The sequence below is a fragment of the Streptomyces sp. NBC_00390 genome (assembly GCF_036057275.1).
GTDB lineage: Bacteria > Actinomycetota > Actinomycetes > Streptomycetales > Streptomycetaceae > Streptomyces.
The window spans coordinates 6,642,267-6,698,827 of record NZ_CP107945.1 but is presented as its reverse complement, the minus strand read 5'-3'; the positions used below and the strand labels follow the sequence as shown (position 1 = coordinate 6,698,827).

49 protein-coding genes and 3 pseudogenes (2 of these 52 cut by a window edge) are annotated in these 56,561 nt (G+C 70.3%); 17 read left to right on the top strand and 35 right to left on the bottom strand.

Annotated elements, in window-relative coordinates; genetic code table 11:
* The 3 genes in view from OHS70_RS29635 to OHS70_RS29625 are tightly spaced (at most 2 nt apart) and all read right to left on the bottom strand, a layout consistent with a single transcriptional unit that may run on beyond the window.
* Positions 1 to 211, bottom strand: the 5' end (the start) of a protein-coding gene (locus tag OHS70_RS29635; RefSeq protein ID WP_328402359.1) for a tripartite tricarboxylate transporter permease. Its footprint begins 1,286 nt before the window's first position; 211 of the gene's 1,497 nt are visible here — the first part of the coding sequence; it begins with the start codon at positions 209 to 211; the stop codon falls past the left edge of the window.
* 2 nt (positions 212 to 213) lie between these two features.
* Positions 214 to 765, bottom strand: a complete 552-nt coding sequence (locus OHS70_RS29630) for a tripartite tricarboxylate transporter TctB family protein (protein WP_443062677.1) — start codon at positions 763 to 765, stop codon at positions 214 to 216.
* Positions 762 to 1,745, bottom strand: coding sequence for a Bug family tripartite tricarboxylate transporter substrate binding protein (locus tag OHS70_RS29625; RefSeq protein WP_328402357.1), 984 nt, complete (start codon positions 1,743 to 1,745; stop codon positions 762 to 764). Before OHS70_RS29625 ends, OHS70_RS29630 begins: the two co-directional genes overlap by 4 nt.
* A gap of 176 nt (positions 1,746 to 1,921) precedes the next feature.
* Between OHS70_RS29625 and OHS70_RS29620 the strand changes: the two genes are divergently transcribed.
* Positions 1,922 to 2,608 carry a response regulator gene (locus tag OHS70_RS29620; protein WP_328402355.1) on the top strand — a complete coding sequence of 229 codons (687 nt, stop codon included), beginning with the start codon at positions 1,922 to 1,924 and terminating at the stop codon, positions 2,606 to 2,608.
* A gap of 128 nt (positions 2,609 to 2,736) precedes the next feature.
* Here the strand turns inward: OHS70_RS29620 and OHS70_RS29615 are convergent, their stop codons facing one another.
* Together OHS70_RS29615 and OHS70_RS29610 are read right to left on the bottom strand one after the other, a co-directional pair.
* Entirely contained in the window at positions 2,737 to 3,102 is a 366-nt protein-coding gene (locus OHS70_RS29615) for a VOC family protein (protein WP_328402353.1), read from the bottom strand.
* 249 nt (positions 3,103 to 3,351) lie between these two features.
* Entirely contained in the window at positions 3,352 to 3,690 is a 339-nt protein-coding gene (locus tag OHS70_RS29610; protein WP_328406006.1) for a DUF6281 family protein, read from the bottom strand.
* A 468-nt stretch (positions 3,691 to 4,158) separates the two neighbouring features.
* On the opposite strand from OHS70_RS29610, the gene OHS70_RS29605 reads away from it, so the two are divergent.
* Positions 4,159 to 4,776: a TOPRIM nucleotidyl transferase/hydrolase domain-containing protein gene (locus OHS70_RS29605; protein WP_328402351.1), complete on the top strand. Its 618-nt coding sequence runs from the start codon at positions 4,159 to 4,161 to the stop codon at positions 4,774 to 4,776.
* Positions 4,777 to 5,042: 266 nt separating this feature from the next.
* Here the strand turns inward: OHS70_RS29605 and fxsT (OHS70_RS29600) are convergent, their stop codons facing one another.
* Positions 5,043 to 7,061 (bottom strand): FxSxx-COOH system tetratricopeptide repeat protein, encoded by a 2,019-nt coding sequence (gene fxsT / locus OHS70_RS29600; protein ID WP_328402349.1) that lies wholly within the window; start codon positions 7,059 to 7,061, stop codon positions 5,043 to 5,045.
* A gap of 329 nt (positions 7,062 to 7,390) precedes the next feature.
* On the opposite strand from fxsT (OHS70_RS29600), the pseudogene OHS70_RS29595 reads away from it, so the two are divergent.
* From OHS70_RS29595 to OHS70_RS29580, 4 genes and pseudogenes are all read left to right on the top strand, one after another.
* Positions 7,391 to 7,870 (top strand): annotated as a pseudogene (locus OHS70_RS29595) (transposase); the annotation flags it as partial.
* 44 nt (positions 7,871 to 7,914) lie between these two features.
* Positions 7,915 to 8,190 (top strand): hypothetical protein, encoded by a 276-nt coding sequence (locus OHS70_RS29590; protein WP_328402347.1) that lies wholly within the window; start codon positions 7,915 to 7,917, stop codon positions 8,188 to 8,190.
* 244 nt (positions 8,191 to 8,434) lie between these two features.
* Positions 8,435 to 9,604, top strand: coding sequence for a PP2C family protein-serine/threonine phosphatase (locus tag OHS70_RS29585; RefSeq protein ID WP_328402345.1), 1,170 nt, complete (start codon positions 8,435 to 8,437; stop codon positions 9,602 to 9,604).
* Positions 9,605 to 10,231: 627 nt separating this feature from the next.
* On the top strand, positions 10,232 to 11,269 hold the full coding sequence (locus OHS70_RS29580) for a lytic polysaccharide monooxygenase auxiliary activity family 9 protein (protein WP_328402343.1): 1,038 nt from the start codon (positions 10,232 to 10,234) through the stop codon (positions 11,267 to 11,269).
* Between the two features lie 69 nt (positions 11,270 to 11,338).
* Here OHS70_RS29580 and OHS70_RS29575 read toward each other — a convergent pair whose 3' ends face one another.
* From OHS70_RS29575 to OHS70_RS29565, 3 genes are all read right to left on the bottom strand, one after another.
* Positions 11,339 to 12,220 (bottom strand): esterase/lipase family protein, encoded by an 882-nt coding sequence (locus OHS70_RS29575; RefSeq protein ID WP_328402341.1) that lies wholly within the window; start codon positions 12,218 to 12,220, stop codon positions 11,339 to 11,341.
* A 194-nt stretch (positions 12,221 to 12,414) separates the two neighbouring features.
* Positions 12,415 to 13,398, bottom strand: coding sequence for a DNA polymerase Y family protein (locus OHS70_RS29570; RefSeq protein WP_328402339.1), 984 nt, complete (start codon positions 13,396 to 13,398; stop codon positions 12,415 to 12,417).
* The gene (locus OHS70_RS29565; protein WP_328402337.1) at positions 13,395 to 16,844 is read right to left on the bottom strand and encodes a DNA polymerase III subunit alpha; all 3,450 of its coding nucleotides are present in this window, start codon (positions 16,842 to 16,844) and stop codon (positions 13,395 to 13,397) included. The genes OHS70_RS29570 and OHS70_RS29565 overlap by 4 nt, the downstream gene beginning before the upstream one ends.
* A 315-nt stretch (positions 16,845 to 17,159) precedes the next feature.
* On the opposite strand from OHS70_RS29565, the gene OHS70_RS29560 reads away from it, so the two are divergent.
* On the top strand, positions 17,160 to 18,299 hold the full coding sequence (locus OHS70_RS29560; RefSeq protein WP_328406004.1) for an AI-2E family transporter: 1,140 nt from the start codon (positions 17,160 to 17,162) through the stop codon (positions 18,297 to 18,299).
* 58 nt (positions 18,300 to 18,357) lie between these two features.
* Here the strand turns inward: OHS70_RS29560 and OHS70_RS29555 are convergent, their stop codons facing one another.
* Complete coding sequence (locus tag OHS70_RS29555; protein ID WP_443062676.1) at positions 18,358 to 19,443, bottom strand: S1 family peptidase; 1,086 nt, start codon at positions 19,441 to 19,443, stop codon at positions 18,358 to 18,360.
* 269 nt (positions 19,444 to 19,712) lie between these two features.
* On the opposite strand from OHS70_RS29555, the gene OHS70_RS29550 reads away from it, so the two are divergent.
* Positions 19,713 to 20,579 carry an alpha/beta fold hydrolase gene (locus OHS70_RS29550; protein WP_328402335.1) on the top strand — a complete coding sequence of 289 codons (867 nt, stop codon included), beginning with the start codon at positions 19,713 to 19,715 and terminating at the stop codon, positions 20,577 to 20,579.
* A 189-nt stretch (positions 20,580 to 20,768) separates the two neighbouring features.
* On the opposite strand, the gene fxsT (OHS70_RS29545) is transcribed toward OHS70_RS29550, so the two are convergent.
* From fxsT (OHS70_RS29545) to fxsA, 5 genes are all read right to left on the bottom strand, one after another.
* On the bottom strand, positions 20,769 to 24,707 hold the full coding sequence (fxsT, locus tag OHS70_RS29545; RefSeq protein WP_328402333.1) for an FxSxx-COOH system tetratricopeptide repeat protein: 3,939 nt from the start codon (positions 24,705 to 24,707) through the stop codon (positions 20,769 to 20,771).
* On the bottom strand, positions 24,691 to 26,028 hold the full coding sequence (locus tag OHS70_RS29540; RefSeq protein ID WP_328402331.1) for a TIR-like protein FxsC: 1,338 nt from the start codon (positions 26,026 to 26,028) through the stop codon (positions 24,691 to 24,693). The genes fxsT (OHS70_RS29545) and OHS70_RS29540 overlap by 17 nt, the downstream gene beginning before the upstream one ends.
* A 114-nt stretch (positions 26,029 to 26,142) precedes the next feature.
* Positions 26,143 to 26,919, bottom strand: coding sequence for an aminoglycoside N(3)-acetyltransferase (locus OHS70_RS29535; protein WP_443062768.1), 777 nt, complete (start codon positions 26,917 to 26,919; stop codon positions 26,143 to 26,145).
* A complete protein-coding gene (gene fxsBH, locus OHS70_RS29530) occupies positions 26,912 to 29,095 on the bottom strand; it encodes a radical SAM/SPASM protein FxsBH, inactivated beta-hydroxylase extension form (protein WP_328402330.1) in 2,184 nt (727 codons plus the stop codon). The genes OHS70_RS29535 and fxsBH overlap by 8 nt, the downstream gene beginning before the upstream one ends.
* Positions 29,096 to 29,104: 9 nt before the next feature.
* A complete protein-coding gene (gene fxsA / locus OHS70_RS29525; protein ID WP_328402328.1) occupies positions 29,105 to 29,269 on the bottom strand; it encodes an FxSxx-COOH cyclophane-containing RiPP peptide in 165 nt (54 codons plus the stop codon).
* A 250-nt stretch (positions 29,270 to 29,519) separates the two neighbouring features.
* On the opposite strand from fxsA, the gene OHS70_RS29520 reads away from it, so the two are divergent.
* On the top strand, positions 29,520 to 30,428 hold the full coding sequence (locus OHS70_RS29520; RefSeq protein ID WP_328405998.1) for a DUF4231 domain-containing protein: 909 nt from the start codon (positions 29,520 to 29,522) through the stop codon (positions 30,426 to 30,428).
* 19 nt (positions 30,429 to 30,447) lie between these two features.
* Here the strand turns inward: OHS70_RS29520 and OHS70_RS29515 are convergent, their stop codons facing one another.
* The 4 genes from OHS70_RS29515 to OHS70_RS29500 form a co-directional block, all read right to left on the bottom strand.
* Positions 30,448 to 30,927 (bottom strand): hypothetical protein, encoded by a 480-nt coding sequence (locus OHS70_RS29515; RefSeq protein ID WP_328402326.1) that lies wholly within the window; start codon positions 30,925 to 30,927, stop codon positions 30,448 to 30,450.
* Between the two features lie 138 nt (positions 30,928 to 31,065).
* Positions 31,066 to 31,971, bottom strand: coding sequence for a S1 family peptidase (locus tag OHS70_RS29510; RefSeq protein ID WP_328402324.1), 906 nt, complete (start codon positions 31,969 to 31,971; stop codon positions 31,066 to 31,068).
* A 260-nt stretch (positions 31,972 to 32,231) separates the two neighbouring features.
* Positions 32,232 to 32,771, bottom strand: coding sequence for a DUF1684 domain-containing protein (locus OHS70_RS29505; RefSeq protein ID WP_328402322.1), 540 nt, complete (start codon positions 32,769 to 32,771; stop codon positions 32,232 to 32,234).
* Positions 32,772 to 33,173: 402 nt separating this feature from the next.
* Positions 33,174 to 34,418 carry a DUF5685 family protein gene (locus tag OHS70_RS29500; protein ID WP_328402320.1) on the bottom strand — a complete coding sequence of 415 codons (1,245 nt, stop codon included), beginning with the start codon at positions 34,416 to 34,418 and terminating at the stop codon, positions 33,174 to 33,176.
* A gap of 290 nt (positions 34,419 to 34,708) precedes the next feature.
* On the opposite strand from OHS70_RS29500, the gene OHS70_RS29495 reads away from it, so the two are divergent.
* Complete coding sequence (locus OHS70_RS29495; RefSeq protein ID WP_328402318.1) at positions 34,709 to 35,143, top strand: cell division protein SepF; 435 nt, start codon at positions 34,709 to 34,711, stop codon at positions 35,141 to 35,143.
* An 85-nt stretch (positions 35,144 to 35,228) separates the two neighbouring features.
* Here OHS70_RS29495 and OHS70_RS29490 read toward each other — a convergent pair whose 3' ends face one another.
* The gene (locus tag OHS70_RS29490; RefSeq protein WP_328402316.1) at positions 35,229 to 36,419 is read right to left on the bottom strand and encodes an acyl-CoA dehydrogenase family protein; all 1,191 of its coding nucleotides are present in this window, start codon (positions 36,417 to 36,419) and stop codon (positions 35,229 to 35,231) included.
* Positions 36,420 to 36,507: 88 nt separating this feature from the next.
* The gene (locus OHS70_RS29485) at positions 36,508 to 38,139 is read right to left on the bottom strand and encodes an MFS transporter (protein ID WP_328402314.1); all 1,632 of its coding nucleotides are present in this window, start codon (positions 38,137 to 38,139) and stop codon (positions 36,508 to 36,510) included.
* A 437-nt stretch (positions 38,140 to 38,576) separates the two neighbouring features.
* Here OHS70_RS29485 and OHS70_RS29480 point away from each other — a divergent pair, with 437 nt between their 5' ends.
* The gene (locus OHS70_RS29480) at positions 38,577 to 39,560 is read left to right on the top strand and encodes a phosphatase PAP2 family protein (RefSeq protein ID WP_328402312.1); all 984 of its coding nucleotides are present in this window, start codon (positions 38,577 to 38,579) and stop codon (positions 39,558 to 39,560) included.
* 78 nt (positions 39,561 to 39,638) lie between these two features.
* Here the strand turns inward: OHS70_RS29480 and OHS70_RS29475 are convergent, their stop codons facing one another.
* The gene (locus tag OHS70_RS29475; protein WP_328402310.1) at positions 39,639 to 39,854 is read right to left on the bottom strand and encodes a proteinase inhibitor I78; all 216 of its coding nucleotides are present in this window, start codon (positions 39,852 to 39,854) and stop codon (positions 39,639 to 39,641) included.
* Between the two features lie 319 nt (positions 39,855 to 40,173).
* Between OHS70_RS29475 and ctaD the strand changes: the two genes are divergently transcribed.
* Positions 40,174 to 41,886, top strand: a complete 1,713-nt coding sequence (gene ctaD / locus OHS70_RS29470) for an aa3-type cytochrome oxidase subunit I (RefSeq protein WP_328402308.1) — start codon at positions 40,174 to 40,176, stop codon at positions 41,884 to 41,886.
* Here ctaD and OHS70_RS29465 read toward each other — a convergent pair.
* The 3 genes and pseudogenes from OHS70_RS29465 to OHS70_RS29455 all read right to left on the bottom strand — a co-directional run.
* Positions 41,861 to 42,812 (bottom strand): annotated as a pseudogene (locus OHS70_RS29465) (helix-turn-helix transcriptional regulator); the annotation flags it as partial. The gene ctaD and the pseudogene OHS70_RS29465 sit on opposite strands and share 26 nt — an antisense overlap.
* A gap of 75 nt (positions 42,813 to 42,887) precedes the next feature.
* Positions 42,888 to 43,688 carry a hypothetical protein gene (locus OHS70_RS29460; protein ID WP_328402306.1) on the bottom strand — a complete coding sequence of 267 codons (801 nt, stop codon included), beginning with the start codon at positions 43,686 to 43,688 and terminating at the stop codon, positions 42,888 to 42,890.
* Positions 43,685 to 44,971 carry a glycosyltransferase family 4 protein gene (locus OHS70_RS29455; RefSeq protein WP_328402304.1) on the bottom strand — a complete coding sequence of 429 codons (1,287 nt, stop codon included), beginning with the start codon at positions 44,969 to 44,971 and terminating at the stop codon, positions 43,685 to 43,687. Before OHS70_RS29455 ends, OHS70_RS29460 begins: the two co-directional genes overlap by 4 nt.
* Positions 44,972 to 45,249: 278 nt before the next feature.
* On the opposite strand from OHS70_RS29455, the gene OHS70_RS29450 reads away from it, so the two are divergent.
* Both OHS70_RS29450 and OHS70_RS29445 read left to right on the top strand, forming a co-directional pair.
* Complete coding sequence (locus OHS70_RS29450; protein WP_328402302.1) at positions 45,250 to 46,029, top strand: hypothetical protein; 780 nt, start codon at positions 45,250 to 45,252, stop codon at positions 46,027 to 46,029.
* Positions 46,030 to 46,276: 247 nt separating this feature from the next.
* Complete coding sequence (locus OHS70_RS29445) at positions 46,277 to 46,561, top strand: hypothetical protein (protein WP_443062675.1); 285 nt, start codon at positions 46,277 to 46,279, stop codon at positions 46,559 to 46,561.
* Positions 46,562 to 46,636: 75 nt separating this feature from the next.
* On the opposite strand, the gene der is transcribed toward OHS70_RS29445, so the two are convergent.
* From der to OHS70_RS29415, 6 genes are all read right to left on the bottom strand, one after another.
* Positions 46,637 to 48,085 carry a ribosome biogenesis GTPase Der gene (gene der, locus OHS70_RS29440; RefSeq protein WP_328402298.1) on the bottom strand — a complete coding sequence of 483 codons (1,449 nt, stop codon included), beginning with the start codon at positions 48,083 to 48,085 and terminating at the stop codon, positions 46,637 to 46,639.
* Positions 48,086 to 48,162: 77 nt separating this feature from the next.
* Positions 48,163 to 48,765: a lysophospholipid acyltransferase family protein gene (locus tag OHS70_RS29435; protein ID WP_328405996.1), complete on the bottom strand. Its 603-nt coding sequence runs from the start codon at positions 48,763 to 48,765 to the stop codon at positions 48,163 to 48,165.
* A 53-nt stretch (positions 48,766 to 48,818) separates the two neighbouring features.
* Positions 48,819 to 49,502, bottom strand: a complete 684-nt coding sequence (cmk, locus tag OHS70_RS29430; protein WP_328402296.1) for a (d)CMP kinase — start codon at positions 49,500 to 49,502, stop codon at positions 48,819 to 48,821.
* Between the two features lie 171 nt (positions 49,503 to 49,673).
* On the bottom strand, positions 49,674 to 50,759 hold the full coding sequence (locus OHS70_RS29425) for a prephenate dehydrogenase (protein WP_328402294.1): 1,086 nt from the start codon (positions 50,757 to 50,759) through the stop codon (positions 49,674 to 49,676).
* Positions 50,756 to 51,118 (bottom strand): chorismate mutase, encoded by a 363-nt coding sequence (gene aroH / locus OHS70_RS29420; RefSeq protein ID WP_328402292.1) that lies wholly within the window; start codon positions 51,116 to 51,118, stop codon positions 50,756 to 50,758. The genes OHS70_RS29425 and aroH overlap by 4 nt, the downstream gene beginning before the upstream one ends.
* An 89-nt stretch (positions 51,119 to 51,207) precedes the next feature.
* A complete protein-coding gene (locus OHS70_RS29415; RefSeq protein WP_328402291.1) occupies positions 51,208 to 51,780 on the bottom strand; it encodes a YidB family protein in 573 nt (190 codons plus the stop codon).
* On the opposite strand from OHS70_RS29415, the gene OHS70_RS29410 reads away from it, so the two are divergent.
* The 3 genes and pseudogenes from OHS70_RS29410 to OHS70_RS39160 all read left to right on the top strand — a co-directional run.
* Positions 51,779 to 52,111: a DUF952 domain-containing protein gene (locus tag OHS70_RS29410; protein ID WP_328402289.1), complete on the top strand. Its 333-nt coding sequence runs from the start codon at positions 51,779 to 51,781 to the stop codon at positions 52,109 to 52,111. The genes OHS70_RS29415 and OHS70_RS29410 overlap by 2 nt on opposite strands.
* A 145-nt stretch (positions 52,112 to 52,256) precedes the next feature.
* Positions 52,257 to 52,727, top strand: a complete 471-nt coding sequence (locus tag OHS70_RS29405) for a Rieske (2Fe-2S) protein (RefSeq protein WP_328402287.1) — start codon at positions 52,257 to 52,259, stop codon at positions 52,725 to 52,727.
* A gap of 42 nt (positions 52,728 to 52,769) precedes the next feature.
* Positions 52,770 to 52,880: pseudogene (locus OHS70_RS39160) on the top strand (nucleotidyltransferase); the annotation flags it as partial.
* Positions 52,881 to 53,301: 421 nt separating this feature from the next.
* On the opposite strand, the gene OHS70_RS29400 reads toward OHS70_RS39160, so the two are convergent.
* The 4 genes in view from OHS70_RS29400 to pnuC are tightly spaced (each overlapping or abutting the next) and all read right to left on the bottom strand, a layout consistent with a single transcriptional unit that may run on beyond the window.
* Complete coding sequence (locus OHS70_RS29400; protein WP_328402285.1) at positions 53,302 to 54,336, bottom strand: ADP-ribosylglycohydrolase family protein; 1,035 nt, start codon at positions 54,334 to 54,336, stop codon at positions 53,302 to 53,304.
* Positions 54,333 to 55,052 carry an NUDIX hydrolase gene (locus OHS70_RS29395; protein ID WP_328402283.1) on the bottom strand — a complete coding sequence of 240 codons (720 nt, stop codon included), beginning with the start codon at positions 55,050 to 55,052 and terminating at the stop codon, positions 54,333 to 54,335. The genes OHS70_RS29400 and OHS70_RS29395 overlap by 4 nt, the downstream gene beginning before the upstream one ends.
* Positions 55,052 to 56,131 carry an AAA family ATPase gene (locus OHS70_RS29390; RefSeq protein WP_328402281.1) on the bottom strand — a complete coding sequence of 360 codons (1,080 nt, stop codon included), beginning with the start codon at positions 56,129 to 56,131 and terminating at the stop codon, positions 55,052 to 55,054. Before OHS70_RS29390 ends, OHS70_RS29395 begins: the two co-directional genes overlap by 1 nt.
* Positions 56,128 to 56,561, bottom strand: partial view of a nicotinamide riboside transporter PnuC gene (pnuC, locus tag OHS70_RS29385; protein ID WP_328402279.1) — the 3' portion only. Its footprint extends 220 nt past the window's final position; 434 of the gene's 654 nt are visible here — the last part of the coding sequence; its start codon lies beyond the right edge, outside the window; the stop codon is at positions 56,128 to 56,130. The genes OHS70_RS29390 and pnuC overlap by 4 nt, the downstream gene beginning before the upstream one ends.

Genomic DNA, 56,561 nt, shown 5'->3' with positions numbered 1-56,561 from the left:
CGCCGTAGTAGATGCCGGCGAACATGATGAACGCGCCCGTCGGCTCCAGCCCGTACGTGACCGGCAGCAGCAGCGCCACGGCCATGGCCGGGCCGATGCCGGGCAGTACGCCGATCGCCGTACCCAGCAGCACACCGATCGCGGCCCACAGAAGATTGACGGGGGTGAGGGCCGTGCCGAACCCGTCGAGCAGGGAGTTGAGAGAGTCCATCACTACAGCACTCCCATCAGCGGCCCGCCTGGCAGGGGGACGCCGAGCAGGTTGTTGAAGACGAAGTAGGTGACCAGCGCGAGGACCGCGGCGATCAGCGGGTCGCGGTGCGGATGGCGGCTGCCGAGCGCGAAGGCCGCGCCCCAGAAGAGCAGCGCTCCGGCGACGGGGAAGCCGACCGGGCCGACCAGGACGGCGAAGGCGAGGAAGACGCCCGCGAGCAGGAGCACGGTGCGCCGGTCGCTCGGCCCGCCGAGGTCGATGTCCTCGCCGGTCTCGGCCTCGCCCCGGCCGCCGCGCAGCACGTCGACCGCAAGCAGGACGGCCACGAGCAGCAGGCCGGTGCCGACGACGACGGGGACGGTCTTCGGTCCGACGGGTCCGCGCTGGGTGATGTCCACGTCCATGGTCAGGGCGTCGGTGAGGACGAGCGCACCGATGGCGAACAGCAGGACGCTCACGCCGAGTTCGGAGTGCTCTCGCAGCCAGACCTGCCAGGGACGGCCGGTCTTGCCCGTCGGTGTGGCGGCGGGGGTGGGGGTGGAAGTGGTCACAGCCCGAGCTCCTTCAGCACCTGGTCGACGTTTCTGTTCTGTGCGTCGAGGAAGTCACCGAACTTCTCGCCGGTGAGGAAGGCGTCGTCCCAGCCGTTCTTCTTCAGGGACTCCTTCCACTGCGGGGAGTCGTGGAGCTCTCGGACGAGGCCGACGAGCTTGTCGCGCTCGGCGTCGGACAGGCCGGGCGGGGCGACGACGCCGCGCCAGTTGGTGAAGTCGGTGTCGAGTCCGGCCTCCCGCAGGGTCGGGGCGTCGAGGCCCGGCACCCGCTCCGGTCCGGTCACGGCCAGCAGCCGCAGCTCTCCGGACTTGATCTGGTCGAGGTACTCGCCCACACCGGAGACACCGAAGGCGACCTTGTTGCCGAGGATGGAGGCGAGCAGTTCGCCGCCGCCGTCGAAGGGGATGTAGTTGACGGACTTCGGCGCGATTCCGGCGGCCTGCGCCATCAGCATCGGCGCGAGGTGGTCGGGCCCGCCGGGCGAGGAGCCGCCGCCGACCGGGAGCTTGCCGGGATTCTGCTTCCACGCGGCGAGCAGGTCCTGAATGGTCCTGTACGGGGAGTCCTTGGCGACGACCACGATGTCCTGCTCCTCGGTGAGCCGGGCGATCGGTGTGGTGTCGGCCAGGGTCTTGGGCGATTTGTTGGTGTGTACGGCGCCGACGACGCCGAGGCCCATGGACATGGCGAGCTTGCCGTTGCCGCGCTCGCCGACGAGGCGGGTCAGGCCCACGGTGCCGCCGGCGCCCGGCAGGTTGAAGACTTCGATGCTGTGGGTGAGTCCGGCGTCCTCGGCGTTCTTGGCCGCCGTACGCGCGGTGATGTCGTATCCGCCGCCGGGTGTGTTGGGGACCATGAACCGCAGGCCGGGTATCTGCGTGCCGGCCTCGGCGCCGCTGCCCGCGGTGAGCAACGGCGGCCCGACGAGCACGAGCAATGCCGCCCCGAGCAGGGCGAGGGGAGTGCGCAAACGCACGAGAACGCCTCTCGTTGTGGGAGCTGTGAGGTGGCCCACATGTTGCCTGCGCGTTAAGAAGCTGTCTCTCTTCCGGAATCAACGGACGTTGTGGTCCTTGTGGTCGCGGCCTAGCGTGTCGGCGTGACACTGAGCTCTGCCGGGGGACGGCCCCCGGACCCCCGAGGTGACTCCCGGTGAACGTCCTGGTGGTGGACGACGACTTCATGGTCGCCAAACTGCACAGCCGCTATGTGTCCGCGACGGAGGGATTCAGGGTCGTCGGGGTGGCCCACAGCGGCGCGGACGCGCTGCGCGCCGCGGAGCGGCTGCGACCGGATCTCATCCTGCTCGACGTCTATCTGCCCGATATGGACGGGATCAGCGTGCTTCGCGAGCTGCGCGCCGCTGAGGAGCGCGACGAGGACGGCCGGCCGTCGGCCGACGTCCTGTTCATCACGGCCGCGCGGGACGCGGGTACGGTCCGCTCGGCGCTGCGTGCGGGCGCGCTGCACTATCTGATCAAGCCGTTCAACCAGGCGGCGCTGCAGGAGCAGCTTCGCCATGTGGCGTCGCTGCGCGCCCGTCTCGACCAGCTGGAGGAGGCGCGCCAGGAGGACGTCGACCGGATCTTCGGCACCCGGCCGCCGGGCTCACGTGAGCTGCCGAAGGGCCTGGCAGCGCACACGGCGGAGCTGGTGGACCGGATCCTGCGGGAGCACGCCGGTGATCTGTCGGCGTCGGAGTGTGCCGAGGCGGGCTCACTGTCACGGGTGAGCGCACGCCGCTATCTGGAGTACTTCGTGGAAACGGGCCGGGTGAAGGTCACGCTGCGCTACGGAGGCACGGGCCGGCCGGAGCGCCGCTACCGTCTCGTCGGCTGACGCGCGCGCTGCCGGCCCCGGCCGCCGGCGCATGCGACGCAGCGGCGGCGGCGCCACGCTCGTGCACCCGACCCCACGGGCTGCCCATCACGGCCCACGGCGCTCAGCTCCCATGCCGGGCCCGCTGCCTATCCCCCGGCGGGCGGCTCGTGCAGACCGAAAGGCGAGCCCTGGTCGTCGTGGCAGAGCTGGAAGCGGCCGAACCGCGCGACGGTCTCCTCGTCACCGCCCACATCGATGTCGTCGACGGTGCCACCGAGCTCGCGCACGCGTGCGATCGCCGCCGTCATGTCGTCGACCCTGAAGAACAGATACGCCCCGGCGCCCGGGTCCCCGCCGTGCACCCCGCCGGGAACATTGGGCGTCCGGATCACATACCCGCCTCCGTCGGTCGCCCCGGCGTCGAAGGTCCAGCCGAAGAGTCCGGAATAGAAGGTGCGGGCCCGCTCGAAGTCGCCCACGCCCAGTTCGAAGAAGGAGATCTCTCCGGCCATCGCGGGCTCCTGCCATCCGTACGGTCACTGCCGGTCCCACGGTACGACCGCGGTCGCGGCCCTGCATGCGGACGGTGGCTCCGACGGTGGGCACCGCCGCTGATGACGTCTCGGACTGGGTGGTCATGTTCCGCTCACGGCTCCGCACCATCGCCGACGGCTGCCCCGTGACGCTTCCCTCGAGGATCACGAAGCGAGTTGGGTGCGCTGGATGCCTCTCGTTCCCTCAGTCACGTCCCGGGCACCACATCATGATCCGCCGGTCAGCTTCTGCACCTCGGGCGGGAGCTCATTGCCGGAGTACGAAACCACGAACTTTGCTTCTTCGGGTGTGGCCCCGACTGCGATGGCCACCTTCGGCGACACGCCTTCGACGCTGTAGGCAATCTCCTTGGTCGGCGACTCCTCACCCTCGTCCTGGCCGCCGGTGTCATCACAGGGTGGCTGGGTCGCGGTGCCAACCTTCTGGCCGACCGTGAAGTCCACGTTTGCAACATCCTTATAGGTGCGGCCCTGGTAATTGAACTGAACAGCGCAGGACCTCACCCCCTCGGCACTGCTGCTGTCCGTGCATGCGACTGCTGACATCATCACGGCTGCCGCCAGTAGCACGCCTGAACATCGTCCGGCCCAGCTCATAAGGGTGCCCTCTCCAGTAGATGCTCCGGAGACCAAGGACATCTCCATTGCCGAGCGTTCTCATCCTCGTCCAGCACAGGAACGAGTGGTAGATGCAGCGAACCTGGTCGTTGAGCTGACGACCGGCCCGACCGGACCAGGTCTGTCAAACCCCTCGTCAAATCGTCGGTCACCGGCTGGAATCCCCGTCCTCTTCGACGATCTCACCCGTGGCTTCTGCGCCGTCTTCGATGCCTTGACGCAACCCCTCCCGGTGGCCCCTCTCCATGGTGCCGCTCCGCCATCGTTCCGGGCCTGGCTCCGCCAGCCACGCGGCGAAGCCTTCGTTCGGACCGTCGGGCCCGACTGCTCACCGCCGATCGGTGCGCCGACGGAAATTCCCTACCGTGGTGGCCGGGAAGGGCGGAGACTCGTCTCGTGACTGACATGGGATCGTTCCAGGAGGCGGTTACCGCGTGGGCGGCCGGTGGCCCCGGTGACCCCGCGCGCGAGCTGGCCGCACGGCTGCCCGTCCGGGCAGCCGTCCTGCTCGAAGGGCCGAGCGACGTCGCAGCGGTCAGCGCGCTGGCCGCGAGCCGCGGCCGGAACCTGGCGGCCGAAGGAATCTGCCTCCTGTCGATGGGCGGTGCGATGAACGTCGGGCGCTTTGCCCGCCTCCTCGGGCCAGCCGGCCTGGGCCTCCGCCTCACGGGACTGTGCGACGAGGCGGAGCGTCGCTACTACGCCCGCGGCCTGGAGCGGGCCGGTGCGGCACAGCAAGGGTTCTTCGCCTGCGCGGCGGATCTGGAGGACGAGCTCATCCGCGCGCTGGGCGTGACACGGGTGGAGGAGCTCGTCCGGGCGGAGGGCGACCTGCGCGCCCTTCAGACCTTCCTGCGCCAGCCCGCACAGCGGGGCCGCACCTCACAGCAGCAGTTGCGGCGCTTCCTCGGCACGACGAGAGGGCGCAAGATCCGCTACGGCCGCGTCCTCGTCGAGGCCCTCGACCCCGATGGCGTACCAGCCCCACTCGACGGCCTGCTCACCAGCCTCTGACCGCTCGGCGCGTCTCGGCGACGGCCTGAAGTCGGCCCGCTGCGTGCAGTACGTACGGGAGTTCCAGGGCCGCATCACTGACGGCATGAAGAGTTCCGGGACTTCACGGAACAGGCCCGCGGCTTCCGCCTCTGGCAGCAGGTCGGGGGACGGCCCTGGCTCACGGGTGCAGTTCCGCTTTCCGCCGGACCGCCCTTCCGCGATGCACCAGAATTGTGGATGCCGCCGACGCCGCGGCGGCCGGGGCCATCAGCAAGACGGCGTCGTCAACGCAGACGGTTGACCAGCGCGAACGCATCCTCGGTCTTGGGGTGGGTCTGGCCCAGCCGGGTGTGCAGGATCTGGGCACCCCGGCGCGCGAAGTCCGCTGCGGTCGGGTCGTCCAAGTGGTGCAGGACTCGGGCCTGGAACAGCAGGACGTACCCGATGTACAGATGGTCCGACGCGTAACTGGCCTCGCGGATCTGCAGCGCCCGCGAGATCAGCGGCAGGGCCGTGGCGTGGTCGCCGAGGTCGACGTGGACGTTCGCCAGCGCTACCAGGTCGAAGCTCACGTAGGGATCATGCGGCCCGTACGCCGCCTCGTCGATCCGCAGCGCTCGCTCGGCCAGTGGCCGCGCCGCCTCGTGATCGCCGAGAATGCAGAGTATCCGCGCCAGCGTGGCAAGGTCCGTGGCGATGGCGGGACTGTCCGCCGGCAGGCAGGAATCGTGCAGGCGCAGCGCGCGTTCCGCCGGCGGGCGTGCCCTCTCCGGCGCGCCGAGGTCCCGGTGGACCTGCGCCAGGGTGATCAGGTCGAAGCCGACCTCCGCGTCCCGGCCGTCGAGCGACTCGTCGATCGCGAGGGCACGTTCGCACAGGGGCAGCGCGACCGAGCAATCCCCGATCTGGATGAGGAACTCCGACGCCAGCCTCAGTAGCACCGCAGTCTCCGCGGCGCACTCGGCCGGCGGATCGTCCTTGGTCACCGCGATGACGTGCGGGAGCAGCTCCTGCCATCGCGGCCGCGCATCCGGGTCGGCGTGGATGTCCTGCGGCACGGCCGCAAGCAGCGCACGACACAGCCGGACCCGAGCGTCCGTGTGCACCGCGTCCGGCATCGCGGCCCGGACTGCGGCCTGAACCAGACGGTGCAGCACCAGGGACGCGTTCCCGCGCCTCGCGAGTCCCAGACCGGCCAGGGCGCCGACCGTCGTGTCCCATGCCAGCGGGTCGGCTGCGGGTACGTTCAGCAGGTCGGGGCTGCCGGTGAACAAGTCCAGCGGGATCGGCTCCGGCGCCAGCAGGGCACACAGCTCCAGCAGCCGCACCGCCTGGGGCTGCTCCGCCTCCAGCCTCCGCACACTGAGCTGCCACAGGGTCGCGACCACCACCGCAGGCCGGTCGGTCAGCTCGCCCTGCCCGATCATGTCCTCCAGCCGCGACGTCAGCAGAGACAGGTACTCCTCGGGCGCCGTGTGGTTGTAGTCCATGTACCCGACCGCCTGCTCCAACGCCAGCGGCAGATCCCCCAGTTGTCCGGCGATCCGGTCCGCCACCTCCTCGCTCATGCCGGGCACCCGCCGGATCAGCAGCTCCACCGACTCCCGCCTGGTGAACACGTCCAGGTCGATGACGTCGGCTCTGCTCGACCAGCCGCTCACCCTGGTCGTGACGATGACATGGCCGTTGCCCGCCGGACCGCCCGACGGCAGCGCGTGCGTGAGCGTGCCGGGTTTCTCCCCGTTGTCGAAGATGATCAGCCAGGGCCTGCGGTCCTGCAGCTTGCCATACACCCGTGGAATGGCCTGGCCGGAGTTCACCTCCGTCAGTCCCAGCTCGTCGGCCAGCGATACGAACTGCCGCGCCACCAGATCGGGGTGCTCGGCATCCACGAACGCGACGAACCGGTACTTCGACAGGTGGCGGTACGCGTACTCGACCGCGAGCTGGGTCTTGCCGACGCCACCCAGCCCGTGCACGGCCAGCGTCGCGACGTCGTTCATCGAGGTGAGGCGCTGCCGCACCTCCCGCAGTGTGGCGTCACGGCCGGTGAAGTTGGTGTTGCGCGGCGGCAGCCGGTACGCCATGGGCGCGGGCGGGGCCTGCGCACGGTCGCGGCGCGGCGCCTGCCACAGTCCGATCAATGCCATGGGTATCAGGACGAGGAGCACCACCCACGGGTGGACCCGCACAAAGTCGAGCGGCCCCGGCCAACGGCTCTGGCCGGACGCCGCGTTGAAGGCAAGACTGCCGACGAACAGCACGAGCAAACCGGCCACCGCGCTGGCCAGTGTTCGCCACATGGCTCCCTCTTCGGTATGACGGCGACCTTCAACGATCAACAGCCAGCGTGATCTTATCCCAGGAGCCGCACGACCCAAGGGGAATCGACCAACGTCAGCGGACCGGCAGCACGGATGCGACTCTGACCAAAAGGACAGAACCTGGTCGACCGACGCGGCGGCGTCAGCAGTCTCCGCAGCTTCTGATCTGCGGCAGACAGCGCTGTTGATCCTGCGAGTGGGGAGCCGACCGGGGCGACACGAGCCGGCTCCCCATGGACGGCCACGGACGATGGAGCCCCGAACCACGTGGTCACGCGCTTGCGCTCCGCAGTGTTCCTCAGCCCCTCCTTACCGCCTCCTTAAAGGGACCAGACGACCGGCTCAAGCACATCGACCAGCAGATCCGGCAGACCTTCCGCACCCACCCGCAGGCCAACATCATTGAGTCCCTGCCGGGCATGGGTCCGATTCTGGGTGCCGAGTTCATCGTCGCCGCGGGCGACCTGGCCGCCTACCCCGACGCCGGCCACCTCGCATCCGCCGCCGGCCTTGTGCCGGTTCCCAGGGACTCAGGTCGACGCACCGGCAACCTCCACCGCCCCAAGCGCTACAGCCGACGTCTGCGCCGTGTCTTCTACCTGTCCGCCCAGACCAGCATCATCCGCGAAGGCCCCAACCGGGACTACTACTTGAAGAAGCGAGGCGAGGGCTGCAAGCACGTCCAAGCCGTGATCGCCCTCGCCCGCCGGCGCGTCAACGTTCTATGGGCTCTGCTCCGGGACGGAAGGCTTTTCTCCACGCAGCCACCAACCATCCGCCTAGCCTGACAAGGGGCCTCAGTAAGCTGCGGTCGGACCAGGAGGCACAGCCAGTGAGCATTGGACCAGAACGATCAGCCCGCATCGCAGCCATGATCGAATCGGCCCGACCGGTCTGGGAGGCAACGCACGACGCCGACACACTGCAGCAGTGGTTGAAGGACCACGACTGCCACGGGGCCGATGCCGTGTTCGTCACCATGGGCCTCTTGAACTGCGGACTTGCCGAGGCTGGACACATGTTCTTCGCCGCCCCCTGCCGCCAGGGGGAGCGCGAGTTCCACAACCAGGTCATGGACGGCCTCGAGGCCGCCAGCGAAGAGCTCTGACAGCATGAGAGCCGCCCGCAGCTCCCCTTGACTCGGCCATTAAGACTCCACCGACCTGCTGCTACCCGCGCGCGTCACCCCCGAGCTGTGCGGCGGACGGTGTGTGACATGCCGCTGGTGGCGTAATGGGGGTTTGGGCCGTCTGGCGGGATGACGCTGTGTTGCGTCGGATGACGGGCGTAGCCCGGGGAGTGCACACGCTGCGCGAGTGGTCTTTGGGCGGGTCCACCGAGAGGAGCCGGACATGGTCGAGGGTTCTGCAGGGCTGGCCGGACTGCTTGCTGCGGCAGAGGCAAGGATGCCTGTCGAGTCGGCTGAGGCGGTCGCCTTCAAGTTGGCGAGGAGCCTGGACGCCCTATCCGTGTCCTTTCTGATCACTGACTTCACCGGCAACGCCGTCGTGCGTCTGACCAACACCGACGCCGGCGAGGAACGGGAGCACATCAAGTTGCCCGGCACCATCTATGAACAGGTACTGCGCGACCAGCGGGTGTCTGTCCGCCCAGCCCCGGAGACCGACAGGCAGGTCCAGATCGTGGCCCCAGTGACCAACCGCGGGGATGCCATCGGGCTTCTTGAAGTCTTCCTCCCTGCAGCTCCCGAATCCGCAACTGTGCAGACAATCGCCGAAGCGGCCCATGCTCTGGCCTACATCCTCATCGCCAACCGCCGTTTCACCGACCTGTACCAGTGGGGCCGCCGCACCCTCCCGGTGAACCTGGCCGCCGAGATTCAGAACACTCTCCTGCCCGACAGCCTCACCTGCGAAGCACCGCAGTTCACGGTCTCCGGGGAGCTGATCCCCGCCGAAACGATCGCTGGCGACACCTTCGATCACTCCCTCGACCGACACACCCTTCATGTGTCCATCACCGACGCCATGGGCCACAACATCCGTGCCGCCCTCATGGCCACCCTGCTTGTCGGCGCTCTGCGCTGTGCCCGGCGCCGTGGAGCCGACCTGGCCGAACAGGCCCGGCAGGCCCATCAGGCCCTGCTCGACCACGGACTCCTCGGCCCATTGGTCACCGGCCAGCTCTTGCGCATCGACCTGCAGACGGGAAGCGCCGGCTTCGTCAACGCCGGCCACCCCTGGCCCTGGCGCCTGCGCGGGGGACGCCTCGATCACATCACCCCCGAGATCGATCCGCCCTTCGGCGCCCCCCTGCCGCACCCGCACCGCGTCCAATCTCTCCAGTTGCAACCAGGTGACCGCCTCATCCTGGTCACCGATGGCATGCTCGAGCGCAACGCCGCCGCCGAAGAGCTTCCCACCCTGATCAAGGCCACCCGCGATTGGCATCCTCGCGAGACCGTTCACGGGCTTACCCAGGCCGTTCTGCATGCCCAGCAAGGTGTCCTGCACGACGACGCCACCGTGGTCTGCCTGGACTGGCGAGGCACCCAGGACTAGGTGCATGTCTCTATCCCGGCACCTACCGCAGTCTGCAAGTCCGACATCCACTGCTGACATCAACAGCAGCGGATGTCAGCAGTCCCCGGAGGACCGCCAGGACAGCGTCGCCACCGGTCGGCACGTGCGCCCGGACACCCGAGCGAACTTGTAAAGCGGTGGTCAGCAGTCTTGCTGTTCAGGGTCGGAGTCCAGCAACCACACTGGCCGCAGCCGACCAGCAACACGCGCGCGGACCCTAGGCGGCCAGCCCAACAGACCCCAGCGACCGCCCGCCGGCAGTTCGCATCGATGGGCCGCACGCCACTGGGGAGCCACATGGGGAGCCACCCCTGACGACACGAGGTGACTCCCCATGGACGACCACGGACGCTGCTGCGGCGAAATGCGTGGTCGGGCGTGTGCGCTGCGCAGTGTTCCTGAGCCCCTCCTTACCGCCTCCTTAAAGGGACCATAAGGATCGCCATCCCCCCTCTCAGCAGGCGATTTCGCCGTCCCGAGCGGCTAGCTTGCTGCTCGCCGGGGCCGGTTCGAACAGTCGGCGCAGCAGTCATGGGGAGGGTCGCGCCGCCCGCCTCGAACCGGGCCCCTCTCCCCCTCTCTGCCGCTTTGAAGGAGAACGTCACCATGACCGCTCGCCGTAAGGCCTTCACGGTCGCCGCACTCGGACTCGCGCCGCTCGCGCTGGCCGGGCTGGCCACCGCGCCCGCGTCCGCACACGGTTCGATGACGGACCCGGTCAGCCGGGTGTCCGCCTGCTTCGCCGAGGGGCCGGAGAACCCGACGTCGGCGGCGTGCAAGGCGGCGATCGCGGCCAGCGGTACGCAGGCCTTCTACGACTGGAACGAAGTCAACATCGCCAACGCCGCAGGAAATCACGAGCAGTTGATCCCGGACGGCAAGCTGTGCAGCGCCGGGCGGGACAAGTACAAGGGGCTCGATCTGCCGCGCGCCGACTGGCCGTCCTCGCCGATGAGCGCCGGCAACCGTACTTTCACGTACAAGGCGACCGCACCTCACAAGGGGTCCTTCGAGCTGTACCTGACCAAGGACGGCTACGACCCGGCCAAGCCGCTGACGTGGTCGGATCTGGAAGAGAAGCCGTTCGCCAAGGTGACGGACCCCAAGCTGGAGAACGGGGCCTACGTCTTCAACGGCATCGTGCCCAAGAAGTCCGGCCGTCATCTCATCTACTCCATCTGGCAGCGTTCGGACTCGCCCGAGGCCTTCTACACCTGCTCCGACGTGGTGTTCGGCAAGGACAACGGGGGTGGCGCGCCCGCGCCGACCGCCTCCGCGCCCACCGAGGAGGAGATCGAGGAGGGCGCCGAGCAGTCCACGGTCGACCACGAGGGCCACGGTGGCGACGGTCCCGACGACAGCAGCGGCGCAGGCAGCGGCAAGGACGACGCGGCGCAGAGCGGCGAGGGCGGCGGCAACGCGCCCGAGGCGAACGCCGCCGCCGAGCCCGCCGAGGCCGATGGCGCCGGGGCCGGCTCCGCTCCCGCGGCGGGCAGCGACAACCTCGCCGAGACGGGCGGCGACAGCAGTACGCCGTACCTCGCGGTCGGCGGCGCGGCCGCGCTGGCGCTCGGAGCTGCGGCGCTGTTCGGCACGGCCCGTCGCAGGGCCGTATCGGCGAGCGGCGGGCGGCACGCCCGCTGAGGTCGCACGCCGCACAAGGGACTGCCGTCCGCTCCGGGGGGAGCGGACGGCAGTCCCGTCTGTCACCCGTCAGCCGAAGACGGATGCGCACGTGGTGCGCTTGGCGTTCGCCGGGTCAAGGGCGTTGGCCACCTCGTGGTAGGCGATCAGGTCGAAGACGCCGATGGCCAGGTGCTCGGACAGGTCGATCGGGCACAGGTCCTGGAGCAGGACGTTGCGCACGTTCGCCCCGTTCAGATACTGCGAGCGGAACGGTGTGACCACCTCGTCGTAGCGGGTGGCGATGACGGTGTAGCGCACGCCGGGCACGGTGTCGCCGCCTTCGTTGAGTCTGGTCATGAAGGCGGAGCCGGACATCTGATCGGCGAGTCCGGGGGTGTGGGTGCTGATCAGGTCCTCCGCACCGGGGAAGTACGGCAGCAGCTCGGTGAACCCGTTGAGCGTGGTGCCGTGGTTGTTCGGCGCGAGGCCGACCAGGGCGTTCACCTTGGACGCGCCACCCAGGAACTTGAGGTAGTAGCGCGGCATCATGCCGCCCTGGGAGTGGCCGACTATGTCGGTCTTGGCCGCGCCGGTCGAGGCGAGCACCTTGTCGACGAACGCTTTGAGCTGTTCTGCCGACTTGTCGATAGGGCCGAGGCCGTGGAAGAAGGGCACGTTGGGGAGCTGTCCGTAGTCGAGAGAGAAGACGCAATAGCCGCGCTTCACCAGATACGGGGCGAGTACGAGCCAGTTGTCGATGGAGTTCCCGAGCGTTCCGTGTACAAGAACCACGGGGCGCGGGTGGGCGGTGGAGGGCTTGCAGGAGTAGTCGTTCCAGCCACTGCTGGGGGCGGCAGCGGTGGAAGCGGCGGTGGTGGTCGCGGTGGCGGTGGCGGCCGGGGTGACAGCGAGGGCTACGGCCAGCAGCAGGGCTGACAAAGGCCGGAGCGCACGTTTCCAGGGCAGCATCGATCGGTCTCCTTGCGGCTCAAGGGAGTTGCGATGGCTGGATTCGCACATAGATTTGCTGTGCTCACGACAACCTACGGTCGAGTAACCTGCCTTGGGAAGTTACGCGTCGGTAAAGAATTGACTTTTCGTCAATAGCAACAAGGACATCTCCTGATGCCGGGCTTCCGGACGGGGACCCGCTTCCCCGCTCCTTACGCCGCGAGCGATCCCGGCACGATCACCCGCGGCCCGAACCGCGCCCGCGCCCGGTCCGCCACCGCCTCGATCCGGCGCGCCCGCTCGTCCGCCGGGTCGAACGTCAGCTGCCGGGCGGCCTGTTCGGCGGGCGTCAGCCCTTCGGCGCGCAGCGCGAGGCTCCGCACCCGGGCCCGCTGCAGACCCAGCGACTCATGGAGCGCGTACGCCGCGTCGGTGAGCGCCACGGAGTGGGCGGTCGGCTCGCGCAGTGCACGGGTGCGGATGGTCGTGGACCGGTCGGCGTAGCGCACGGTGAGGGTCAGCGACCGGCACACCTGGCGCTCGCCACGCATCCGGGCGCCCAGCTCCCCGGCGATCGAGAGCAGTGCCCTGCGATGGTGCACCTGGTCCAACTCGTCGTGAGGGAATGCCCGTTGGGCGGCGATCGAGGCAGAGACGGCGTTCGGGGCGACCGTCGTACGGTCGATGCCGCGAGCCCGCTCCCACACCTCGCGCCCGGCCCGCGCGCCGATGATCCGCTGGAGCACGGCGAGCGGCGCGGCAGCCACCCGGCCGGCGGAGTCGAGACCGTAGTCGCACAGGGTGCGGGCCGTCGCCCGGCCCACCCCGTCCAGCGCGGCGACCGGCTTGTCGGCCAGGAATCCGACGGCCTCGTCCTCCGTCACCACCATGGTCGTACCGGGCTCGGCGACCTGGGCCGCCATCCTGGCCAGCATCGGCCCCGGACCGGCCCCGACCACACAGTCCACGCCGCAGTGCGCGAGCGCCCGCACCCGCAGCAGCGAGGCGAGTTGGGCGGCGTCCCGCCCGAAGTACCGTTCGGCGCCCCGGACGTCGATGAGCGCGGCGTCGGGCGGCAGCGCCTGCACGACGGGGCTGATGCCCTCGGCAAGACCGAGCAGCGCGGGCAGCAGCGTCTCGGCCCCGTCTGCCGCGGACCCGGACGGCGGAAGCAGAAAGCGTACGCAGAGGATCATCCGGCGCTCCCTGGACTCTGGTGCCACAACTTCCTTCCGGTGGCGGCCTTTTCACCCGGCGGCTGCAGATCCGCCCAGGGGTTGAGCCGGTAGCCCGTGGGCAGTTCGATACGGCGGCCGCTGTCGGACGATGCCTCCGGCTCCGGTTCCGCCGCCGGGGCCGCCAGCCGGGCCGCGACCGCGTCGAGTCCGCCCGTACGCCGCAGCTCCACCAGCTCCGCCAGGTTCCAGGCCGCCGCACCGACCACGCTGAGGCTGCGCGGTCCGCGCCGCTGCACCACCCCGCGTACCAGCAGCAGCCAGGAGTGGAAGACGGTGTGGGCGCACGCGGCGTGGCTGTCGTCGAAGAAGGCCAGGTCGACCAGTCCGGTGCCGTCGTCGAGGGTGGTGAAGATGACCCGCCTGCCGGACCGGATCGGCGGTGTCTGGGTGGCTGCCTTCGCGCCCGCGACCAGCACCGTCTGCCCGTGCGGGGCCGCGCGCAGCCGCTGGGCGCAGACCACTCCCAGCTCGGCCAGGAAAGCGTGGTGATCCCCCATCAGATGACGGGAGGCGTCCATGCCGAGGACGCCCAGCTCGGCGCTGAGGCGTTCCGTGTCCCCCAGGTCGGGCAGTCCGACCGGAGCCGTTTTCCGCCCGTCGCCCAGAGGGAGCTGGCTTCCGTACGCGCCCGGACTCCGCCGGCCGCGGTGGAGTTCGGTCAGGTGCAGCATCAGATCGCGGCGGTTCGCGCCGAAGGCGTCGAGCGCGCCGACCTGGGCGAGCCGTTCGGCGACGGGCCGGCCGGGGTGAGCCCGCTCCCAGAAGTCCCGCAGCGAGGAGTAGGGCTGCCCGGCCTCGATCCGCGCCGCCTCGGCCTCGCTGATGCCATGGACGTCCGCGAGCGCGAGCCGCAGCCCCCAGACATCCCGGCCACCATCAGACACCAGTTCGATTCGATGGGCGACCGCCGACCGGTTCACATCCAGCGGCAGCACCGGAACCCCGCGCCGCCGCGCGTCCGCCAGCAGCAGTCGCTTGGGATACATCCCGGGGTCGTGGGTGAGCAGTCCTGCGTAGAAGGCCGCCGGGTGGTGCGCCTTGAGCCACGCCGACTGATAGGTCGGCACGGCGAAGGCGACCGCGTGCGCCTTGCAGAAGCCGTACGACCCGAAGGCCGCGATGATCTCCCAGGTGCGGGCGATCACTTCGGGCGTGTACCCCCTCGCCTCCGCATGCTGCGCGAACCAGACCTTGATCTTCCCCTGCGACTCGGAGTCGGAGAGTCCGCGCCGCACCCGGTCGGCCTCGTCCCGGCCGCAGCCGGTCATGAGGTTCACCATCTCGATGATCTGCTCGTGGAAGACGACCACCCCGTACGTCTCCTTCAGCGGTCCCTCCAGATCCGGGTGCGGAAAGCGGATCGGCGCACGCCCGTGCCGGGCCTCGATGAAGGGGCGCACCATGTCGGCCGCGACCGGCCCCGGCCGGAACAGCGAGATGTCGACGACCAGATCGTGGAAGGTCTCCGGCTGCAGGCGTCCGACCAGATCCCGCTGGCCCGGCGACTCGATCTGGAAACAGCCCAGCGTCTCGGTCGACTTGATGAGCGCGTACGTGTCCGGGTCGCCCGGCGGTACCTGAGCGGGGTCGTCGAGGTCCACCTCCCGGCCCGTCGCCCGCCGCACCTCGGCGACCGCATGCGCCATCGCCGACTGCATCCGCACCCCCAGGACGTCCAGTTTGAGCAGCCCGAGCTCCTCCACGTCGTCCTTGTCGAACTGCGACATGGGCAGGCTCTCGCCGCTGGTGGGCACCACCGGGGTACGGGCGAGCAGCGAGGCGTCGGAGAGCAGCACTCCGCACGGGTGCATGGCGACGCCGCGGGGCAGTGCGTCCAGCGACTCGACCAGATCCCACAGCCTCCCGTGACCCTTCAGCTCCTTTGCCACATCCCGCAGTTCCGGCAGCTCCTCCAGCGCGGCGCGGGCGTCACGGGCCCTGATGTGCGGGAAGGACTTGGCGATCCGGTCGATGTCGGCGGGGTCCATGGACAGCGCCGCGCCCACGTCCCGTACCGCATGGCGCACCCGGTAGGTCTCCGGCATGGCGACGGTCGCCACCCGCTCCTCGCCGAACCGGCCGATGATCGCGCGGTAGACCTCGATCCGGCGGGCGGACTCCACATCGATGTCGATGTCGGGCAGTACGTGCCGCCGCTTGGACAGGAAGCGTTCCATCAGCAGCCCGTGCTCGACCGGATCGGCATGAGCGATACCGAGGAGATGGTTGACCAGGGACCCCGCCCCGGAGCCACGCGCCGCGACCCGGATGCCCATCTTCCGGGTGTCGTCGACGACTTGGGCGACCGTCAGGAAGTAGGAGGCGAAGCCGTGGTGGGCGATGATGTCCAGCTCGTGGTGCATCCGCTCCCAGTAGGCGCGCCGGCCGTCGTAACCACGCAGCACCATTCCGGCGGCGGCCCGGGAGGCCAGCACCCGCTGGGCACTGCGGTGCTCCGCGCCGACGAGGTACGGCTCCGGGAAGTGGACGGCGCCGATCCCGAGGTCGTCCTCGGGGTCGACCAGACATGCGGCGGCGGTCTCCTCCGTCATGGTGAGCAGCCGGTGCGCGGTGTCTCGCCGCAGGCCCGCGGCCTGGGCGACCCGGTCGGCGAGATGAGCCATCGCGGCCGGGTCCTTGAGCCAGCGCTCGCCGCTGTCGAGCCCCTTGCGCGGGTCGACGGGGACGAGCCGGCGGGCCGCGTCGAGGACATCGGCGACCGGGCCCTGCCCGGCGTCGGCGTACCGGACGGCGTTGGTCAGCACGGCCCGTACACCCTGCTCTGCGGCGAGGCCGAGGGTACGGGCGGCATGCCTCAGCGAGCCGGGGCCGGTGCCCTCGCGGCCGTGGTGCACGACCTCCAGGCACAGCCGGTCGCCGTACCTCTCCCGCCACGGCGCGAGCAGCTTCGCCGCACGGTCGGGCCGGCCCGCGGTCAGCGCCCGGCCGACCTCGGACGACGGGCCGAGCAGCACGGTCAGTCCGTCGCCGTGGTTGTCGGACCAGGGCAGCAGCGGGCTGCCGTCGTCCGCGGCATGGGCGGCGGTGATCATCCGGCACAGCTCGGCCCAGCCCTGGCGGGAGCGGGCGAGAAAGACGGTACGAGGCGCGGATTCGTCGATGAACGCCCCGCCGCGCACCGGGGTGCGCCGCCGCTCGGCGGGCCCCTCCCGGTGCGTACGCTCCGCCACCGCGAGGTCCACCCCGAACAGCGGCCGTACCCCGATGCCCTCCCTGGCGCAGGCCTTGGCGAAGCGGACCGCGCCCGCGAGGGTGTCGCGGTCGGTCAGCGCGAGGGCGTCCATACCCCGCTCGGCGGCGCGCTCGGCAAGCCGTTCCGGGTGGGACGCCCCGTACCGCAGGGAGAACCCGGACACGGTGTGCAGATGCGTGAACCCGGGCACCCGCACCTCCTGGATCAGACCGTTTCACCTCCCCCTGTCTCCACCATAGACCAAGTTTCGAACATTCGTGCGACACCTGAGGGAAGCGTCCCGCCAGGCCCGCGGCCCCTGTCCGCCAGGTCCGCGGCCCGCCCCGGGCCTGCGGCCCATCCGCCATTCGGCCCCGTCCCACCTGCACGAACACCGAGTGCCGCCGAGCGTTGGGCCATGGCACAGACAAGCCCCGGCCCGGCGGGCGGCGACAGGCCCGCCGGGGAGCCCCACACCGGTGGCCCGTCCCAGGCGCGGCGGCTGCGTATCCGTACGGCACGCCGCATGGCCCACCGCCCGTCCGGCCCGGCTCCCCGCGCCGGTACGGGGCCCGCCGGCACGGAGCCGGGCGCCGGGCCACGCGTCCCCCCGCTCCTTGGGACCGCCGCAGCGTACGCCTGGCGGCTCCTGGTGGTGGGCGCCGCCGTGTACGCCGTCTTCTCGCTGCTGGGGCGCTTCCACGAGATCGCCGTGGCCGTCTTTCTCGGACTGGTCGCCACCGCGCTGCTCCGGCCGGTGACCGATCTGCTGGCCCGCAGGCTTCCACGGGCGCTCGCCGTTGCCATCACCCTGATCGGCAGCATGATCGTCGTCTTCGGCACCCTCGCGCTGATCGGCGAGGTGGTCGCCGGGGAGCGCGCCACGCTCCAGCGGGAGTTCGGGGCGGGCCTCGGCAGAATCGAACGATGGCTGGAGGAGCCGCCGTTCCGGCTCAACCCCGACACCCTCACCGATGTCCGGTCCCGGATCGGGCAGTTCCTGTCCAGCCACCGTTCCACTCTGATCAGCACGGCGCTCAGCGGCGCCGGGCGGCTGGTGCAGGTGCTGACGGTGCTCGCGCTGGCACTGTTCTGCTCGGTGTTCTTCCTGCACTCGGGCGACCGGCAGTGGAGCTGGTTCTGCGGCCGGCTGTCGGCGCGGCTCAGGAGCCGCGTGGTGCTTGCCGGACGGGCGGGCTGGCGGACCTTCACCGGGTACACCCGGGGGATCGTGCTGGTGGCCGCCACCAACGCCGTCCTTGTCGGCGTCGCCCTCTACGCACTCGGTGTGCCGCTCGCCGTGCCCCTCGCACTGCTCGAGTTCTTCGCCGCCTTCGTTCCGCTGATCGGCTCGCCCATCGCACTGGCCGTCGCGGCGGTGGTGGCGCTGGCGTCCAAGGGGCCGGTGATCGCGGCCGTCGTCGTCGCACTGATCGTGATCATCGGCCAGATCGAGGGGCATCTGCTGCACCCGCTCGTGATGAGCTGGGCGGTCCGGCTGCACCCGGTGGTGGTCGCGCTCACGGTGATCGGCGGAGCCATCGCGGCGGGGGTGGTGGGCGCGGTGGTGGCCGTCCCGCTGGTGTCGGTCATCTGGGCGGCCCACCTGGCGCTGCGACGGCCGGATGAGCCGGGCCGGGAGACAGGTCCCGAGGGCCGGGCATGAGCAGGGCCCGGGCCGCCCGTGACGGGAGACCCGGGCCCTCGGCCCACGGTGGGGTATGTCAGCCGATCTCGGCGCCGAAGACGCTCAGCGCCTCGGTCACCGGCTGGAAGAAGGTCTCGCCGCCCGAGGTGCAGTCACCGCTGCCGCCCGAGGTGAGCCCGATCGCGGCGTCGCCGGCGAAGAGGGAGCCGCCGCTGTCGCCCGGCTCGGCGCAGACGTTGGTCTGGATGAGGCCTTCCACGATGTCGCCGTTGCCGTAGTTCACGGTGGCGTCGAGCCCCGTGACCTCGCCGTCGTGGACCTGGGTGGTGGAGCCGCTGCGCTGCACCTGCATACCGACGGTCGCCTCGCCCGCCTGGGTGATGGCCTGCGCGCTGCCGTTGTAGAGGTCGACCTCGCTCGGGTGCTCGGTGCTGCCGCTGTACTTGACCAGCGCGAAGTCGTTGCCCGGGAACTGCGAGTCGACCATCGTGCCGATCGGCGCGCCGTCCGCGGACTCGGACCACTCGCTGCCGGACTGGCCGCAGTGGCCGGCGGTGATGAAGTGCGGTTCGCCGTCCTTGACCACGTTGAAGCCCAGCGAGCAGCGTCCGCCGCCGGAGTGGATCGCGTCGCCGCCCGCGATGAACGGCTTGAACTCACCTGTGGTCTTCTTGAGCTCGGCCTTGCCGCCGAGGCCCTTCACGACCTGCTGCAGCTTGGTCCACTCCGCGCCGGAGACCGTGCGGTCGGCCGTGACGACCACCTTGTTGGTGACCGGGTCGGTGGCCCACGAGGTGCCGGGAATGGACGCCTTGTCGGTCAGGGTCTGCCGGGCGCCGGTCAGCTCGGCAAGGGTGTTCTCGACGATTCTGGCCTTGCCGCCCGCCTCGCGAACGGTCTGCGCGGCCGCCTCGTCCACCACGTTGACGACGAGGGCCTTGGCCTTGGTGTCGTAGTACGCGCCTGCCTCGTCGGCTCCCAGGTCCGCCTTCAGCGTGACGGCGAGATTCCCGGCAGCCGGCGCCGTCAGCGACTTGACGCTGAACTGCTCGGTGTTGTCACTGGCGTTCGCACTCTGGAACGTGAGGCCGGCGGCGACCAGGGCGACGATCGCGCCACCGGCGATCGCTGCCTTCCGCTTGGGTATGCGTCGGTGCTTCAACGTTTGACCTCCTGTGGGGGCCGCGCCCGGCGCACGTGGGGGTGGCCGGACACGGAGGATCGGCCGCCCACTATTCCGACGCGTCGCACTCGCACACAAGGTCGACCGCGGGACGGGCACACGACACCACGGTTGCGTTCACAGACTCTTCACAGGAGGCCGGATTGCAGCGGCACGTCTGCGTCCTGATGGGTAATCACCGGACGTGCGGGGAATTTCAGGCTCATGATGTCTGCATAGGGCAGGTACGGCCGAAGGGGGGCGTTCGGGTGCGACGTCGGGTGCACGCGGCGGACGGGCGGCATCTGATGGTGGAGCGACTGGGCGATCCGCGCGGCAGGCCGGTCTTCCTGCTGCACGGCACGCCCGGCAGCAGACTGGGCCCGGCGCCGCGCGGCATGGTGCTGTACCAGCGCGGCACACAGCTGATCGCGTACGACCGCCCCGGCTACGGCGGTTCGGACCGGCTGGCAGGCCGCAGCATCGCCGATGTGGCCGAAGACGTACGGGCGATCGCCGACGCACTCGGCCTGGAGCGCTTCGCCGTGGTGGGCCGCTCCGGCGGCGCCCCGCATGCGCTGGCCTGCGCGGCTCTGATGCCCGAACGGGTCACCCGGACCGCCGCGTTAGTGACGCTGGCCCCCAAGGACGCGGACGGACTCGACTGGTTCGAGGGCATGGCCGCGTCCAATGTGCAGGAGTACAGAACGGCGTTGGCCGACCCGGCCGATCTCGTCGAACGGTTCATCACACGCTCTGCCGAGATCAGGAAGGATCCGGTCAAGCTCCTCGACGATCTGCGCCGGGAGCTGACGGACTCGGACCGCATGGTGGTCGCGGACGCGGGCGTCAGATCCATGCTGCTGCGCAACTACCGGGAAGCGTTGCGCACTTCGGCGTACGGCTGGATCGACGACGCACTGGCCTTCCTCAGCCCATGGGGCTTCGATCCCGCGGACATCAAGGGTCCGGTGATGCTGTGGCACGGTGAGAAGGACGTCTTCGCGCCGGTCGGCCACTCCCGCTGGCTGGCGCAGCGCATCCCGGGCGTGACGGCAGTCCTCGAACCGGCCGCCGCGCACTTCGACGCGCTGCACGCGCTGCCGAGGATCCTCACCTGGCTGCTCGACGACTGACCCCGGCGCCGGGGCCCGCGGACGGACGCGGGGCGCCGCCCCTCGGACCTGACTCCGGCCCCGCCACACCACGCAAATGCCGCCGCCCGACCACCCCGACCCAGGAACCCGGCGTCGGCCTCCGCACCGCCCGACGCGCACCCCGAAGCCCGGTGCGGGACGCACTGCCCCGCACCGCGCCTTCGGGCCTCACACCGCCAGCGGCTCCAGGTCGCGGTGTGCCCTGCGCTCGTCGCGGGCGATCCGGGTCAGCGCATGCTCGTCGCCGAGCTGGCGCTGCAGCTCCTTCAACGTCTCCGTCCGCAGCTGCCCCGCCTCGTCCTTGCGCCCCAGCAGCCCGAGCGTGACGGACAGGTTGGAGGCGATGCCGAGCACCTCCGGGTGGTGCTGGCCGAGCACCTTGCGCAGCTTGGCCACGGTCCGCTGCTCGATCTCCAGTGCCTCCTCCAGACTGCCCAGATCCGCAAGGGCGTTGGCGAGGTTGATGGTGCAGTACAGGGCGTGCGGATGATTCTCGCCGAGCACTTGGCGCATCACCGCGGAGACATTCTGCAGCAGCTGCGCCGCGGACTCCGCAGACCCACAGCCCCATGTGTAGATGCCGAGGTTGTTGATGGCGGCCAGGGTGTACGGGTGCCGCTCCCCCGGCACCAGCCTGTACTGGTCGACGACCTCCTGCGCCAGGTCCCGCGCCGCCACCGGCTCACCGGCCGCGAACAGGTCGGCCGCCAGGTTCAGGTCGCAGGCCAGCAGGTCCGGGTTGGCCGAGGTGTACTTGGCCCGGTAGCGGATCCGGGTCGCGGTCGTCAGCCGCCGCGCGTCCTCCAGCCGGCCGGCCCTGCGCAGGGAGACCGCCAGGCTCTTGGCGGCAGCCAGCGTGCCGGGGAAGGCCCGGCCGAGCTGCTCCTTGTAGCGCTCGTAGGTGCGGCTGAGCAGCGAAACGGAGTCCTCGTACATCCCGAGCTCCCTCATGTCCCGGGCGAGATTCATCGCGCAGGAGAGGGTGTACGGGTGTGCCGGGCCGTGGAGCTCGAAGCGCCGGTCGAACAGGCTCTGGTCGAGCTCGAGCGCCTCGGCGTACCGCCCGACCATGCGCAGGTTCAGGGCCAGGTTGTTGGCCGCGGCCAGCGTCCGCGGATGGGACTCGTGGAAGATCTGGCTGAATCCCTCGTGCGCCCTGGTCGCCAGCTCCATCGCCGTGCCGTACTCGCCGAGCGCGCCCAGGTCGGTCGCGAGTCCGCTGGTGGTCATGTAGGTGTGCGGATGGGTTTCCCCGAGCACTCTCCGCTGCCTCTCCAGGGTCTCCTCGTCGAGCTCCTTGGCCTCCACGTAACGCCCTTGGGAGCGAAGGATGTTGGAGAGGTGGAAGCGCAGATACAGGTACTGGAGGTCGTCGTTGCCGAGCATGTCCCGCCATGCTTCGCGCAGATCGTTGGCGAGGACGGAAGCCGTGTTCCAGTCGCCGCGCTTCCACAGATAGCGCACCCGGTCGATCAGCAGCCGCCGCGTCTCCGGCTCCTTGCAGTACCGGGCCTCCGACGGGCCGAGGTGCGGCCAGATGGTGGCGAACCGCGGCCAGGTCTCGGGGTTGTCGATCGGCTCGTCGTCGTCGGGCCGCGCCCCGGCGAGGATGCGGTGCACCGCGTGCCGCGCATCCATCTGCTCCTGTTCGCCGAGCTGGGCTCTGATGACCGCCTGTACCAGCCGGTGCACCTGGATGCTGTTGGAGACCTGGTCGACCTTGGCGAGGGCGAAACGGCCGATCTCCCGGATGACCCGACCGAGCACCAGCTTCTCCTGGAGCGACGCGTCGTAGGGCTTCAGCTCGTCGATCATCTCCTTGCTGTAGAGCAGGTTCGCGGAGATCGGCTCGGGTGCGAAGAAGGCACAGAGCTGCAGCAGACGCACGGCGGCGGGTGAGCGTTCCTGGAGCTGCTCGATGGACACGTTCCAGGTCGCGGCGACCGGTTCGGGGTAGCCGGCGGGCTGGTTGAGCGCGAGGACGCTGGTGGCCTGCTCCCTGAGCTGTTCCAGATAGGCGGCGACCGGGGTCGCGGTCTCGGCTATCCAGGCGGCGGCCTGTTCGACGGCGAGTGGCAGGTCACCGACGGCCGTGGCGACCTGATCCGCGTCCTCGACGCTCAGCCCTCGCGCGCGACGCTGGATGTGCTCGATGGACTCCTCGCGCAGGAAGACGTCGACGGGCAGGGCGTCCCCGTACTGCGACCAGGTCTGGTTGCGGGAGGTGACGAGGACGTGCCCCGGTCCGCCCGCGGGAAAGTACTGCTTGAGCTGCTCGGGATCGTCCGCGTTGTCGAACACGAGCAGCCAGCGGGGGGACGGCACGCCGCGCCGCAGCAGGTCGATGGCTTCCTGCGAGGCGGCGGCCATGTCGTCGCCGCCCTGCGCGCCGAGGCGGACGGCGAGTTCGGCGAGTCCGGCCACCACATCGTCCTGCTGCTCTGCGGAGATCCACCAGACCAGGTCGTAGTCGGCCATGAACCGGTGGACGTACTCCAGCGCCACCTGGGTCTTGCCGACGCCGCCGAGTCCGTAGAGAGTCTGCGGCTGCGGCAGCACCGCGGCCACGGACATACCGCCGCCGAGCTGGTCGCGCATCCGCTCGAGGACCACCGAACGCCCGGTGAATCCAGGGTTGCGCGGGGGCGCGTTCCAGATCTTCGGCACGGTGCCGGGGAAGCGCGGCCCGGCCGACGCCGCCTCGGGCAGCTGCACCGGACGGTCGAGGGAGCGCAACAGCGACGCGGTGGCCTGCACCTCGTCGAGGCGGAACAGGTCGACGGGGTTGCGGTCGATGTTCGGACTGGTCATGCGTACGTCGCCGACCCGCACCTGCACCAGCTGACGCCGCGCGCCCGGTTCGGCGGCCGCGGCGCGGGAGAAGACGTCCACGGCGTGGGCGGACTTGAGGTAGGCGGGCGACAGCAGCACCACGGTACGGGTGGCAGCCTCGTCGCTCTGCGTGTCGACCTCGACGCGCTCACGCTCGGCCGACACATCGCGCGGCACGACCCGGAAGCCCGCCCGGGTCAGGACGTACTCGACCCAGTCGGCCCACATGCGGTTCTCGGCCACGTAACTGAGGAAGAGGTCGGCGGGCAGGGCGGGCCGGCGGCGTGTGAACGCGTCCCTGATCCGCAGCCGTGCCTCGTCGCCGACCGCGGGCATGGAGGTGATCTCCTGGTCGGTGATGACGGCGGTGAGCCGCTCGAAGGCGGAGAGCAGCGAACTTGTCAGCCCGGCTTCGTCGCCGAAGGTCGCGAGCGTCTCCTCGTAGGCGTAGTACGGCCGGTACGGAATCTCCACCGCGCCCCAGTAGGCGGTCAGTTCGTCTCCGGTGAGCCCGCTCGGGATGCCGTCGAACTTGAGCCGGGCCAGAGCCCGCCCGGCATCCGCCTTCTCCTTCTCGCCCTCGTCGATACGGCACGGCACCGGGAAGATCCTTATTCCGCGGCCGCCGTAGCGTTCGTCGATCTGCCGGGCGACGGCGGCGGCGCCGTCGATGGACTGGTCGGAGAGGGTGAAGCAGTCGACGAGCAGGTCGGGCAGGTGGACGGTGCAGATGTCGGCGATGTCGCTGAGGCCGGTGCGGCTGTCGATCAGCACGTAGTCGTAGTTGGTCTTCATGTCGTCGCGCAGCGCGTCGAAGAAGTGTCCGCCGCCGAGCCGGTCGTAGAAGTTGTCCCAGTCGAAGGTGGACACGGTCGCGGAGTATTCGCGGTTCTGTCTGCCGGCCGAGACGAAGTCGAGTGTGCCGCCCTCGGGGAATTGCCAGCCCAGGCTCTCCGGTGTGAGGGAGACGGCGTGCGGCTGGATGCGTGCGTAGTCGAGATGCCAGTCGTCGCGGCGCGGTTCCGGGTTGGTGGCCGCCCAGGCGTACTCGGTGATCAGATCGATGACACCGGTGGTCGCACCGAGGGTGGAGGGGTCGAGAAAGGGGTGGAAGAACTTGTGCAGGCCGGGTGCTTCCAGGTCCCAGTCGACGGCGAGGACCCGCTTGCCGTTCGCGGCCAGGATCCAGGCCACGTTGGCCAGGGCCATCGTGCGGCCCGTGCCTCCCTTGTACGAGTAGAAAGTGATGATGCGCCCGTCACGACTGGCTGTCATCCGTGTCCTCCGCATCAGGGGCTATGTCACGCATGTTCGGGACGTAGTGCGTGGTGCTGTACTCGGCCGCCATCGGGCCGCGCAGCCGGGGCCGTTCGCTGCGGCTGCCACCGCCCGGCGGGGCGGGCGGGAAGACCTCGGCGTGCCGCAGGTACTCCTGGGCCGCCGACTCCACCACCTGCGGCAGCAGTTGGCCGAACGCCTCCATGCTGAGCACGCCCTTGGCCGCGGCACGGCAGGCGGTGCGGCCCTGGCGCATCTGGTGCGGCATGGTGCGCTCCAGCTTCTCGATCAGCTCGGCCTCCGAGGCCCGGCTCTGCGGGTCGTCCCGGTTCCACGGGACGACGACGCAGACCCAGGGCCGCGGCTCGGCGTCGAAGGCCGCGAGCCGCCGGCGGCGGTCCTCGTCCTCCAGCGCCCAGCGGTCGACGAGCAGGATCTCGGGCCGGGTGGGCGGCTGCCCGGCGTCGGCGGGTGTCTCGTGGTCGAACGACGAGACGCTTGCCTGGTAGTTCAGCGAGCGCACCAGGTCCTGGGCCACATACGCCAACGGTCTCGCGGAGTCCGGATGGTAGGGGTTCCAGTCCTGGGACTGTTTGCCGTAGTAGTCGGAGGCGCGGCCTTCGGGGAGGTCGTGCTGGGTGGGTGCGGCCACGGTGACGTGCATGGGCCGTGGGCCGCCGGTCGGTCTACCGAAGGCGCTGGGCGCCTGGCGGTAGTCGACGGGGTTGCCGGACGGCACGCGCGTGGTGTCCGCGACGCTGACGATGCGTTTGGCCAGTTCGTAGACGGCGGCCTCGTACTCCTCGGCGAAGATCCGGAGTTTGATCAGCCCGTAGAGCCCGTCGGTCACATAGCGGTCGCCGAAGGCGCGATGGTTGAACTGCAACCGCTCGGCGGGTCCTGGGAGTTGCTCCGGAGGCATCGGCACCCATAGCGCCGGGACGATCGCCTCGGCGGGCCGGTTGCTCTTCGCCTGGTGGTAGATGGCCCGTTGGGCGAAGGCGTACCACTCCTTGCCACACATCTCGCTGGCGAAGTAGCGGGGGGAGAAGAGCGGGACGAAGACCCGGCAGGTGGCGAGAACTTCACCCAGCCGCTCGGACCAGCCCTCTCCCGACCGTATCTCCCGGTCGATGAACCCGGCGGGTGCGCCGGCCGGCAGATCGGTCATGGCCATCACATGGCCGCACAGATCGCGGAAGAGCCGTTCGACCCACATGTCGGGGTCAGGGCCTCCCGCTCCGTACCGCGGTGTGTGTGCGTAGCTCAAAAAGAAGTACGGCCGATGATCAGCCGTCCGTTGCGCTGAATCCGACACACGACCCCCGTCCTGTGTGTAGCCCGACCTGACACCCACGATCGATGAAAGATGCGAGCGACGACTTCATCATTCCGGAGCAGGACACACTCCATGCCCCCGACGTTCAGTCATTCAACGCCGCTTTTCGGTCATCCATCTCTCCGCATGGTCGACCGCATCCCTGATCGAGAACAACCTTGTGACCGCTCCCCCCAGTTGTCTCTCCTGTTTCAGGCCATCGAAGAAAGCACTGCCGATGACACCGAAATCGCTGTCGTCCAGTTCGATGTCCTTGTACTCGGTCCATTCCCGGCCGCCGTCGGGCCGGGGCACCACACAGCGATAGGTGCGCAGGGGCACCTGGGTGCGGTACTCGGCGAGATGAAATGCGGTGCACACGCGGTAGCCGGTATTGATCATCAGTACCCGCGCATCGGCCCGGTAGAGCGCGCCGAGCGGTGAGCGCTCACCGAGATGGCAGGTCAGCGGATGGTCGGCGAGGAGTTCCGCGGAACGGTGCCCGATCGCGGCGAACGAGGTCTGCGGATGACCGCTGCGCAGAGCCCCCTCGGCGGTGCGTACGGACTCGGCCAACCGGCCCATCCCCTGGCTGGGTGTGGTGCCCGCGTGAAAAGCCGGCATGTCCGCCCGGAAGGCTGCCTCCTGCTGGGGTGACATGCCGCTCACCTGGGCCCGGTAGGCCGGGGAGGTGTCGGAGTTCTCCGCCGTGAAGGCGGGCACCACCAGCGTGCCACCGGGGCCGAGTACGTCCAGCAGGGCGTCGCGCACGGCCGCTGCGCGCAGTCCGGTGCCGTGCAGGGACGCATGGACGAGCAGGGTCATGCCGCTGCGTACGCCCGCCTCCCGCACGCTGTCCGCCAGGTTCCGGTCCTGCCGGGGGTCAGCCACCACGGGTGGCCTCCGCCCGCAGGACGGCCACCAGGCGCTTGCCGTCGACGGTCAGTTCGGCACTGCTCTCCAGGACGGCGAGTGCGGGTCCGGCCGGTGCCGCCTCCCTGGCGTCGAGTGCCCGCAGTCCGACGCGTTCGTACACCTCGGCCAGCAGTTGCGACACCGGCAGCGGCTCGTCCTGCCAGGGGGCGGGGTGGTGCCACCAGCCGTCCTGGGCCCAGAGGTCCGTGACCTCGGTCAGCGCCTGGAGTTTGGCGCGGCGGAAGCCTCGCAGCAATGCGGCCGCCAGCTGGACGGGCGGGCCCTGGAGCCTCAGGCCGAGGGCTCCGTAGCCGTGCCGTCCGACGGACGGCCCGCCGTCCGGGAGCGGTGTCAGGGTGGTGAGCGAGTCCGCGATCTCGGCGGCCTGGCGTGGGTCGGCCCGCCGCAGCAGCGTCCATGCCTCGGTGAGCGGTCCGGGGTCCTCGTCCTCGTGCACCGGTTGCCGGAAGTCGCGGTGCGGGTCGATGTCGTCGAGCACCAGGTCGGGCCAGCCCTCGAGCCCGGGCCTGTGTACGGGCCGCCAGCCGTCGGCGGCGACATCTGGGCGTACGCGTAACGCCTCACGCCCCGGCACCCGCACCCACAGCTCGTGCCGGCTGCCGCGTACTTCGGCCTCGCACTGGTCGGGGACCCCGGCCAGCCGCAGCTCGCCGAGGGTGGGCAGGGCGAGCGTGCCGCCCCGGCAGATGACCCGTACGGGCATGTCCAGCCCGCCTCGTACGGCCGCCGCCGCGACGTACGCGTCCAGCTGCAGTGCGAGCTCGACGGCGTCCGGCCGCTGCTCCTGGAGGGCGTCCCGGCAGGTGCGCAGCCAGCTGCGGGTGTAGGGATGGGCGAGGATCTCGTCCATCCCGTCCGACCGCTGCTCGACGACGGACGCCAGCTGCCAGGCCGCCCGCCACTTCTCGCCTCCGCGGCCGTCGAGGCGTGCGTCGAGCTCGGCGAGCAGAAGGCGGGTCAGCTCCTGCTGGAGGATGCGAAGGGCTTCCGGGTCGGTCACGGCCGGGGACCCGGTCGCGGCCGTGCGCTGCTCGATGCCGCGGACAAGCGCTTCGAGGTCGGTGCAGTACACGGAGGGGTTGTCGAAGGCGGTGCCGGTGGCGTACCGGTGGGTGTAGAGCCCTCCGCCGCACGAGCGTACGACGGGGCACTGACGGCATGTCCGGCTGACGCCCGCCAGCCCGAGCTGTCGGGCGCGGACCCCGGGGTGGGCGGCGACCTCGTCGAAGGTGTGCGTGAAGACGTCGAATCCGGTGGCTGCGGCGCCGTCGTAGGCGCTCTTGAGCGAGTCGACCTGCTCCAGTGCGCCGTCGGTCTCGACGACGACGAGATCGGTGGGGGCGAGCCCCAGGGACTCGGTGAGGCTGGGACCGCCGGCGAGGGTGGAGAGCACGGACTCGAAGAGCCGTACCGGCACCGGCCTGCCCTGTGCTTCCCAGCGGTCGAAGACGGTGAGGATCCAGTCGGCGTACGCGGTGGGCGAGCCGTCGGGTCGGACCGGCGGGTCGGCCCAGGTGGCGTGCGGCAGCAGGAAGTCGATACGGGGCGGCGTGAGCTCGGTGAGGGCGTCGTACACGGCGTGGGGGTCGTTGGCCACGTCGATCGTGCAGAGCAGCCCGAGGAACAGATGCCGGTAGCGCTCCTGGCGGAGCAGGTCCACGGCCCGCAGAACCAGGGGATGGCTGGTGCGGCCGTCGGCGAAGCGGCGGTGGCGGTCGTTCGCGGCCCGGTCGCCGTCGAGGGAGATACCGACCCGGACCCCGAATTCGTCGAACAGGTCGAGGTATCGAGGACTGAGCTGCAACCCGTTGGTATGGATCCGCAGATCGAGGGCGGTGTCCTTGTCGAGGGCCGCGGTGAGCTCCTCGCAGATCCGCCGCAGGCGTGCGGGGCCCGCCAGCAGAGGCTCCCCTCCGTGCAGGATCACTGACACGGAGGGCAGGGCATGGCTCTTGGCATGCTCGGCCAGTCGCAGAGCTGTCCAGGAAATCGCTTCGTCAGAGATTGCCTTCGGGCGGGTTCGCCAACTCTGATCAGCGTGTTCGTAGATGTAGCAGTGGTCGCACGCAAGGTCGCACCTGCTGTGGACCTTCACCACAATCTCGCGGAAAGGGACCAGGGGTCCAGTCATTGCGCCAGTCTAGAGCGCAGACTGAAAGGTGGATGCCCGCATTGCTCGGTCGTCGGAAACCGGAAGCACGCGCGCCAGCTTCTTCGCGGCATCAGCACCACGCACGTCGATCTGCGCCAGCGGGGCCCGATTCTTCTTCGCAGCAGCGAAGGATGGGGAGGAGTGAAGCGTCATAGGGGGCCATCCTTGATGTTGTGTCCAGCTCAATGCCGTGTCCAGCACAGATACCACGCACCGTTGCGATGCCGGCGGCACGACTTTACCCTCATGGCCACCCGCAGCAACTCAGCGCGTGCGATACGGAACGAAAGAGTTTCGCAGCATTCTCGCAGGACAGTACGGAACGAGCCATTCCACCTAAAGGGTGAAGGCAAAACCGCAGACGGGGGTGCGTATGAGCGAGTTTCCGCGGCCATTGGAAAGCATGGTCTTCCGTAACTCCGACCTGCCGGTTCTCTTCCATCACACGGACGCAGCGGCCATCGCCCGCCAGCGGGAGGCCGTCGCCGCCACCCGCCACCAGCTCCTGCTGCTGGTCCTGGGTGCCGCCTTCGCCGCGCTGCCGTCCTCCCTGCGGCTCGGCGGGTCCTTCCAACTCATGGGATTCTTCAGTGCGTTGGCCTACGCGGGAGTGCTGGTGCTCAGTTACCGCTCCTCCCGGCGGCGAGCAAAGTCGCACTGGCAACTCAACCGCTCCGCCGCGGAGTTCATCAAGTCCATGTGCTGGCGCTACGCCGTCCACGGCACGCCGTTCGGAACCACGGAGGCCGGCACCGATGCCGACACCTTGTTCACCGCCCGGCTGGAGGAAGGGTTACAGGAGTTGGCCAAGGTCGGCTGGGAGGACCCGCGTGGCGCCGATGCGAGTGCGGCAGCCGCGGACCTGATCACCACACCCATGCGGCGGCTGCGGGCGAAGGCGTTCAGCATACGCAAGGAGACGTACGTCAGGGACCGGCTGATCGAGCAGCGCAACTGGTACCACCGGCGTACGGAGATATCCCGTCGCGCCACCGCGTTCTGGTCCGCGTCGATCGGCCTGCTCACGCTGTTCGCACTGTTCTTCGCCACGCTGCGGACCTTTTCGGTCGCCGGGTCCGTCCATCTGGCCGGGGTGCTGTCGGCCGCGGCGGCCGCGTGTCTCGCCTGGAGCGAGATCCGCCGGCACCAGCCGCTCATAGCCGCGCACTCGCTGGTGGAGGAGGGCCTGGCGGCGCTGCACACAGCTATGGAAACCACGGTCACCGATGCGCAGTGGCCTTCCGCGGTCTACGAGACCGAGCGGATCGTCTCGCCCCAGCACACGGACTGGCTTGCCAGGCACCGTAGTTGAGGCTGCACCAGTCCGGTCCTCAGTCGCGCTCGAGGCCCTCGCGCCACAGGACGGTCACCGGCTTGCCGAGATCTCTGGCGTAGCGGACGATATCGCCGGTTCCGCCGTGACCGCGGGCGGGGCGTCCGTCCCAGACCGCGAGAAGCCGGTCGCAACGGTCCGCGATATAGGCGCCGGCCGCGTAGTACGCCTCGTCGGTCGAGGTGGGGAAGGACAGCTGGATCTCCCGGGTGGCCAGGCTCTTCAGCCGTCGGTAGTGGGCGAGCTCGTCGGGCCGCGCGAAGCCCCGCTCGTAGTCGCCGCTGGGGATCACCACGGTCAGCTCCGCGCCGCAGGCCAGTGCGACATCTGCGAAGAGCTGGTCGGCGCCGACCGCCAGGGACGACAGCGCCTCCAGCGACCCCCGATGGCCGCAGAGCGCGGCATGCATACCGGCCCGGATATGAGCCAGCGCCTCAGGCGGGATACCCCGGTGGCCGGTCACTCCAATGCGTTTCACGAAGCCTGCAACCCCCGTCACTGCGACGTCCACGCCTCCTGACATCCTCTCAAACAGGGGCGGAACGTCGAAGCCCCCGTCCGGCATGCAGTGCATGCCGGACGGGGACTCGACCGGTTCGGTTGTCTTGCGTCGACGTCAGTAGACGCTCACTCCATAGGCGCTCAGTGCCTCGGTGACCGGCTGGAAGAACGTCGTGCCGCCCGAGGAGCAGTTGCCGCTGCCGCCCGAGGTCAGACCTATCGCCCGGCTGCCGGAGTAGAGCGGGCCGCCGCTGTCGCCGGGCTCGGCGCACACGTTGGTGCGGATCATGCCGTAGACGATGTCACCGCCACCGTAGTTCACGGTCGCGTTCAGGCCTGTGACGGAGCCGCTGTGGGTGCCGGTGGTGGAGCCGCGGCGGGTGACGGACATGCCGACGGTCGCGTTGGCGGCGCTGGTGATGTCGACGCTTCCGACGGAGCCCGGGTGTGACAGCGAGGTGTTGGTGTAGCGGACGATGCCGTAGTCGTTGCCCGGGAAGCTGGAGCCGGCGGTGGGTCCGATGCTCGTGGTGCGTGACGAGTTGGTGTACCAGGTGCCCGCGCCGTCGGTGCAGTGGCCTGCGGTCAGGAAGTAATAGGTGCTGCCGCTGCGGACGTTGAAGCCGAGGGAGCAGCGCCAGCTGGTGGCGTATACGGCGTCGCCGCCCGAGATGAGCTTGGAGAACGTGCCGGGCGTGCGCTCGATGCGCAGGGCTCCGGCGTTGCTGCCCGCCTCGCTCCTGATCCTGGCGATCTCGGCCTTGGAGACGGTGCTGTCGGCCGTGACGACCAGGGTGCCCCTGGCCTGGTCGATGTGCCAGGCGGTGCCTGCGACATCCGCTTCGAGCATGGCGTCGCTCGCGGCGGTGAGCTGGTTCGCGCTGAAAGTCTGTGCCGGGTCGGCGGTGGCGGTGGCGGTGGGGACGGCCAGTGCTGCGGCTGCGATCAGGCCGGTGGACGCGGCGAGCAGACGGATGCGTCTGGAGCTGCCGCTGCGGGGGATGGTGCGCTTGATCCTCACTTTTCGTTCCTCCCGAGGGGGATGGGGGCCCGTTGGTGGGGTTCGGGGCCCGTGAGGCGCAGCCAGGACGTACGGACACCATCCGGTCATTCCGCTTTCCGGACAGGCCATACACCTGACAAGCGCTGCTCGGGAGTATTCGTGCCGTCAACTTGCCGCACAAGGGCTCTTTTCGGCCGCTCGGCACATGCATGCCACATGGCCCCGGCGGCCTCTTCGGCCACCGGGGCTGTGCATGCGTCTCGGTGTTCGTCCGCCCCCTAGGACGGATCGGCGTCCCGGGCGGTTCCGTTCGCCGGCCGGGACCGCACGGGCAGTGTGTTCCCTGGCGGCGGGAAGGGGCAGACGAAGTGGCCCGCGAAGGCGCACGGCGGCAGCAGCACGGCTGAGGCGACGCTCACCGAGCGCTCCGGTGACGGCGCGGCCGGCCGCAAAAACCCGAAGCGGTGGCTGCTGTCACCGCTGGTCGCGTCGGCGAAGGCCGCCCACAGCGATCCGTCGCCCCGACCGGCGCCTTGAGCGTGCGATCCTCGCCGTCGAGGTCGAAGACGATCTCCCCGCCGAGGCCGGGACCTCGCGCGCGGCCCTCGGTGTTCTCGCCCCGGATGCTGTGGTCCCGCTCGTAGGCCCGGAAGTGTCCCGGCACTGCCCGGCGAAAGCCGTACGGTGCCGCCGCGAGGCCCCGAAAGGCCGTGCAGGCATGCCTGCGGGTCGAAGTCGCGCACCGCCCACAGGTCTTCGCGGCGCAGCACGACCAGTCGGCGCTCGCCTTGGGAGACGCGGTTCGGGGACCGGCGCATGGTCGGCGTTGAGGCGGATCCGGCAGGTGAGCGGCTTGCGGTCGACGGTGAGAGCGTCCGCGTCGGTGGCGCTGAGCCCCCCTCGTCACCTTCCTCGGTCCAGGTTCCCGGGACGGCCGGAATTGCCCTTCCGGGTGGTCGGCAAGCCTGGGGACACCTCCCGCCGAAGGCAGGGGGGAGGCTCCCGGTGAGGGACAGTGGGCCGTACGGACCCGGGATCATGGCGAGGCGCCTTCACGCACACGGCACCGTGCCGCCCCCTCGCCGCACTCGTCGTTCCCTCCTCCGAGTGAGCTTCACACCTCTCATGTTCAGGACACGCCGCACCGCCGGTTCGCGCCGAGACGGGAACGCGAGCCGGCCGGGACCAGGTGACCCGGTCCCGAGAGGTCCGACAGACCGTCAGCAGCCGTCGCAGGGGCAGCAGCAGTCGCAGTTCGGGCCGCAGTCGCAGTCGCACTTGTGGCAGCAGCCCTCGCGCTTCTTGCGGGACCAGGGGCCCTCGTACTCCTTGGCGCAGCAGATGCGGCAGGTGCAGAAGAGCCCGGTGGAGACCGCGCAGCCCGCCCAGAAACCGCGCGGCTTCGGTGTCGGCGGCTCGCCGCCGAACTGCGGGGGCAGGCCGCCGCCGGGGCCGCCCGGGCCGCCCGGCATGCCACCGCCGTAGGGGTTGTTGGAGCCGTAGGGTCCGCCGCCGGGATAAACCCCGCCCTGACCGTACGGGTTGCCCTGGCCGACGTACGGGTTGCCGCCCTGCCCGGGCTGCGGGCCGTACCCCTGGTGCGAGCAGGTGGTCGAGCCGAAGGCACGGTTCACCGAGGTCCGGATCTCGTGCACGAGCAGGACGTGCGCCAGTTTGCCGTCCACGAAGTCCGCGTCCCGCAGCGCCAGCCGGATGCCGTGCACCGCGTCGTCCGCGAGGCGGCGCGCCTCGGCGAGCGAGGTGCCGGTCGCCGTCAGCGGGTTCCACGCTCCCGACGCGGCGTCAGCCTCCTTGTCCTCGACGGCATCCAGCAGATGCGCGAGCCGCCCGAAGAGCCGGCCGGCCTCGGCGAGGGGTGCCACGTTCTGCGGGCGGCCGGCGAGCACTGCGGTGTGCGCGAAGGCGGCCGCCGTGGCCGTCTCGGTCGGCTCGGTCACCGTCAGCAGGGAGGTCCCCGGCCCGGCCAGCGTCTCGATCCCTGCCTGCCGGTCGACCGCGTCCACAAGCACCGCCGTGTCGAAGCCGAGCTCCGCGCCGGTGCGCGCACCCGCCCGGTCCCAGCCGGAGGCTATCCGGCGGGCGGCGGCGGCCACCGGTCTGCGGGCCAACACGCCGTCCCGGTCGGCGACGTGGTCCCGCACCTTCGCCGAGGCCAGCACCAGCGACACGGCGGCCGCCAGGCGCGCCCCCTCGCCGCGGGCGACGGGCGCGGTGCGCATGGCGCGCAGCGGGCAGGGCCCGGCGGTGCGCCGCTGTGCGGTGGTGCGCCCGGTCTGAGCCTCCGTCAGAACCGAGACGATCAGGCCGTCGTAGTTGGTGACGATCCTGGCGAACTGACCGTGGTCGGCGCGAAGTGCGAGACACAGGCCGCACAGATGGGCCATCCACTCGGTCTTCAGCCCGTCGCCGAGCCTGTGCGTGCAGGGTCTGACGATTCCGAACACGACGCCCCCCGAGGGTCGATCGACAGTGCGGCAGGCATCGTATCGAGTGATCCGTTCACCCATACGCCCCCGGGCTCACCCGTCCGGCCCGACTTTTATATTTTGATCCCCTCATGCCCCCTACGCAGGAAGAACATTGACGAATCGCCACATCTTCTGCACCAGTACCGTCACGAATCCCCTGCGCGGCGACTATCCACTTGGCGCGCGATCCGCATTATGGACGACCATAGGGGTGCGGAACGACAGAGACCGCAGTGAGACCACTGCAGCAGCGGAAGGAGGCGTCCATGGGTTCGGTACGCAAGGCGAGCGCCTGGCTGGGACTCGTCGAGGACAACGACGGGCGTTACTACGACGACGAGTACGCCGGGGATGCTGACACGGGTGACGCATGGGTCACCGACCCCAGGGTGCGCGTGGCCTCCGAATCCGCCCAGGAACAGGGCCGACGGATCGCCACCATCTCCCCGGACGGATTCCGGGACGCGCGCGGCATCGGCGAGCTGTTCCGGGACGGCGTTCCCGTCATCGTGAATCTGACCTCGATGGAGGCGGCCGACGCCAAGCGCGTGGTCGACTTCGCCGCCGGGCTGGCCTTCGGGCTGCGCGGCTCGATCGAGCGCGTGGCCACCCGCGTGTTCCTGCTGACCCCCGCCGACACCGAGATCGTCAGCGGGGAGTCCGCGGGGCGTGTGCAGGACGGTTTCTTCAACCAGAGCTGAGGGTGGGGGCACTCCCCCCAGACTTCGTCCGGGGGCACCCCCTCCCCGCGGTGGCCGGGGGAGCTCTCGCCGGCCGAACCGGGACCTACCGGAACGCGTCCAGGCCGGTGAGCGCCTTGCCCAGCACCAGCTGGTGCATCTCGACCGTGCCCTCGTAGGTGAGCACCGACTCGAGGTTGGTCGCATGGCGCATCACGGGGTACTCGAGGGAGATGCCGTTCGCGCCGAGGATGGTGCGCGAGGTGCGGCAGATCTCGATGGCCTCGCGCACGTTGTTGAGCTTCCCGAAACTGACCTGTTCGGGCCGCAGCGTCCCGGCATCCATACGCCTGCCCAGGTGGTGGGCGAGCAGAATGCCCTTGTGCAGCTCGACCGCCATGTCGGCGAGCTTGGCCTGGGTGAGCTGGAAGCCGCCGATCGGCCTGCCGAACTGCTCGCGCGTGCGGGCGTACGCCACCGCCGCATCGAAGCTGGAGCGCGCGGCGCCCATTGCGCCCCAGACGATCCCGTAGCGGGCGTGGCTGAGGCAGCCGAGCGGTCCGCGCAGTCCGGTGACCTCCGGCAGCACCGCGTCGGCGGGCAGTCGTACCTCGTCCATGACCAGTTCGCTGGTCACGCTGGCGCGCAGCGACCACTTGTGCTTGATCTCGGGCGCGGAGAAGCCGGCGCTGTCGGTGGGGACCACGAAGCCGCGGATGCCGTCGTCGGTCTGCGCCCAGACGACGGCGACGCCGGCGACCGAACCGTTGGTGATCCACATCTTGCGGCCGGTCAGCACCCAGTCGGCGCCGTCCTTCTTGGCGTAGGTACGCATGGCCGCGGGGTCGGAGCCGACATCGGGCTCGGTCAGGCCGAAGCAGCCGATGGTCTCGCCGGCCGCCATGCCGGGCAGCCAGCGCTGCTTCTGCTCCTCGGAGCCGTACCGGTGGATCGCGTACATGGCGAGCGAGCCCTGTACGGACACCAGCGAACGGATGCCGGAGTCGGCGGCCTCGAGCTCCAGGCAGGCAAGTCCGTACTGGACGGCGGTGGCCCCGGCACAGCCGTAACCCTCGAGCGACATGCCGAGCGCGCCGATCGAGCCGAGCTCCCGGGCCAGCTCCCGGATGCCGGGCAGCTCGCCGCGCTCGTACCAGTCGGCGATGTACGGCAGGACACGGTCGGCGGCCCAGGTGCGCACGGTGTCTCGGATCGCGAGGTCCTCGGCATCGAGCAGATCGTCGATGCCGAGCGGATCGCCGGCGTCGAAGGGCGGCAGCTTCGAGGGTGCGGACATGGTCTGGCCTCCGGCGGCTCTCACACAGCGGAACACGAACACACGACGGACGAAAACTAGCAGTGCTAGTTGCGGCTGACGTTACGGCTCAGTGTGCCGCGCGTCCAGACCCTGCCGCCTCCGCCGGCTCACGGCCGGCCGGGATCGAGACCTCGGGCAGCCGCTGCCTCGGGCACTTGTCTACCGCCGACTCCATCATGCGCGGCAGCTTGAGCGCCGCCAGGGCGCCGACGAGCAGCAGCCCGGCGCTGACCAGCAGCGTGACATGCAGACCGTGGACGAAGGAGTGGCGGGCCGTGGTACGCAGCGCGTGCCCCGCCGGCCCGCCCAGCGTGTCGGCGACCTGGTAGGCCTCCCCCAGGGAGTGCGCGGCAGCGGCACTCGCCCGGTCCGGCACTCCGGACAGGGCGGTGACCGCCGGCGCGTACGCGGCGTTCATCACGCTTCCCAGCAGGGCGATGCCCATGCCCGCGCCGAGCTGGTACGAGGTCTCGCCGATCGCGGCCGCTCCCCCCGCCTGGTGGGCCGGGGCCTCGCTGAGCATCGACTCGTACGCCCCGAACAAGGTGCTCTGCAGTCCGAAGCCGAGCAGTACGAACGCCGCGGTGAGCAGCCAGGGCCGGTCGTGCTGGCCCATCACGGTCAGCAGCAGCACGGAGGCCGCGGTCAGGACGAAGCCCCAGCCGACCATCCGGCGCGGGCCGACGCGGTGCAGGGTGTACGAGCCGGTGGCGCCGGCGGCCATCGCGGCGAAGGTGAGCGGCAGCAGCCGCAGGCCGGTCTCCAGCGGGCTGAGCCCGAGGACCAGTTGCAGGTACTGGACGGCTATGAGCTCCAGGCCGACGAGGGCGAGCATCGCGAGGATGATGCAGCCGACGGAGGAGGAGAACGCGGCCCTGGTGAACATCTGCATGTCGATCAGCGGGTGTTCGCGGCGGCGCTGACGCCGTACGAACACAGCCAGCAGGACGGCACCGACCAGCAAGGGACCGAGGGTGCCGGCGTCGAGCACCCGGTCGCCGCCGCCGAGGCGCTTGACTCCGAGAACGACTCCGAGCACACCGGCCGCTGCCGTCAGCGCGCCCAGTACGTCCCACGGTCCGTCCGCCGAGCCCCTGGACTCGGGCAGCAGCCAGCGGCCGACGGGGAGGATCAGAGCCATCAGCGGGATGTTGATCAGGAAGACCGAGCCCCACCAGAAGTGCTCGACCAGAAAGCCGCCGAGCACCGGGCCGGTCGCGGCTCCGATCGCGGCGACAGCGGTCCAGATGCCGATGGCCATGGCCCGCTCGCGGCGGTCCGGGAAGACGTCGCGCAGTATCGACAGCGTCGCCGGCATGATCATGGCGCCGCCGACGCCGAGCAGGGCGCGCGCGCCTATCAGTACCTCGGGTGTGGGCGCGAAGGCGGCGACCGCCGAGGCCGCGCCGAAGAGGCCGTAGCCGATCAGCAGCACCCGGCGACGGCCGACCCGGTCGCCCAGCGTGCCGAAGAGGATCAGCAGGGAGGCACAGATCAGCGGATAGGCGTCCACGACCCACAACAGCTCGACACCGCTGGGTCGCAGATCCTCGGTGACGGCGGGAACGGCGACATGCAGCACGGTCGCGTCGAGGGCGACGAACAGCAGGCTGACACAGAGGACGACGAGGACGACCCAGCGGTTGGCACCGCCGCCGGCGGCACGCAGGCGTGCTCCGGCCGTGGTCGTCACGGACATGTACGTACCTCCCAGTGAGTCCCTCGCACTCGGCGGGCCAGCGCCGGGGACGGTATTTGCTTGTCGTCCCGGTGGGCGGCCCGGCGTCGACGCGCGAGCGAGCCGCCAGCGTACGCGAGTTCGGGCGCGTGATGCGTGGTCGATCTCTCACCTGGGCGAATGCCCCGGTGTGGCGTACGCCACACCCCGCGGGAGCGAAGACGATCTTGGCGGGCCCTGAACAACGGGGAAATTCCGCACGGTGCACCGGTGAACCATTTCGAACCCGAGATAAGAACGTGACAGGAAGACCGTCCGATAAATAGGGAACCGGGTCACCCGCTTTTCCTGACGGACCGTGAATAGAACCGGCCCTGAGACATACTCCACATCACATCGGCATCACAAAGCCCGTGGATCGGCCGGTCCGCTCACTCACTCGCTGTAACGTCGATTAGGTGCGTACCGACATCTTTGCCCGGCTGGACCGGGAGCCGGAACCGCCGAAGATAGAGATCCCGCGGATGAGCCGCACCCGTCTCGCCCTCTTCGGCGGGACGTCGGCGTTCTATCTCGCCATCGTCGTCGCCGTTCTGGCCTCGACCTGGCTGGTGGCCCTCGACTGGAAGCTCATGCTCTTCCGGCCGTACGAGCAGTGGCCCGAACAGCACGCGCTCCTCGACTACTACGTGGTGCTCGGCCAGCGCGGCCCGACCGCCGTGATGGTGGCGGCCTGGCTGGGCTGGCGTTCCTGGCGCCAGCACACGCTGAGGCCGCTGCTGGTGCTCGGCGCTGCTCTGCTGCTGCTCAATGCGACCGTTGGAGCGGTCAAGATCGGTCTGGGCCGGCTCGGCCCTCACTACGCGACGCAGATCGGCTCTGCCGAGCTCTTCGCGGGCGGCGATATATTTCCGTCCGGACACACCGCCAATGCGGTGGTGACGTGGGGAATCCTGGCCTATCTGGCCACCACCCCGCGGGCTCGCCGCTATCTGTCGGCACTGTCGGCCGTGGTCTCGCTCGGTGTGGGTCTGACCACCGTGTATCTCGGCACGCACTGGCTGAGCGATGTGCTGCTCGGCTGGGCCGCCGGCCTGCTGATCATGCTCGCGCTGCCCTGGTGCGAGCCGCTCATCGGCCGTGCGGAAGCCTGGATCCTGGCACTGCGCGACCAGTGGCGTGCACGCGGTCGGCTCACTCCCTCCCTGCCCGTCGCGGCGGGCGGTCTGCGGCCGGCGATATTCCCTCAGCGCGACCCGCACAGCAGTGATCCGTCCCGCGAGCCGGTGGCCACGGTCGGCCACACCCGGCCCGGGCAGGCAGGCAGGACGAGCGGCCACCTCACCCAGCCACGGCCGCATGCGATCCGCTCGGAGCGCGCGCCCATCACCCCGTCGGGCAGCCGCAGACCACCGCACTCGCGGCCGGTCGCGGGCGGCTGATCCGGCCCTGCGTCCCTGCTGTATGTGACAGGCCCCGGCACTTCGGTGCCGGGGCCTGTCACATACAGGCAGGGACTGTCAGCCCTTCCAGCAGCGGATCACCGTGCCGTCCACGACCTCGAAGTTGAGCCGGCCGACCATGTACTCCATGGTGATGATCGCGCCCTTCGGCAGCGATCTGACGGATGTCCAGCCGCGCTCACGGGCCAGCAGTTCGGCGGCCTGCGCCCCGAGGCCGACATACGAATCGGGGGCATCCTGGGGTTCTTGGGAGGAAGACGGTATGGGTGCCATGCACCCACGGTAGGCGGCAGCGGACGGTGACGGAAGGCGGATCACCAGCTTGCTCAGCAGCCTCAAGTACCCCAGCTGTCACGCTTCTGTCACAGGATCTCGACACCTGTTCAACGCGGACCTGTTCACCCGAACGGGCAGTTCAGCGGCGTTCGTACGGTAATTCGGCGGGGCCTCGGTGCAGGCCGGAATTACCGTTGCGGAATTATCTCGGACACGGGAAGCAGGATGAATTGGAGCACCGTCAGAAATTCACCGCTTCCTTACACGATCCCCCCGACCCGAAGATGCCCGGGGCGTTGACCGCGAGGGGACGGCGATGAGTACAAGGACGGCCGGGCCGGTCCCGGAGGCACCGTCGCACCGGCTGGGCAGGGTGATCGTCGACTGGCTGACCACGACCGATCACAAGAAGATCGGGCATCTGTATCTGGTCACCTCGTTCGGCTTCTTCGTGATCGCCGGGGTGCTGGCCATGGTGATGCGGGCGGAGCTGGCCCGCCCCGGACTCCAGCTGATCAGCAACGACCAGTACAACCAGGCGTTCACGCTGCACGGCACGATCATGCTGCTGCTGTTCGCGACGCCCACCTTCGCGGGCTTCGCGAACGAGCTGGTGCCACTGCAGATCGGTTCGCCCGACGTGGCCTTCCCCCGGCTGAACATGCTCTCGTACTGGCTGTTCCTCTTCGGCGGCCTGATCGTGCTGGGCTCGCTGGCGGTGCCCAGCGGCCCGGCGAGCTTCGGCTGGTTCGCCTACGCGCCGCTCAACTCCCTGGACCGCTCGCCCGGCATCGGCGCCGACCTGTGGATCATGGGCCTGGCACTCGCCGGCTTCGGAACCATCCTCGGCTCGGTGAACTTCCTGACCACCATCCTCGCCCTGCGCGCCCCCGGCATGACCATGTTCCGGCTGCCGATCTTCACCTGGAACGTGCTGTTCACAACCATCCTGGTGCTGATCGCGTTCCCGGTGCTGGCGGCGGCGCTGCTGGTGCTGGAGTCCGACCGGCAGTTCGGGTCGGTGGTGTTCCAGGCCCAGAACGGTGGTGCGCTGCTGTGGCAGCATCTGTTCTGGTTCTTCGGCCATCCCGAGGTCTACATCATCGCGCTGCCCTTCTTCGGCATCATCAGCGAGATCATCCCGGTCTTCTCCCGCAAGCCGATCTTCGGCTACCTCACGCTGGTGGGGGCCACGATGGCCATCACGGGTCTGTCGGCGGTGGTGTGGGCGCACCACATGTTCGCCACGGGCTCGGTGCTGCTGCCGTTCTTCTCCTTCATGTCCTTCCTGATCGCGGTCCCGACCGGGGTGAAGTTCTTCAACTGGACCGGCACGATGCTCAACGGATCACTGAGCTTCGAGACCCCGATGCTCTGGGCGGTCGGCTTTCTGGTCTCGTTCCTGTTCGGTGGGCTCACCGGGGTCATCCTGGCGTCACCGCCGATGGACTTCCATGTCACCGACTCGTACTTCGTGGTGGGCCACTTCCACTACGTCGTCTTCGGCACCGTCGTCTTCGCGATGTTCGCCGGTTTCTCCTTCTGGTGGCCCAAGTTCACCGGGAAGATGCTCGACGAGCGCCTCGGCAGGATCCACTTCTGGACGCTGTTCCTGGGATTCCACATGACGTTCCTCGTCCAGCACTGGCTGGGCGCGGAGGGCATGCCCCGGCGGTACGCGGACTATCTGGCGGCCGACGGCTTCACGGCTCTCAACACCTTCTCCACCATCGGCTCCTTCCTGCTGGGCGCGTCGACGCTGCCGTTCCTCTACAACGTCTGGAAGACGGCCAGGTACGGCAAGAAGGTGGAGGTGGACGACCCGTGGGGGTTCGGGCGTTCGCTGGAGTGGGCGACCTCCTGCCCGCCGCCCCGCCACAATTTCACGGCGCTGCCCCGGATCCGCTCCGAGTCGCCCGCCTTCGATCTGCACCACCCCTCCTTCGCCGCCGAGCGCCCGGCCGTGCCGGAGGCCCCGCACGACGACATCAGCCGGCGGGGGCCAGAGCCCGGGACAACCGGTCCCTGATCGCTGTGATGTGCTCGGTCAGCTCCTGCGGCTCGACCACCTCGAAGTCGACGCCCATGAGCATGATGTGGATGACCAGGACGTCCAGGCTCGCGGCTCCGGTGCGCAGCAGGCAGCGGGTGTCGTCGACGCGGCTCCAGCACCCCGTCGGACGGGCCGATCGTCTGTGCGGCCCGCTCGGCGGAGGTGTGCAGCCGGATGACGGCCTGGGCCGCGTACGCCCGTGTGGACACGCCCCCGGAGACATAGGCGGCGAGGTCCTCGGCCGGCGGGGTGCGCGGCGCGAACCGCGGGCCGTGCGGCGGCTTCGGTGTGATCCGGTCCGCCCGGAAGGTACGCCAGTCCGAGCGGTCCACGTCCCACGCGACGAGATACCAGCGGCGTTCGGTGCACACCAGCCGGTGCGGCTCGACGGTCCGGCGAGTCGTGCTGCCGCCGTGGTCGCGGTACTCGAAGCGCAGCCGCTCGCTGTCCCGGCAGGCGTTGGCGAGCTCGGTGAGTACGGACGCGTCGAGCTGCCCTTGGGGCGTGCGGAACATGGGCACGGTGAAGGTGTTGAGCGCGCTGACCCGGCGGCGCAGCCGGTGCGGCAGGACCTGCTCCAGTTTGGCGAGGGCCCGTACCGAGGTCTCGCCGATGCCCTCGATGCCCTGGCCTGCGGCTGTGCGCAGCCCGACGGCGACCGCGACCGCCTCGTCGTCGTCGAGCAGCAGTGGCGGCAGTTCGGCACCTGCGCCGAGCTGATAGCCGCCGCCCGTACCGGGGCTGGCGTTGACCGGGTAGCCGAGTTCACGCAGCCGGTCGACGTCCCGCCGTACGGTGCGCGGGGTGACGCGGAGGCGTTCGGCCAGTTCGGCGCCGGACCATTCGCGGTGGGCCTGCAGAAGGGACAGCAGGCGCAGCAGACGTGCCGAGGTTTCCAACATGCGCCGAGTCTGCCAGCCGTCGAGGACAGCATCTGTCCTCGACGGCCGGCGGAGTTCCGCGCTGCGCGCGGACGGTCAGCCGGCCGCCGTGAGCCGCACGCACAGGTCGTTGTCCCCGGTGTAGCAGGGCACGGCGCGGTAACTGTCCGTCGCCTGCTTGGGGTAGACGAAGATACCCTTCTTGTCCCATATGTCGTCGAGGATGCGCGAGATCCGTATCCCGTCGGCGTCCCGGGCCGGGCGCAGCCACAGCTCCCACAGCTGTTCCTTGCCCGGTGGCGTGTCGGAGATCGGCGCATACGGCAGGGTGAACCCGAAGGCGCGGCCCTCGCCGGTGACCGGCACCTCGTGCACCCGGTCGCCGGAGCTCAGCCGGGCCTCGGCCACGGCGCCCTCGCCCAGCTCGGTTCCGTACAGCAGGCCCTCGACGGACATCGTGCCCGCCTCCGGCGCGAGCCCGATCGCGCCGGCCTCGGCGTGCGGGGCGCGCACCCAGCAGCGCACCGCGAGCCGGCCGTCCGCCGTCGGGTACGGGACACGCACGGCGATGCGGTCGGTCCCGTCCCCGGGTGTCTGGTCGACGATCGCCCGCAGATCACGGATACCGGGCTCGAGGGCCACACCGTCGTCGGTGCGGGCGTCCCAGCGGCCTTCGGCGAGTTCGACCGTGCTCGGCAGCACGGCACGGGAGACGCCGCCGCCCAAAGGAGTCAGCGGAAGGCGCAGTTCGTCCTCGGGGGCCTTGCCGCCGCCCCTCCGCTTCAGCACGAGCGCCGCCTGGGGCGAATCGGCTCCCACCACGTCGAAGGTGATGCCGCCTGCGGCATCCGCGATGCAGTCGGCCCGCGGCACGGGCCGCAGGGTGGACGTGGTCATGTGCTCTTCTTCCGTTTGCGGATCACATCCGCGGCAACATAACGCAGGGAGTAGGCGGCGTCATAGAGTGCGCTTCGGCACCTGTGGAACGCGTCACGTGCGGCGCTCGCCGAGCGGCCGCCCTCGCCGCGGGCGACGAGTTCGGTGAACAGCGCGAGGTGACGTCCCGCGATCCGCGCGGGATCGAAACGCGCGGAGGACGCCAGAGCGGCCTGGCCGGTGCGGCGGCGCAGATCACCGTCGTCCATCAGTGCCAGCAGCGCGTCCGCGATCCCGTCGACGTCGCCGACGGGCACGAGGCGGCCGTCCACGCCGTCCTCGATGATCTCGCCGGGGCCGTGCGGGCAGTCGGTGGACACGACCGGGAGGCCGCAGCGCATCGCTTCCACGATGGTCATACCGAAGGACTCGAGGCTCGAGGTGACCACACCGATCGACCCCTTGACCCACTCGGGCTCCAGCGGGTTCGCCGTACCCATCAGAAAGACATGGTTGTGCAGGCCGCGCTCCTCGATGAGCCCGCGCAGCGCGTTCTTCTCGTTTCCGGTCGCGTCCCCGCTTCCGTAGATGCGCAGCCGCCAGTCCGGGCGGGCGGCAACGACCTTGGAGAACGCCTCGATCAGCACGTCGTACCGCTTCACCTTGGTGAGCCGGCCGGCCGCGACGACCCACGTGGCACTCAGGTCCGCCGGTGCCACGCCCGGCGCCGGGACGCTGTTGGCCACCGCCTCGATCCGTACGCCGGGCAGCTTCAGCCGCTCGCGGTAGCACCGGGCGTCCGCCTCGGTGACCGTGGTGACGGCGTCGAGCACGCGGTAGCGGTGCCCGATCTCGCGGCGCAGCCGGTAGCCGTGGCTGTCCAGGGTCAGATGTTCCTGGCCGATCCGGACGGGGCCGCGCCGGGTCTGGCGGGCGACATGGACATTGAGGCCGGGCCGGGTACCGACGACGACATCGGCCTCGACCGAGGCGAGGTGGGCGCCGATCCGGGCGTCGGTGAGCCGGCTGTACTGCTTGTGCCGGCCGTCCCCGCGCGGGAACACCTTGGCCGGTGCCTTGGCCAGCGGGTCGTCGCCGTCGTAGCCGGAGCTGTTCTTCCGCAGATCGACGAGATGCTTCATCGTGACGCCGGCCGGTGCCCCCATGGCGGGTTCGTCACGATGACGGAAGACCGAGACGATCTCGACTTCGTGGTCCCGCGCCAGCGCGCGAGCGAGATTGAACGTCGTCCGAATCGTCCCGCCTATGCCGTAGGCATTGTGCAGCAGAAATGAAATACGCATGGCGTTGCCGCGTTCCCCCTGGTCATGGTCGTTTCCCCAAAGGACTCTACTAAGGCGGGTAGCAGTTCCCTGGGATGCAGTGCGACAGGGACGCGTCGCGGCACCCCCAGGGTCCGCTCCATGTGTGCGGCGGCGGCGCACGAACGCCCCGGGCCGCGCCTTCCGATTCCGTCCGCGTTCACGCGTGACCCCTGCCGCACATCACCCGTTGAGCTCTTTATGAGCCGGGAACCCGCCCGGCCCCATGGTCGAATCCGTACAAGTCCGAGGAGCCACCCGTGCCGCGCATGCTCGACGTCAGCGAGGACGTACGCGCCGAGATCGGCGACGAAGAAGCCGACCGGCTGCTCGCCGGGGAGAACGCCCCGGGCAGCTACGACTGCACCTCCTGCCGCACCCCTGGGGACTCCGAGCAGGAACGCACGAGCACCGTGCTGTTCGTCGGCGAGGAGACCGCCGTGCTCGCCTTCGCCCACGCCACCTGCATCCCGTCCCAGGTCGTCCAGGTCGCCGAGGACCAGCTCCAGGGCGCCGTCCGCTCCATCACCGGCGAGGAGCCGCAGGTCCCCGGGGCCGCACCTCAGCAGGCCGTGCTCGGTGTCACCAGCGGACTCGTGCTGATCAACGGTGACGTGCACCCCGCACTGGTGGTCGAACCGACCGCCCCCATCGCCCGCCCCGGCACGGCCGGCATCGGCGGCGACGACTTCCTCCCGCTGCTGATCGAGTCGGGCTTCCTCCCGGTCACCGACGTCAACCAGTACCCGGCCCAGCTGCCGGGCTGGTCCGTGCTCGTGGCCATGGGCCAGCTGCACGCCGTGCTGCAGCCCGGGAACGGCGGAGGCAGCCCCGTCGCCTGGTGGCAGGCCCACCAGCCGCTCCAGGTCACCGAGGGCTGGCGCACCGCCGCCAACAAGTCGCGCATGGTCCTGGTCTTCGCCGCCCCGGTGGGTTCGATCGGCCAGCAGCCGCGCGAGGACCTGCTGCGTGACGCACTGGAGAAAGCCGCCGCCAACGGCCGGCTGGTGGCCGCGGCGATGCCGCTCGCGGGCACCTGAGACCTGCCCGTCGTACGGCAGAACCGCAGGTGAGGGGCGCCTGCCCGATCGGCCGGGCAGGCGCATCAGGTACGCCGGGGGTGCTTTCGTGCCCCGGCGTACGCCTTCGTGTGTCCTGAGAGGTACTGCCTCCGGCCCCCACAGAATCATCCCGGGCCCGCCCGCATCCGCCGGGCCGCGGGGTCGTTGCAGGTACGTGCACTCATACGACCCCTCCCGTCAGCCGTTCCAGAGCCACATCCCCTCCATGCGCCCCGCGCACGACATGTCGGCAGGCCCGTCGGCCACGCCGATCTACGACGCGCTGTACTCCGAGTTCCGCCGGGCGTTCAGGACGCTGCCCGGCGACCGCAGCGGCGAAGAGCATCTCGGCTTCAAGGCCTTCGGGACGGGACTGCACAGCAGCCGTGGCGGATCGTTCAGCCAGAGCGGCCAGACCGGCCATCAGGGCAACTGGCAGCCGTACCAGCCGAGCCGGCCGAGCGCCCACCTGCCCCCGGCGCTGCCCCCGGCGCCCCGCAGAGGCATGTGACCGGCGGGGCGCGGACACGAACACGGCCCCTGCACCGGAGTTCACCGGTGCAGGGGCCGTGCTGGGGATCCGCGGCTACTTCTTGCGGCTGCGCTTCTCGCGCACACGGACCGAGATGTGGATCGGCGTGCCGTCGAAGCCGAACTCCTCGCGCAGCCGGCGCTCGACGAAGCGGCGGTAGCCGTGCTCGAGGAAGCCCGAGGCGAACAGCACGAAGCGCGGCGGCTTGGTGCCGGCCTGAGTGCCGAACAGGATGCGGGGCTGCTTGCCGCCGCGGATCGGGTGCGGGTGGGACGCGACGATCTCGCCCAGGAAGGCGTTCAGCCGGCCGGTCGGGACACGGGTCTCCCAGCCCGCCAGCGCGGTCTCGATCGCCGGGACCAGCTTCTCCATGTGGCGGCCGGTCAGGGCCGAGACATTGACCCGCGGGGCCCAGGCGATCTGGCCGAGCTCGGTCTCGATCTCGCGCTCGAGGTAGTAGCGACGCTCCTCGTCGAGGGTGTCCCACTTGTTGTAGGCGATGACCATCGCGCGGCCGGCCTCGACGGCCATCGTGATGATCCGCTGGTCCTGGACGCTGATCGTCTCGCTCGCGTCGATGAGAATGACGGCGACCTCCGCCTTCTCGACGGCGGCGGCGGTACGCAGCGAGGCGTAGTAGTCCGCGCCCTCCTGGAGGTGGACACGGCGGCGGATACCGGCCGTGTCGACGAACTTCCACGTCACACCGCCGAGTTCGATCAGCTCGTCGACCGGGTCACGGGTGGTGCCCGCCAGTTCGTTGACGACGACGCGTTCCTCGTTCGCCACCTTGTTGAGCAGCGAGGACTTGCCCACGTTCGGGCGGCCGATCAGAGCGATCCGGCGCGGGCCGCCGACCGCGTTGCCGAAGGTCTGCGCCGGGGCGTCGGGCAGGACCTCCAGGACGGCATCGAGCATGTCGCCAGTGCCACGGCCGTGCAGCGAGGAGACCGGGTGCGGCTCGCCCAGGCCGAGCGACCACAGGGCGGTCGCGTCCGCCTCACCGCTCGGGCCGTCGACCTTGTTGGCGCACAGGACGACGGGCTTGCCGGCCCTGCGCAGCAGCTTGACGACGGCCTCGTCGGTGTCGGTCGCGCCGACCGTCGAGTCGACGACGAAGACGACCGCGTCGGCGGCCTCGATCGCGTACTCGGCCTGTGCGGCGACGGAGGCGTCGATGCCGAGGACGTCCTGCTCCCAGCCGCCGGTGTCGACGATCTTGAAGCGGCGGCCGGCCCACTCGGCCTCGTACGTGACGCGGTCGCGGGTGACGCCGGGCTTGTCCTCGACGACGGCTTCGCGGCGCCCGATGATGCGGTTCACCAGGGTCGACTTACCGACATTGGGGCGGCCGACGACGGCGAGGACGGGCAGCGGGCCGTGCCCGGCCGCCTCGATCGCGCCCTCGACGTCTTCGACGTCGAATCCCTCTTCCGCGGCGAGCTCCATGAACTCCGCGTACTCGGCGTCGCCGAGCGCTCCGTGGTCGTGCTGGTCGTTCATGAAGTGCTTACCTCGTTACGTTGCATCATCGATGGACCGCGTCCCGCGGCCCACTACTCGTTGTCCTGCTTCGGGTACTACTCAAGTCTCGCCCGGCGCCCCGTGAGGTGCCTGGCGTTTTCCAGGTGTGCGGTGAGCCGCTCCTGGATGCGCACGGTGGCCTCGTCGAGCGCCTTGCGGGTGCGGCGGCCGCTGCCGTCGCCGGCCTCGAAGGCGTCGCCGAACACGATGTCGACCTGGCTGCGCAGCGGAGGCAGCGCCTTGACCAGCCGTCCGCTGCGGGCGGTACTTCCCAGCACCGCTACCGGGACGATCGGCGCCCCGCTGCGCAGGGCGAAGTACGCGAGCCCTGCGCGCAGTGAGGCGAAGTCGCCCTCGCCCCTGGTCCCCTCGGGGAAGATCCCGAGGACCCCGCCGTTGTCCAGTACGCCGAGCGCACGGGTGATGGCCGTACGGTCGGGGGCGTTGCGGTCCACCTTGAGCTGCCCGATCGCGGTGAGGAACGGGTCGAGCGGGCCGACGAACGCCTCCTTCTTGATCAGGAAGTGCACGGGACGGGGGGCGGTGCCCATGAGCATCGGCCCGTCGATGTTGTGCGCGTGGTTCACCGCGAAGATCACCGGGCCCGCCGAGGGCACCCGCCAGGCACCGAGGACGCGCGGCTTCCACAGCCCGTACATCAGGCCGATGCCGATGCCCCGGCCGACCGCGGCGCCCTTGGCTGACGGAACGGTCACTCGGCCGCTCGCTTCTCCTCGACCAGGGTCACGACACACTCGATGACCTGCTGGAGGGTGAGGTCGGTGGTGTCGACCTCGACCGCGTCGTCCGCCTTGGCCAGCGGGGAGGTCTTACGGCTGGAGTCGGCCGTGTCGCGCTTGATGAGCGCTTCCTTGGTGGCGGCGACGTCCGAGCCCTTGAGCTCACCGCTGCGACGGGCCGCGCGGGCCTCGGGCGAAGCGGTGAGGAAGATCTTCAGGTCCGCGTCCGGGAGGACTGTGGTGCCGATGTCCCGGCCCTCGACGACGATGCCCTTCTCGGCGCCCGCGGCGATGGAACGCTGCAGCTCGGTGATCCGGCTGCGCACCTCGGGCACGGCGCTGACGGCGCTGACCCTGGAGGTGACCTCCTGGGTACGGATCGGACCGGCGGCGTCCAGGCCGTCGACGGTGATCGTCGGCGCGGCGGGGTCCGTGCCGGATTCGATCACGGGCTTGCCGGCGGCGCTCGCTATGGCGACGGGGTCCTGCACGTCGATGCCGTTGCTGATCATCCACCAGGTGATCGCGCGGTACTGGGCGCCGGTGTCGAGGTAGCTCAGCCCCAGCGCTGCGGCGACCGCCTTCGAGGTGCTCGACTTGCCCGTGCCGGAGGGGCCATCGATGGCGACGATCACGGATTCCACGGTGTCGGACACCTTCCTGGTTCGTGGGAGAGGGCAGGCGGGAATGCCGGTGCGCCCCGAACAAGGTTACCGAGTCCTGGACACCACCTGCGCACCCCGTCGGCGACGGGCTGTACGGCCGGGCGGCGCGTGCCCCGCCGCGCTGCGGCGAAGCCTGCGGGGCGGGGCGGGGAAGCGCCGCCCCTACTGCCGCAGCGCCCAGCCCCGCTCCCGCAGTGCCGCCGAGAGCACCGGCGCCGCCGCCGGCTCCACCATCAGCTGGACCAGACCCGCCTGCTGGCCCGTCGCGTGGTCGATGCGGACGTCCTCGATGTTCACGCCCGCACGGCCGGCGTCAGCGAAGATCCTGGCCAGTTCGCCGGGCTGGTCGCTGATCAGGACCGCCACGATCTCGTACGTCGCCGGGGCCGCACCGTGCTTGCCCGGCACGCGTTCCCGGCCGGCGTTGCCCCGGCGCAGGACGTCCTCGATGCCCTCGGCGCCACCGCGGCGCTTGGACTCGTCGGCGGACTGCAGGGCCCGCAGCGCCTGGACCGTCTCGTCCAGGTCCGCGGCCACCCCGGCGAGCACATCGGCCACCGGGCCCGGGTTCGCGGTGAGGATCTCGACCCACATCCGGGGGTCGGACGCCGCGATGCGCGTCACATCGCGGATGCCCTGACCGCACAGCCGTACTGCCGTGTCGTCCGCCTCCGCCAGCCGCGCCGCCACCATCGAGGAGATCAGCTGCGGCGTGTGGGAGACGAGCGCGACCGCGCGGTCATGGGCGTCGGCGTCCATGACGACGGGGACGGCGCGGCACAGCGCGACCAGTTCGAGGGCGAGATTGAGCACCTCGGTGTCGGTGTCGCGGGTCGGCGTGAGGACCCAGGGGCGGCCCTCGAAGAGATCGGCGGTGGCGGCGAGCGGTCCGGACTGCTCCTTGCCGGCCATCGGGTGCGTGCCGATGTAGTGGGACTGGTCCACGCCGAGCGCCTCGAGCTCCCGGCGCGGTCCGCCCTTGACGCTGGCCACGTCGAGGTAGCCGCGGGCGACCCCGGCGTGGATCGCGTCGGCCAGCGCGGTGGCGACATGCGCCGGCGGCACGGCGACGACCGCGAGGTCGACCCGGCCCTCGGGCGGCTCGTCGGTGCCCGCACCGAGCGCGGCCGCGGTGCGCGCCCTGGCCGGGTCGTGGTCGACGAGGTGCACGACGACGCCGCGCCCGGCCAGTGCGAGCGCGGCGGAGGTTCCGATCAGTCCGGTCCCGATGACGACGGCGGTTCTCACTGGGCGATGTCCTTGCGGAGTGCGGCTGCGGCGCCCAGATAGACATGCGCGATCTGCGACTTGGGCAGGTCGCACTCGACGTGCGCGAGTACCCGTACGACGCGCGGCATGGCGCCCACGACGTCGAGCTCCTGCGCACAGATCAGCGGTACGTCGACGATGCCCAGCTTGCGCGCCGCAGCCGCCGGGAAATCGCTGTGCAGATCGGGTGTCGCCGTGAACCAGACGCTGATCAGATCGTCGGCACCGAGCCCGTTGCGTTCCAGGACGGCGGTGAGCAGCTCGCTGACCTGCTCGTCCATGTGCCCGGCCTCGTCCCGTTCCAGCTGCACGGCTCCACGGACCGCTCGTACCGCCACGTCGTGCTCCTAACCTGTGCGAGTGCTTCGTTCAGCCTAGTCAGCGCACGGGGGCGCAGCCGCGCCGACCGCTCTGCGAGACGCTCAGGTCAGAGCTGCTGCTGGCGGACGATGTCCTCCAGGGATGCACCGGCGGGCGGCAGCTGTCCGCTCGGCGTGAGCCTGTCGACGGCCGACCGGGCGATCTCGTCCGCGGCCTGCTGCGGGGTGACACCGGCCTGCTGGGCGACCTGGTCCAGGGTCTCGTTCGGCAGTGCGTCGGCGATCTGCGTGCCGCTGACCGGTTGGTTGTCACCGGTACCGACCCAGGACTGGGCCGGTCGGCCGGACCGGACCGGGTGAGCACGCCGATCAGAGCTTCGAGCGGGCTCCCGTCGCGGCTTCGGCCGCCGGCACCCTGAGCGCCGCCGCCGAGCGCGCCCAGCAGCGCGCCGAGGATGTTGCCCGCGCCGCCGCCGCTCTGGCCGCCGCCACCGAGGAGGCCGCCGAGAAGACTGCCGAGGTCGTTTCCCGCCATGGTTCTCCTTTCGCCTGGGAGAGTCGCGTGGGAAGTGGGTGGATCGAACACGGTCAATGTCACCCGAACCGCATCGCCCTGCCACCTGGGGAACCCCGTCCCCCCGACACTCTGTGCCCGGGCTCTCGGCTACAACTGGCGGCATGATCTTTCATGTCGTGCCCGCCGACGAATGGACCGCGGACACCGAGCGCCCGTACGCCCCCGCATCCCTTGCCACCGAGGGCTTCGTGCACTGCTCGGGCGACGAGCCCGCGGCGCTCGCGATCGCGGACGCCCTCTTCCGCGCTGTGCCTGAACTGCTTGTCCTGCAGATCGACGACGCCGCGCTCGACGCCGAGGTCCGCTGGGAGGGATCGCAGGGCACGCGGTTCCCGCATGTGTACGGCCCGATCGAGCGCCACGCCGTGAGCTCCGTGCTGGCGGTACGCCGCGACGCGGACGGCCGTGCACGGGAACTCACCTCCTGGGCCTGACGGCGACGAGGCGCGCACTGGGCTGACGGACGGACAACGCACCCGCATTGGGGGCACGCGCTGCCCGGTTGCTTCGCCTTCGGCGTCCGCGGCGTCAGGATGCTCGTGCCCCGAGCGGGTCGGGGCACGAGCAGAGGAGACTGTCATGGACACGTGTCGTAGGACGGTCCTGGCGGCAGGCACGGCGGGCGCCGCCGCGCTGGTGGCGGGCTGTGGGAACGGCGGCGGTGATGCGGGCGGCGAAACGACGGCACCGGCGAAGACGAAGGCCGCACCTGCCGAATCCCCGTCGTCGACCGGGAAGCCGGGCGAGTCACCGTCGCTGGCCGGCAAGAAGCTGGCCGCCGCGTCGGAGATCCCGGTGGGCGGCGGAAAGGTCTTCGCGAGCGAGAAGGTGGTGGTGACCCAGCCGACGGCCGGGGACTTCAAGGCCTTCTCCGCGGTCTGCACCCACCAGGGCTGCACGGTCCGCACGGTCGCCGACGGGACGATCGACTGTCCCTGCCACGACAGCAAGTTCCGGGTCTCGGACGGCTCGGTGGCGGAGGGCCCGGCCACCAAGCCGCTGCCGCCGGAACAGATCATGGTGTCCGGGGACACGATCACCCTGGCGTAGCCGGAACAGGCGGTCACCGCCGGTCGTGCGCTCTCGCGCACGATCCCCGACGCCCGTACCGCGGTGGTGCGCGACCGCACCGTCCACTCCTGCGTCATGAGGTCGCGTGCCTTCGGGCCGGCCACCGAGGGGAGCGACACCGGCCTCCGTGGAGCACGCTCCCGACTCCGCCGACGGCGTCCACCGGTCCCGTGCGGCCGAGCGGCGGCCGGGGTCCCCGGGGCCCGCACTTCGGGCAGACCACCCGCACGAACGATCCGCACGCCCCGGCACGGCGTCGGTCAATCCATGCGCAACCGGACCACGATGCCGGCCGGTCGTGCGTATGCCCCGGCGGCGGGCACCGACGGCAGCCGCGATGCCGTCCGCGCGTCGTCAAGGACGGCGTGCGGCCTGTCGACGTACGCGCGCACCCGCTCCGCGCCGACCCCGGCCGGTATGGGCTCGGCCGCCGCCTTCGCCGCTGTCGGGCCGGGTCTGCGGCGGCGACTCCCGCTCGCCGAGCAGCCTCGGCCGGGTCGGCCCGGGCGGTGACGACCGGGCCCAGATCCACGGCCAGGGGGTCAGCTCTCGGTCAAGAGTCCCAGAGCGCGGCGAGGGACAGCAGATCGCTCCGGTACTCGATCCGCTCCGCCCACTCCTTGGGCCATGCGCCCGCCCCCAGGTGCGCCCCCGCGAACGCGCCCGCGAGGCACGCGATCGAGTCGGAGTCGCCCTTGGTGCAGGCGGCACGGCGCAGCGCCGTCACGGGCTCTTCGGGGAACATCAGGAAGCACAGCAGCGAGGTGGCGAGCGCCTCCTCCGCGATCCAGCCGTCGCCGGTCACCAGGCAGGGGTCCAGCTCCGGATCCGGTGAGCGCAGGGCCGCGGCGAGCCGCTCCAGCACCTGGAGGCAGTCGTCCCAGCCACGGGCCATGAAGGCCTCGGGCGTCGGGTCGTGGGAGTAGGTCCACAGATTGCCCAGCCAGTTGTGGTGGTAGCGGCTGCGGTTCTCGTACGCGTACGAGCGCAGCTGTCCCACGAGCCCCATCGGCTCGCCGCCCTGGGCGAGGAGGTACACGGCCCGTGCGGTGAGGTCGCTCGCCGCGAGGGCGGTGGGGTGCCCGTGGGTCAGCGCGGACTGCAACTGCGCCGCGCCCGCACGCTGTTCCTCGCTCAGCCCAGGGACGAGCCCGATGGGCGCGACACGCATGTTGGCGCCGCAGCCCTTGGAGCCGATCTGGCTGGCCTCGTGCCAGGGCAGCCGCTCGTTGTCGAGCAGCCGGCAGGCGTCCATGCAGGTGCGGCCGGGGGCACGGTTGTTGTCCGGCGAGTGGTACCAGGACGTGAACTCCTCGCGCAGCGGCCGCACCAGCCGGGATCCGACCAGCAGTCCGCGGTCCATCGCGGTCCGTACGGCCCGGCCCAGGGCGAGCGTCATCTGGGTGTCGTCGGTGACGAACGCGGGCGTCGGCAGTTCCATCTCCCGCCACGGCCCGCACTTGGCGAGGATGGCGGGCACGTCGTTGAACTCGGTCGGGAAGCCGAGCGCGTCCCCGAGCGCGAGTCCGATCAGCGAGCCCGTCGCGGCCTGCTTGGTGATGGTCCGGTGGGTCCCCAGAGTGGTCATGAGTGCCGTCCTTCCGGTCGCAGGAGTGGCGGGTGCAGCGCGGTGGCCCCACCCGCCCGGTACAGAGCGGCCGGTTTCCCCCGTCCGCCGGTCAGGCGCGGCGGTCCCTTCACGGCCTGGACGAAGCCGGGTGTGGTGAGGACCTTGCGCCGGAAGTTGGGGCGGTCGAGCTCGACGCCCCAGACCGTCTCGTACACCTGCCGCAGCTCGCCGAGGGTGAACTCGGACGGGCAGAAGGCGGTGGCGAGGCAGGTGTACTCGAGCTTGGCGCAGACGCGGTCGTGTGCGTCGGCGAGGATCGTGTCGTGGTCGAAGGCGAGGGGACCGTACGTCCCGAAGGGCATCCACTGGGCCCTTGCCGCGTCGCCGCCGCCACGCGGCTCCGGCAGATCCGGCAGGAGCGCCGTGTACGCGACGGAGACGACGCGCATCCTCGGGTCGCGGTCCGGTTCGCTGTAGGTGCGCAGCTGTTCCAGGTGGAGGCCGGCCGCGGTCTGCTGCGACAGACCCGTCTCCTCGGCCAGTTCGCGGCGTGCGGCGAGTTCGGCGGACTCGGCGGGCAGGACGAAGCCGCCGGGCAGTGCCCACGCGCCCAGGTACGGCTCCTGACCGCGCTCGACGAGCAGTACGTGCAGCAGCCCGTCGCGCACCGTGAAGACGGCGAGGTCGACAGTGACGGCGAAGGGCGGGAAGGCGCCCGGGTCGTAGCCCTGCATCAGCGGCGCTCCGGCAGAGGGTCGGCGAGATCCCAGCCCTCGTCGATCAGGGCGTCCACGGCGGCGACGGCGGTGGCGAGCCGCTGCTCGTGGGGTCCGGTGAGTTCGACGAAGGTCCGGCCGGTACGGGTCAGTTCGTCGCGGAACCGCTGGGTCATCCAGGGCCGCAGTTCCTCGCCGTCGCGCAGCCCGTCGTCCTCGAAGGCCACGCCCTCGTGGTCGGTGAGCAGCCAGAGATGATGGGTGACCCGGTCGGCGATCTCGTCGACCAGGGGGTTGCGCCCGCCGATGTACCGCTCGTGCCACACGGTCGTCGCGAAGGAGTCGGTGTCGCAGAAGAGCACGGGCGAGCCGCTCCGGGCGGCCCGGTTCTCGCGGCGGTTCTGCCGCCTGGCGATCACCGGGAACTCGTCCGAGATGAACTCCACGTCCTCCCACTGGGCTTCGGGCCACTGCTCCCGCAGCGAGGCGAGTTTCCCGGCGCTGTAGTCGCGCCCGCACTCGGGCACCCAGCGGGTGCCGGACCATGGTCCGCCGCGCCGCTGGTAGTGCTCGGCGAGCGCCCGCGCCATGGTGGTGGTGCCGGTGGACTCGGCGCCGAGAACGACGACGCGGCGGGTGAGCCAGGCCCGGGCCGGCTTCTCCAGGAAGTCCCAGCACCCCACCGGGTCCTTGCGCACCGCGGTTCCGGAGACCGGGAAGAGGGTGCGGTCCAGGTCGACGCAGATGTGCTCCGCGCCGAAGCGCAGGGCGAGTTCGTCGCCGTACGGCTCGGACGTGAAGACCGCGTCCACGGGGCGTGTCACGGCTTCCCGGAAGACCGCCATGTGCGCGTCCCAGACTGCGGGGTCGTTCAGATCCACCGGGATGTCGTCGACGGCCCCGACGACCCGCACGTCCTGGTGCACCTCCTCCATCCAGTGCACCCTTTCCCGCAGCGGGATCGACTCCACGGAGGAGGCGCAGACCAGTACGGTCAGCCGCTCGCAGCGGTCGGCGGCGGTGCGGACGAGATGGTGGTGGCCCGCGTGCGGCGGATAGAACTTCCCGAGGACGAGGCCGTGTCCGTAGCGCTTCATGCGGTCACCCCGAGTGCGTCGCGCCGTCGTACGGCGAGGTCGCGCGACCAGCTGCGCAGGCCGACGACGCAGAGCGTCATGAAGCCGACGTAGAGCAGGGAGGTCAGATAGAGCTCCTTGTAGGCGTACAGCGGCACATAGATCACATCGGCGGCGATCCACAGCCACCACGACTCGAGGCGCTTGCGGCACTGCCCGTACGTCGCCATCAGGGACAGGGCGGTCGTCAGCGCGTCCCAGAAGGGGACCGTCGAGTCGGTGACGCGCTCCAGCAGGAGTGTGAGGCCGAGTGTCCCCACCACCCCCGCCGCGATCAGCCACGTCCACTCGGTGCGGGTGGTGCGTCGCACCGGGAGGACGTCGGTCCCTGGTCCACCCCCGTGGGTCCAGGTCCACCAGCCGTACGCGGCGAGGGTGATGAAGACGACCT

Excerpts from the sequence above, each read along its gene's own strand:
- OHS70_RS29615 (WP_328402353.1), bottom strand. The coding sequence starts at position 3,102 with ATGGCCGGAGAGATCTCCTTCTTCGAACTGGGCGTGGGCGACTTCGAG.
- OHS70_RS29610 (WP_328406006.1), bottom strand. The coding sequence starts at position 3,690 with ATGTCAGCAGTCGCATGCACGGACAGCAGCAGTGCCGAGGGGGTGAGG.
- fxsT (WP_328402349.1), bottom strand. The coding sequence starts at position 7,061 with ATGTGGCGAACACTGGCCAGCGCGGTGGCCGGTTTGCTCGTGCTGTTC.
- OHS70_RS29585 (WP_328402345.1), top strand. The coding sequence starts at position 8,435 with ATGGTCGAGGGTTCTGCAGGGCTGGCCGGACTGCTTGCTGCGGCAGAG.
- OHS70_RS29580 (WP_328402343.1), top strand. The coding sequence starts at position 10,232 with ATGACCGCTCGCCGTAAGGCCTTCACGGTCGCCGCACTCGGACTCGCG.
- OHS70_RS29575 (WP_328402341.1), bottom strand. The coding sequence starts at position 12,220 with ATGCTGCCCTGGAAACGTGCGCTCCGGCCTTTGTCAGCCCTGCTGCTG.
- OHS70_RS29570 (WP_328402339.1), bottom strand. The coding sequence starts at position 13,398 with ATGATCCTCTGCGTACGCTTTCTGCTTCCGCCGTCCGGGTCCGCGGCA.
- OHS70_RS29560 (WP_328406004.1), top strand. The coding sequence starts at position 17,160 with ATGGCCCACCGCCCGTCCGGCCCGGCTCCCCGCGCCGGTACGGGGCCC.
- fxsT (WP_328402333.1), bottom strand. The coding sequence starts at position 24,707 with ATGACAGCCAGTCGTGACGGGCGCATCATCACTTTCTACTCGTACAAG.
- fxsBH (WP_328402330.1), bottom strand. The coding sequence starts at position 29,095 with ATGACTGGACCCCTGGTCCCTTTCCGCGAGATTGTGGTGAAGGTCCAC.
- fxsA (WP_328402328.1), bottom strand. The coding sequence starts at position 29,269 with ATGACGCTTCACTCCTCCCCATCCTTCGCTGCTGCGAAGAAGAATCGG.
- OHS70_RS29520 (WP_328405998.1), top strand. The coding sequence starts at position 29,520 with ATGGTCTTCCGTAACTCCGACCTGCCGGTTCTCTTCCATCACACGGAC.
- OHS70_RS29505 (WP_328402322.1), bottom strand. The coding sequence starts at position 32,771 with ATGCGCCGGTCCCCGAACCGCGTCTCCCAAGGCGAGCGCCGACTGGTC.
- OHS70_RS29495 (WP_328402318.1), top strand. The coding sequence starts at position 34,709 with ATGGGTTCGGTACGCAAGGCGAGCGCCTGGCTGGGACTCGTCGAGGAC.
- OHS70_RS29490 (WP_328402316.1), bottom strand. The coding sequence starts at position 36,419 with ATGTCCGCACCCTCGAAGCTGCCGCCCTTCGACGCCGGCGATCCGCTC.
- OHS70_RS29485 (WP_328402314.1), bottom strand. The coding sequence starts at position 38,139 with ATGTCCGTGACGACCACGGCCGGAGCACGCCTGCGTGCCGCCGGCGGC.
- OHS70_RS29475 (WP_328402310.1), bottom strand. The coding sequence starts at position 39,854 with ATGGCACCCATACCGTCTTCCTCCCAAGAACCCCAGGATGCCCCCGAT.
- ctaD (WP_328402308.1), top strand. The coding sequence starts at position 40,174 with ATGAGTACAAGGACGGCCGGGCCGGTCCCGGAGGCACCGTCGCACCGG.
- OHS70_RS29460 (WP_328402306.1), bottom strand. The coding sequence starts at position 43,688 with ATGACCACGTCCACCCTGCGGCCCGTGCCGCGGGCCGACTGCATCGCG.
- OHS70_RS29455 (WP_328402304.1), bottom strand. The coding sequence starts at position 44,971 with ATGCGTATTTCATTTCTGCTGCACAATGCCTACGGCATAGGCGGGACG.
- OHS70_RS29445 (WP_443062675.1), top strand. The coding sequence starts at position 46,277 with ATGCGCCCCGCGCACGACATGTCGGCAGGCCCGTCGGCCACGCCGATC.
- der (WP_328402298.1), bottom strand. The coding sequence starts at position 48,085 with ATGAACGACCAGCACGACCACGGAGCGCTCGGCGACGCCGAGTACGCG.
- OHS70_RS29435 (WP_328405996.1), bottom strand. The coding sequence starts at position 48,765 with ATGTACGGGCTGTGGAAGCCGCGCGTCCTCGGTGCCTGGCGGGTGCCC.
- OHS70_RS29410 (WP_328402289.1), top strand. The coding sequence starts at position 51,779 with ATGATCTTTCATGTCGTGCCCGCCGACGAATGGACCGCGGACACCGAG.
- OHS70_RS29415 (WP_328402291.1), bottom strand. The coding sequence starts at position 51,780 with ATGCCGCCAGTTGTAGCCGAGAGCCCGGGCACAGAGTGTCGGGGGGAC.
- OHS70_RS29405 (WP_328402287.1), top strand. The coding sequence starts at position 52,257 with ATGGACACGTGTCGTAGGACGGTCCTGGCGGCAGGCACGGCGGGCGCC.
- OHS70_RS29400 (WP_328402285.1), bottom strand. The coding sequence starts at position 54,336 with ATGACCACTCTGGGGACCCACCGGACCATCACCAAGCAGGCCGCGACG.
- OHS70_RS29395 (WP_328402283.1), bottom strand. The coding sequence starts at position 55,052 with ATGCAGGGCTACGACCCGGGCGCCTTCCCGCCCTTCGCCGTCACTGTC.
- OHS70_RS29390 (WP_328402281.1), bottom strand. The coding sequence starts at position 56,131 with ATGAAGCGCTACGGACACGGCCTCGTCCTCGGGAAGTTCTATCCGCCG.